This is a genomic window from Citrobacter sp. 50677481 (assembly GCF_001463265.1).
GTDB classification, from domain to species: Bacteria; Pseudomonadota; Gammaproteobacteria; order Enterobacterales; family Enterobacteriaceae; genus Citrobacter_A; species Citrobacter_A sedlakii.
This window is the reverse complement of the sequence record NZ_LNHZ01000039.1, coordinates 57672-114591: the sequence shown is the minus strand read 5'-3', so window position 1 is coordinate 114591 and position 56920 is coordinate 57672. Positions and strand designations below refer to the sequence as shown.

Annotated in this window: 54 protein-coding genes, 2 pseudogenes and 1 other annotated feature (2 of these 57 only partly in view); of the genes and pseudogenes, 20 read left to right on the top strand and 36 right to left on the bottom strand. The window is 52.8% G+C overall.

Annotation, left to right across the window (positions count from 1 at the left end):
* Positions 1-609, bottom strand: the 5' portion of a protein-coding gene (gene yiaK / locus APU02_RS10260) for a 3-dehydro-L-gulonate 2-dehydrogenase (RefSeq protein WP_060570001.1). It extends 390 nt beyond the left edge of the window; the window shows 609 of its 999 coding nt (coding positions 1-609); it begins with the start codon at positions 607-609; its stop codon lies off the left edge, out of view.
* Positions 610-827: 218 nt separating this feature from the next.
* On the opposite strand from yiaK, the gene yiaJ reads away from it, so the two are divergent.
* On the top strand, positions 828-1661 hold the full coding sequence (gene yiaJ / locus APU02_RS10255) for an IclR family transcriptional regulator YiaJ (RefSeq protein WP_060570000.1): 834 nt from the start codon (positions 828-830) through the stop codon (positions 1659-1661).
* 137 nt (positions 1662-1798) lie between these two features.
* Positions 1799-1918, top strand: a pseudogene (locus APU02_RS26905) (transposase); the annotation flags it as partial.
* 298 nt (positions 1919-2216) lie between these two features.
* Here the strand turns inward: APU02_RS26905 and APU02_RS10250 are convergent.
* The 3 genes from APU02_RS10250 to APU02_RS10240 form a co-directional block, all read right to left on the bottom strand.
* Positions 2217-3047: an AraC family transcriptional regulator gene (locus tag APU02_RS10250; protein WP_060569999.1), complete on the bottom strand. Its 831-nt coding sequence runs from the start codon at positions 3045-3047 to the stop codon at positions 2217-2219.
* A 212-nt stretch (positions 3048-3259) separates the two neighbouring features.
* On the bottom strand, positions 3260-3760 hold the full coding sequence (locus APU02_RS10245; RefSeq protein ID WP_060569998.1) for a hypothetical protein: 501 nt from the start codon (positions 3758-3760) through the stop codon (positions 3260-3262).
* Between the two features lie 209 nt (positions 3761-3969).
* Positions 3970-7809, bottom strand: a complete 3840-nt coding sequence (locus APU02_RS10240; protein WP_060569997.1) for a S6 family peptidase — start codon at positions 7807-7809, stop codon at positions 3970-3972.
* A 359-nt stretch (positions 7810-8168) separates the two neighbouring features.
* Between APU02_RS10240 and APU02_RS10235 the strand changes: the two genes are divergently transcribed.
* From APU02_RS10235 to APU02_RS25070, 3 genes are all read left to right on the top strand, one after another.
* Positions 8169-8933: a fimbria/pilus periplasmic chaperone gene (locus APU02_RS10235; protein ID WP_060569996.1), complete on the top strand. Its 765-nt coding sequence runs from the start codon at positions 8169-8171 to the stop codon at positions 8931-8933.
* Complete coding sequence (locus tag APU02_RS25075) at positions 8920-11394, top strand: fimbria/pilus outer membrane usher protein (RefSeq protein WP_131729036.1); 2475 nt, start codon at positions 8920-8922, stop codon at positions 11392-11394. Before APU02_RS10235 ends, APU02_RS25075 begins: the two co-directional genes overlap by 14 nt.
* A gap of 107 nt (positions 11395-11501) precedes the next feature.
* Positions 11502-11987: a CD15/CS22/SEF14 family fimbrial major subunit gene (locus tag APU02_RS25070; protein ID WP_072197099.1), complete on the top strand. Its 486-nt coding sequence runs from the start codon at positions 11502-11504 to the stop codon at positions 11985-11987.
* Positions 11988-12025: 38 nt separating this feature from the next.
* On the opposite strand, the gene APU02_RS10225 is transcribed toward APU02_RS25070, so the two are convergent.
* Entirely contained in the window at positions 12026-12544 is a 519-nt protein-coding gene (locus APU02_RS10225) for an anti-virulence regulator CigR family protein (protein WP_060569994.1), read from the bottom strand.
* A gap of 189 nt (positions 12545-12733) precedes the next feature.
* Between APU02_RS10225 and APU02_RS10220 the strand changes: the two genes are divergently transcribed.
* Positions 12734-13636, top strand: coding sequence for a carboxylate/amino acid/amine transporter (locus APU02_RS10220; RefSeq protein ID WP_042287101.1), 903 nt, complete (start codon positions 12734-12736; stop codon positions 13634-13636).
* Positions 13637-13662: 26 nt separating this feature from the next.
* Here APU02_RS10220 and APU02_RS10215 read toward each other — a convergent pair.
* From APU02_RS10215 to APU02_RS10175, 9 genes and pseudogenes are all read right to left on the bottom strand, one after another.
* A pseudogene (locus tag APU02_RS10215) lies at positions 13663-13971 on the bottom strand (MetQ/NlpA family ABC transporter substrate-binding protein); the annotation flags it as partial.
* An 80-nt stretch (positions 13972-14051) separates the two neighbouring features.
* Positions 14052-14795 carry a 2-dehydro-3-deoxy-phosphogluconate aldolase gene (locus APU02_RS10210; RefSeq protein WP_060569993.1) on the bottom strand — a complete coding sequence of 248 codons (744 nt, stop codon included), beginning with the start codon at positions 14793-14795 and terminating at the stop codon, positions 14052-14054.
* Positions 14782-15891, bottom strand: coding sequence for a D-glucosaminate-6-phosphate ammonia lyase (gene dgaE, locus APU02_RS10205; protein ID WP_060569992.1), 1110 nt, complete (start codon positions 15889-15891; stop codon positions 14782-14784). The genes APU02_RS10210 and dgaE overlap by 14 nt, the downstream gene beginning before the upstream one ends.
* Positions 15892-15894: 3 nt before the next feature.
* Positions 15895-16755 carry a PTS system mannose/fructose/sorbose family transporter subunit IID gene (locus APU02_RS10200; protein ID WP_167333852.1) on the bottom strand — a complete coding sequence of 287 codons (861 nt, stop codon included), beginning with the start codon at positions 16753-16755 and terminating at the stop codon, positions 15895-15897.
* Positions 16752-17501, bottom strand: coding sequence for a PTS sugar transporter subunit IIC (locus APU02_RS10195; protein WP_042287117.1), 750 nt, complete (start codon positions 17499-17501; stop codon positions 16752-16754). The genes APU02_RS10200 and APU02_RS10195 overlap by 4 nt, the downstream gene beginning before the upstream one ends.
* Before the next feature lie 23 nt (positions 17502-17524).
* A complete protein-coding gene (locus APU02_RS10190; RefSeq protein ID WP_042287119.1) occupies positions 17525-18010 on the bottom strand; it encodes a PTS system mannose/fructose/N-acetylgalactosamine-transporter subunit IIB in 486 nt (161 codons plus the stop codon).
* Positions 18011-18014: 4 nt separating this feature from the next.
* A complete protein-coding gene (locus APU02_RS10185; RefSeq protein WP_042287124.1) occupies positions 18015-18446 on the bottom strand; it encodes a PTS sugar transporter subunit IIA in 432 nt (143 codons plus the stop codon).
* A gap of 120 nt (positions 18447-18566) precedes the next feature.
* Entirely contained in the window at positions 18567-21365 is a 2799-nt protein-coding gene (gene dagR, locus APU02_RS10180; RefSeq protein ID WP_060569991.1) for a transcriptional regulator DagR, read from the bottom strand.
* Between the two features lie 96 nt (positions 21366-21461).
* Entirely contained in the window at positions 21462-21878 is a 417-nt protein-coding gene (locus APU02_RS10175; RefSeq protein WP_060570013.1) for a GNAT family N-acetyltransferase, read from the bottom strand.
* Positions 21879-22005: 127 nt separating this feature from the next.
* Between APU02_RS10175 and APU02_RS10170 the strand changes: the two genes are divergently transcribed.
* Positions 22006-22299, top strand: a complete 294-nt coding sequence (locus APU02_RS10170) for a YicS family protein (RefSeq protein WP_060569990.1) — start codon at positions 22006-22008, stop codon at positions 22297-22299.
* 35 nt (positions 22300-22334) lie between these two features.
* Here APU02_RS10170 and APU02_RS10165 read toward each other — a convergent pair whose 3' ends face one another.
* Complete coding sequence (locus tag APU02_RS10165; protein WP_042287133.1) at positions 22335-23291, bottom strand: LacI family DNA-binding transcriptional regulator; 957 nt, start codon at positions 23289-23291, stop codon at positions 22335-22337.
* Positions 23292-23583: 292 nt separating this feature from the next.
* Here APU02_RS10165 and APU02_RS10160 point away from each other — a divergent pair, with 292 nt between their 5' ends.
* The 5 genes from APU02_RS10160 to APU02_RS10140 all read left to right on the top strand — a co-directional run bounded on the left by APU02_RS10160 (position 23584) and on the right by APU02_RS10140 (position 28538).
* Positions 23584-23898: a PTS sugar transporter subunit IIB gene (locus APU02_RS10160; RefSeq protein WP_042287136.1), complete on the top strand. Its 315-nt coding sequence runs from the start codon at positions 23584-23586 to the stop codon at positions 23896-23898.
* A gap of 11 nt (positions 23899-23909) precedes the next feature.
* Positions 23910-25241, top strand: a complete 1332-nt coding sequence (locus tag APU02_RS10155; protein WP_060569989.1) for a PTS sugar transporter subunit IIC — start codon at positions 23910-23912, stop codon at positions 25239-25241.
* A 20-nt stretch (positions 25242-25261) separates the two neighbouring features.
* Positions 25262-26644, top strand: coding sequence for a glycoside hydrolase family 1 protein (locus tag APU02_RS10150; RefSeq protein WP_060569988.1), 1383 nt, complete (start codon positions 25262-25264; stop codon positions 26642-26644).
* Positions 26645-26656: 12 nt separating this feature from the next.
* Positions 26657-26959, top strand: a complete 303-nt coding sequence (locus APU02_RS10145; RefSeq protein WP_008786514.1) for a PTS lactose/cellobiose transporter subunit IIA — start codon at positions 26657-26659, stop codon at positions 26957-26959.
* A 199-nt stretch (positions 26960-27158) separates the two neighbouring features.
* Positions 27159-28538 (top strand): carbohydrate porin, encoded by a 1380-nt coding sequence (locus APU02_RS10140; protein ID WP_060569987.1) that lies wholly within the window; start codon positions 27159-27161, stop codon positions 28536-28538.
* A gap of 69 nt (positions 28539-28607) precedes the next feature.
* On the opposite strand, the gene nepI is transcribed toward APU02_RS10140, so the two are convergent.
* From nepI to APU02_RS10125, 3 genes are all read right to left on the bottom strand, one after another.
* Positions 28608-29807, bottom strand: a complete 1200-nt coding sequence (gene nepI / locus APU02_RS10135; RefSeq protein ID WP_060569986.1) for a purine ribonucleoside efflux pump NepI — start codon at positions 29805-29807, stop codon at positions 28608-28610.
* Positions 29808-29871: 64 nt separating this feature from the next.
* Entirely contained in the window at positions 29872-30399 is a 528-nt protein-coding gene (locus APU02_RS10130) for an SRPBCC domain-containing protein (RefSeq protein ID WP_060569985.1), read from the bottom strand.
* 97 nt (positions 30400-30496) lie between these two features.
* The gene (locus APU02_RS10125; RefSeq protein ID WP_042287154.1) at positions 30497-30949 is read right to left on the bottom strand and encodes a DUF1198 domain-containing protein; all 453 of its coding nucleotides are present in this window, start codon (positions 30947-30949) and stop codon (positions 30497-30499) included.
* A gap of 99 nt (positions 30950-31048) precedes the next feature.
* On the opposite strand from APU02_RS10125, the gene APU02_RS10120 reads away from it, so the two are divergent.
* Positions 31049-31951, top strand: coding sequence for a LysR family transcriptional regulator (locus APU02_RS10120; protein ID WP_060569984.1), 903 nt, complete (start codon positions 31049-31051; stop codon positions 31949-31951).
* Here the strand turns inward: APU02_RS10120 and APU02_RS10115 are convergent.
* From APU02_RS10115 to ivbL, 8 genes are all read right to left on the bottom strand, one after another.
* Positions 31939-32943 (bottom strand): alpha/beta hydrolase, encoded by a 1005-nt coding sequence (locus tag APU02_RS10115; protein ID WP_082636812.1) that lies wholly within the window; start codon positions 32941-32943, stop codon positions 31939-31941. The two genes, APU02_RS10120 and APU02_RS10115, sit on opposite strands and share 13 nt — an antisense overlap.
* 162 nt (positions 32944-33105) lie before the next feature.
* Entirely contained in the window at positions 33106-34497 is a 1392-nt protein-coding gene (uhpT, locus tag APU02_RS10110; protein ID WP_060569983.1) for a hexose-6-phosphate:phosphate antiporter, read from the bottom strand.
* A gap of 141 nt (positions 34498-34638) precedes the next feature.
* Complete coding sequence (locus tag APU02_RS10105; RefSeq protein WP_060569982.1) at positions 34639-35967, bottom strand: MFS transporter; 1329 nt, start codon at positions 35965-35967, stop codon at positions 34639-34641.
* Between the two features lie 9 nt (positions 35968-35976).
* Positions 35977-37479, bottom strand: coding sequence for a signal transduction histidine-protein kinase/phosphatase UhpB (gene uhpB, locus APU02_RS10100; protein WP_060569981.1), 1503 nt, complete (start codon positions 37477-37479; stop codon positions 35977-35979).
* A complete protein-coding gene (gene uhpA / locus APU02_RS10095) occupies positions 37476-38069 on the bottom strand; it encodes a transcriptional regulator UhpA (protein WP_042287167.1) in 594 nt (197 codons plus the stop codon). The genes uhpB and uhpA overlap by 4 nt, the downstream gene beginning before the upstream one ends.
* Before the next feature lie 77 nt (positions 38070-38146).
* Entirely contained in the window at positions 38147-38437 is a 291-nt protein-coding gene (ilvN, locus tag APU02_RS10090; RefSeq protein ID WP_012908032.1) for an acetolactate synthase small subunit, read from the bottom strand.
* Between the two features lie 3 nt (positions 38438-38440).
* Positions 38441-40135 (bottom strand): acetolactate synthase large subunit, encoded by a 1695-nt coding sequence (gene ilvB, locus APU02_RS10085; protein ID WP_060569980.1) that lies wholly within the window; start codon positions 40133-40135, stop codon positions 38441-38443.
* A 105-nt stretch (positions 40136-40240) separates the two neighbouring features.
* The gene (ivbL, locus tag APU02_RS10080; protein ID WP_042287173.1) at positions 40241-40339 is read right to left on the bottom strand and encodes an ilvB operon leader peptide IvbL; all 99 of its coding nucleotides are present in this window, start codon (positions 40337-40339) and stop codon (positions 40241-40243) included.
* Positions 40340-40862: 523 nt separating this feature from the next.
* Here ivbL and tisB point away from each other — a divergent pair.
* The 3 genes from tisB (at position 40863) to emrD (ending at position 43326) form a co-directional block, all read left to right on the top strand.
* Positions 40863-40952, top strand: a complete 90-nt coding sequence (tisB, locus tag APU02_RS10075) for a type I toxin-antitoxin system toxin TisB (protein WP_042287176.1) — start codon at positions 40863-40865, stop codon at positions 40950-40952.
* A gap of 124 nt (positions 40953-41076) precedes the next feature.
* Positions 41077-41910, top strand: a complete 834-nt coding sequence (locus tag APU02_RS10070) for a DMT family transporter (protein ID WP_060569979.1) — start codon at positions 41077-41079, stop codon at positions 41908-41910.
* Between the two features lie 231 nt (positions 41911-42141).
* Positions 42142-43326: a multidrug efflux MFS transporter EmrD gene (gene emrD, locus APU02_RS10065; protein WP_060569978.1), complete on the top strand. Its 1185-nt coding sequence runs from the start codon at positions 42142-42144 to the stop codon at positions 43324-43326.
* Between the two features lie 16 nt (positions 43327-43342).
* On the opposite strand, the gene dsdC is transcribed toward emrD, so the two are convergent.
* Positions 43343-44272: a DNA-binding transcriptional regulator DsdC gene (gene dsdC, locus APU02_RS10060; protein ID WP_042287184.1), complete on the bottom strand. Its 930-nt coding sequence runs from the start codon at positions 44270-44272 to the stop codon at positions 43343-43345.
* A 226-nt stretch (positions 44273-44498) separates the two neighbouring features.
* Between dsdC and dsdX the strand changes: the two genes are divergently transcribed.
* Both dsdX and dsdA read left to right on the top strand, forming a co-directional pair.
* Positions 44499-45836, top strand: a complete 1338-nt coding sequence (gene dsdX / locus APU02_RS10055) for a D-serine transporter DsdX (RefSeq protein WP_060569977.1) — start codon at positions 44499-44501, stop codon at positions 45834-45836.
* Positions 45837-45853: 17 nt separating this feature from the next.
* Positions 45854-47176 carry a D-serine ammonia-lyase gene (gene dsdA / locus APU02_RS10050; protein ID WP_060569976.1) on the top strand — a complete coding sequence of 441 codons (1323 nt, stop codon included), beginning with the start codon at positions 45854-45856 and terminating at the stop codon, positions 47174-47176.
* A gap of 52 nt (positions 47177-47228) precedes the next feature.
* Here dsdA and APU02_RS10045 read toward each other — a convergent pair whose 3' ends face one another.
* The 5 genes from APU02_RS10045 to APU02_RS10025 all read right to left on the bottom strand — a co-directional run bounded on the left by APU02_RS10045 (position 47229) and on the right by APU02_RS10025 (position 52344).
* Positions 47229-48341: an anaerobic sulfatase maturase gene (locus APU02_RS10045; protein WP_157845136.1), complete on the bottom strand. Its 1113-nt coding sequence runs from the start codon at positions 48339-48341 to the stop codon at positions 47229-47231.
* Positions 48338-48700, bottom strand: a complete 363-nt coding sequence (locus APU02_RS10040; RefSeq protein WP_060569974.1) for a DUF202 domain-containing protein — start codon at positions 48698-48700, stop codon at positions 48338-48340. Before APU02_RS10040 ends, APU02_RS10045 begins: the two co-directional genes overlap by 4 nt.
* Complete coding sequence (locus tag APU02_RS10035; protein WP_042287198.1) at positions 48690-49037, bottom strand: YidH family protein; 348 nt, start codon at positions 49035-49037, stop codon at positions 48690-48692. The genes APU02_RS10040 and APU02_RS10035 overlap by 11 nt, the downstream gene beginning before the upstream one ends.
* Positions 49038-49138: 101 nt before the next feature.
* Positions 49139-50632, bottom strand: a complete 1494-nt coding sequence (locus tag APU02_RS10030) for a sulfatase-like hydrolase/transferase (RefSeq protein ID WP_060569973.1) — start codon at positions 50630-50632, stop codon at positions 49139-49141.
* Positions 50629-52344 carry a solute:sodium symporter family transporter gene (locus tag APU02_RS10025; protein WP_060569972.1) on the bottom strand — a complete coding sequence of 572 codons (1716 nt, stop codon included), beginning with the start codon at positions 52342-52344 and terminating at the stop codon, positions 50629-50631. The genes APU02_RS10030 and APU02_RS10025 overlap by 4 nt, the downstream gene beginning before the upstream one ends.
* A 167-nt stretch (positions 52345-52511) precedes the next feature.
* Between APU02_RS10025 and APU02_RS10020 the strand changes: the two genes are divergently transcribed.
* The gene (locus APU02_RS10020; RefSeq protein WP_060569971.1) at positions 52512-53387 is read left to right on the top strand and encodes an AraC family transcriptional regulator; all 876 of its coding nucleotides are present in this window, start codon (positions 52512-52514) and stop codon (positions 53385-53387) included.
* A 32-nt stretch (positions 53388-53419) separates the two neighbouring features.
* On the opposite strand, the gene APU02_RS10015 is transcribed toward APU02_RS10020, so the two are convergent.
* The 3 genes from APU02_RS10015 to ibpA all read right to left on the bottom strand — a co-directional run bounded on the left by APU02_RS10015 (position 53420) and on the right by ibpA (position 56218).
* Complete coding sequence (locus APU02_RS10015) at positions 53420-55081, bottom strand: putative transporter (RefSeq protein ID WP_042287210.1); 1662 nt, start codon at positions 55079-55081, stop codon at positions 53420-53422.
* A 186-nt stretch (positions 55082-55267) separates the two neighbouring features.
* Positions 55268-55696, bottom strand: a complete 429-nt coding sequence (gene ibpB, locus APU02_RS10010; protein WP_042287214.1) for a small heat shock chaperone IbpB — start codon at positions 55694-55696, stop codon at positions 55268-55270.
* A 108-nt stretch (positions 55697-55804) separates the two neighbouring features.
* The gene (ibpA, locus tag APU02_RS10005) at positions 55805-56218 is read right to left on the bottom strand and encodes a small heat shock chaperone IbpA (protein WP_001532742.1); all 414 of its coding nucleotides are present in this window, start codon (positions 56216-56218) and stop codon (positions 55805-55807) included.
* Positions 56212-56284 (bottom strand) — a sequence feature (ROSE (Repression Of Heat Shock gene Expression) occurs in the 5'-region of heat shock genes and acts as an RNA thermometer to modulate expression.). (Overlaps the previous gene by 7 nt.)
* A gap of 242 nt (positions 56285-56526) precedes the next feature.
* Here ibpA and APU02_RS10000 point away from each other — a divergent pair.
* Entirely contained in the window at positions 56527-56859 is a 333-nt protein-coding gene (locus tag APU02_RS10000) for a YceK/YidQ family lipoprotein (protein ID WP_060569970.1), read from the top strand.
* On the opposite strand, the gene APU02_RS09995 is transcribed toward APU02_RS10000, so the two are convergent.
* Positions 56860-56920, bottom strand: partial view of a DUF3748 domain-containing protein gene (locus APU02_RS09995; protein WP_060569969.1) — the final stretch only. Its footprint extends 1166 nt past the window's final position; only the last 61 of its 1227 coding nucleotides appear in the window; its start codon lies off the right edge, out of view — the gene reads right to left on this strand; it ends in the stop codon at positions 56860-56862.

The following is a 56920-nucleotide window of genomic DNA, read 5'->3' as shown; positions in this document are numbered from 1 at the left end:
ACCCTCATCGTCGAATCCGCCGTCCACCGGCAGCTCGCGACCGGCAAGGCGGTTAACTTCCAGCATGCCGTACGAGAACATCGACATCGACATATCCACCATGGTGATTGGCGTCGACGGTATGGCGACGATCAGCGGATTGGTGCCGATACGGCACTCCTTAGCGCCCCACGGCGGCATAACTGCGATGGAGTTGGTCCAGCAGATACCGATGTAGCCTTTTTCCGCCGCCTGCCAGCCATAGCTGCCGCCGCGCATCCAGTGGTTGGCATTACGTAACGCCACCAGGCCGATACCGTGATCGGAAGCCAGTTCGATGGCCCGGTCCATCATCTTTTTCGCCGTCAGGTTGCCGATGGAGCGCTGGGCATCCCATTGTTCGATGGCGCCGAGGCTGGTCACCCTCTGCGGTTTAGCCTCAGGGATGATGTCGCCGTTGTCCAGTTGCTGGATGAAGCGAGGAAAGCGGTTCACGCCGTGAGAATAGACGCCAGATTCGGTGGTGCGGGCAAACATTTCTGCGCAGTCATCGGCGGTTTCTGCGGCGATGCCCCGCGTCAGCAACACTCGATTGAATGCCTCTTTTAACTGCTTAAACGTTACTTTCATTCCTGTTTCCCTGGTCAGAGTTGATCACTTTTTTATCTCTAAATTTCACTATGCGAAATCTTATTTCAAATATAGCGATCAAGTTTTAGCAGATCAACGGGCAGGGTTATTTTTAAAAATTATAAAAATCATGAAGTTGTGTTTTTTCGGTTCAGATCGTGAACTGAAACACACTTTGCGCTACCATCTGAACGCGACAAAAATGGGGAGCGGAAACGATGGGCACAAAAGAGAGCGATATAACGCAAGACAAAGAGAGGCCAGCCGGAAGCCAGAGCCTTTTTCGTGGGTTGATGCTGATTGAGATCCTGAGTAATTATCCAAACGGATGCCCGCTGGCGCATCTGTCGGAACTGGCGGGCCTGAACAAAAGCACCGTTCATCGCTTATTGCAGGGGTTGCAATCCTGCGGTTACGTCACGCCAGCCCCGGCTGCGGGGAGCTATCGTCTGACGACAAAGTTTATCGCCGTTGGCCAAAAGGCGCTGTCGTCGCTCAATATCATCCACGTCGCGGCGCCGCATCTTGAGGCGCTCAACCTGGCCACTGGCGAGACGGTGAACTTCTCCAGCCGTGAAGATGACCACGCAATCCTGATTTATAAGCTGGAGCCGACCACCGGCATGCTGCGTACGCGCGCCTATATTGGCCAGCATATGCCGCTGTACTGCTCGGCAATGGGCAAGATTTATATGGCGTTTGGCCATCCTGACTACGTTGAGAGCTACTGGAATTCACATCAGGATATTATTCAGCCGTTGACCCGGAATACCATTACTGGCCTACCTGCGATGCATGATGAGCTGGCGCAGATCCGCGAGCGAAATATGGCAATGGACAGGGAAGAGAACGAGTTGGGCGTCTCCTGCCTGGCGGTCCCGGTTTTCGATATCCATCGACGAGTGCCTTATGCCATTTCTATCTCATTATCGACATCGCGCCTCAAGCAGGTAGGAGAGAAGAATTTACTCAAGCCGCTGCGCGATACGGCAGAGGCCATTTCTCGCGAACTGGGCTTTTCTGTACGCGAGAACAATAAGCCAGAAGTGTAACTCACATTAGTGGAACGATTATGATCTCTTCAGAATAGCTAACAGGCCCTAGTTTCAGAGACACATACTTGAGTCGGAAGGACTGACCCCATCCCGGTAGACGATCCTGCCCTATAGTTTGAGCATAGGGAGAGCATGTGGGCACATCACGATTTACACCTGAATTTAAGGAAGAAGCCGTCCGTCAGATAACGGAACGCGGTTATTCCGTTGCCGAAGTATCCAACCGTCTGGGCGTTTCCTCACACAGTCTCTATAAAGTAGCAACGGGCTATTAAACTCGATAACAGCGAAAGCATGCCCGGGATGGGATTTACTGGAAGCCAAAAGCGAGATCCTGAAACTACGGGCGCAGCTAAAACGCACCGAGGAAGTACGGAGAATAGCCATAAGAAGCGCTAAAATCTTCGCCCTCGAATACATAGTTATTGAGAAATGAAAAGTTTTCCAAACAGTTCGGAAAAGCCAGGTAATCCCGGCTTTCCACTGGTTTCTATGATTTTTCTTCTCAGTACACGGGAATTCAACCTGAAGAATCGCTATTGTCTGGCTCGTTCAGTGCTGCTTTTTCACTTTTAAAGAAAATTGTTTTGGTGTGATACCAAAAAAATCTTTAAAGTTTCGAATGAAATAAGATGTACTAGTATAACCCACCTCATTAGCAATACTATTGATATGTTTATCAGTCGTTGTGATTAATTTTGCGGCATGATGCATACGTATATCAAGGACTAACGCGTTAAAATTATTACTCTCCTTCTCCAGTTTTTTCCGAATCGACACCTCAGACATATGTAATATATTTGCCAAGTCGACTAGCCGCCACGATTTAGAAAGGTCGGACTCAATGATTGCCTTTAATTTTTCAGTAAACGTCGTATCCGTGGAAACAGATAATGAATAGACCAGTGATTCTATATCACTCACTTTAGATAAAAGATAAGTTATCTTATAGACCTGTCTGTGCTGAGGGATATTGCTTCCGATTAATCTTTTAAAGATGCGGATATCCGTTTCATCTAAGGCACAGGTAAATATTTTTCGCCGCGAGTGGTTAACTCTTTGTGGATCTAATAAGAGCGGCTCCATGACTTTACAAATACAGTTTAGCACGTCGCTATCTATATGGTAAATTTCATAGGGTATTCCTTTCCCTAATACTTCTAATGCCACATCGATCACTGTATTTTTTTCGACATAACATAACGACTCTGGCGGTATATTAAGCGTTTGTCCATCTTTGGTTTTGATTAGAAGTTGAGCATCCCGCAGATGAATGATAGCGCAATTATAAAACCGGATTTTTTTTAGCACTAACATATTGTTACATGCAAGTTTTTCTTTAACCGGTATATTAAGGTTAGTTAAAGCACTTTGACTATTCATACAGTCACCCCCATGCTTTGTATGAATATAATTTCATGGGTTATCAGCTATGTAAACTCGGAAAAAACTTATAGCCATCAAAAGAAAATTTTTTAATTATTCAACTTCCAATTATACATATTAAATAAATACAACGAGTTAACCTTTCAATCTATCTTTAATACTTCTATTTCTTAATGTTTTCAGATGAAAACAATACGATAAATCAGAAGTTAAGATTTTACTGGAGCAAACAAAAATCTGAGCAGCACCGGAAGTTTTCTCGTTGAGTCTGCGCCTAGTTTATCCTTTACTACTTTTATCCTGTAGTAAACCTGGCTCACTTTTAACTGTAAAATAGCCGCTATCGCCTTAATTCTGAATCCTTTAAAGAAATATAAGTAAATTATCTCTGTTTCAATGTCAGTTAGTTTTTTAAGAACAGTTACTTGTGCAGGCACATAATTAGTAATGACACTAATCCGCCCCTGTTGTAAAGTTAGCTGCTCCAGACAAATACAGGTTATCGGTTTGTTTTCGAAAAGGAAAGTATACGTAGCATAACTCTCTTTATCGCAAATTAAATACATGCTCTTGTGCCTTTTATAAACTTGATAAAGAGAAGCCGGGCCATTAAAATTATAACACTTAATACTTATGCTCTTTTCTGTAAGCAAGCGCACTCCATAATTAAAATATACATTTTTACTCGCTATTAAAAAAGCAATGGACATAGAATTCCTTAGCTATGTAATCTATTAACTACCTTAACTAAAATCGACTATAAGGGATGGAAAGCACAAACACCACCCCAAAGAATAACACTAAAAGATAAAATTTTACCGCCAATGCCAACGATCAAATAAATATAATTCTCACTCTCAGTTAATCAATAAGAAAGCCTGAACAATCCGTTCAGGCTGTTAAACTCTACGTCAAAAAACTAGAATGAATAACGGATATTAGCGTTAATTGCCTTATCAATATCGTAATGACCGAAAGCTGACCGTTCGATATTAAGACTAATCCTGGTGTTTTCTTTAATTTTTGCGTTGACTCCAATATTAAAGTTCATCCGGCTATCTTTACCGTTATTAATATGAGTTTCCCCAGCAAAATCACGGACAACCGTCTCATCCGGTTTAAACAAATCATACTGATAATGTATGCCCGCCAGAGCAGTCACTTCCCAGTCCTTGCCCTTAAAGCTCTTACCGGCTTCAACACCAGTACGGCCAGTCAGTGGCTTCATTTGCTTACGCTGCACGACGATATCAGTACCTTCAGACTGCCAGGCAAATCGGTTACCAGACACCTTACCGTAAACCAGCTCTGTCTGCGGCTGAATAAAGGCTTCATCAGGTAAAAAGAAGCGCCAGCCCGTTTCCGCTCCCAGATACCAAGAGTGCGAGCGGTAATCCTGCTCCGGCATTCCCATATCACGCGCCGAGTAGTGATTATCGTGACGCACGTATTTACCGATGAGATCAACATACAGCCCGGAGTCAAACATCGCTGACGCATAAATACCGGCACCGGCTGACTTCGTCTGACCGGACCAACCATCGCCATGACGATTAGTGTCTGTGAACGTTGCCGTTACCCCGGTAAACAGATCGCCGCCCTCAAATGTATGCTTCCTGTCGGCACCAGTCTGCAGGTGAGTCCAGCTGTCAGAGTAGCCCGCGCCAGCAGAACCGGTACCGCTAAAGATGCGCACCCAGGCCCCAGTTTCACCGCGGGTGTTGCGCAGGTCGCCCATGCGGTAGTTCAGGTTATTCATCTCTGTCAGGAAGTTCTTATATCCCGTATCCATAACGGATTTGCTGGCCTGCAGCGCCGGTTTATTCTGCTGCACATCAAATCCTTCCAGCCGCCACTGTTTGCTGTTCCCCGTTTCCACCAGAGCTATATTCGGTGTGAAAGTGTGTAAACCGCTGCGTTGTGCAACCGGAGTGAGTGTAAAGACATCGCTAGCTGTCGCCTTCGGTGCCGTCACCAGTGGTACAGAGGTTGTCTTCTGGCTGACTGAAGTCGCAGTCGGAACAACAACCAGCGCATTGTTTTTTCCTGCAAGCGACTGTTTAACCTGGACTGTATCCGCCGTTTTGCCGTCGGTATTCAGGATAAACTGACTGTTGCTGGTAGTAAGGGTGTCCACAGTCAGAGAACCCGGAGCGCCGGTTTTGCCGAAGCTAACCTGCGAACCGTTCAGATCCAGTGATTTCACCGTTGACTGGCCGTCCGCCTGCCAGAGGGTTTTCGTCAGCGACGCATCTGCCAGTGGCGCACTCACATTGCCACGATAAGCCGTAAACAGATTTTCGCTGCCTTTTTTATCCGTTTCGCCAAAATGAATGCCAGCGGCGTTATCAGCCTGAATATGCCCTGCCACCGTGGAGCCCGCCCTGACATTCAGCGTGGCGCCCTGTCCGTCAAGGTGCCAGCGCTCAGCTGCGTACTGCCCGAATAACAGCGAAAGCGTTGACCCCGCGCCGGCAGTCACTTCGCCATCCGAGAGCAGATCTGAAGTTACTGTCAGCTTCGCGCCATCCGCCAGCGACAGCGGTGAGTGGCTGAAGCGGCTGTACTGGCTGAGAACGGCATCGGTGGACGACACCGTCACCGAGCTGTCTGCGCTGTCAATCCCGCCGGTAAAATGTTCATTAATCTTCAGAGTGGAACCGTTATTCAGCTGTACGCGTCCGATGAAACGGCTCTGATCGGCGTCGTTTGTCGCTTTTGACTGCCCGAATGAGGGCGTGGTTTTCACCCCATTTCCATCGTTAAGATCGATATAGAGATCTTCACTGCCGAGCGTTACGGTGGAATTGTCTGCATAAAGAGCCGTATCGAGGCTGGCATTTCTCGCCAGGTGAAAATCAGCATTGTGCAGGTTAAGCTGTTTCAGGCTGAAGTGGCGGGTCTCCCAGTCACTCTGGGTAAAGGAAACCGGCTGAGTCAGGACAGAAGTATCTCCAAGCGCCGTCAGCTTATTCGCCACAGCCTGGCTGCTGGCGGCATGAACCACCGGATGCCCCTGCATAAATAGACGGCCGTTTTGCTGGGTGAAGATCCCCTGGGTGTTCATCCCGCCATCTATTACAAAGTCGTTCTGCGTTCCGGGCGTAACGGTATTTTTGATATCAACATTACCGGTGAAGTGACCGTGCCAGATGCTGGCAACCGTCGTTGTGGCATCAGGTTTATTGAAATCCAGACTGACGGTGGCCTGTTTCCCGCTGTTGGTCAGGATCGCACCGTCGTCCGCGCCGTTAAGCTGATGGAAAGTGAGGTTATTACCGTTGATATCGAGCTTACCGCCGTGATAGCCCCATTTGATATTGTCGGGATTGACCTGTTTTTCATCGCCTAACACAACGGTTGGGCGGCCGCTCACAATGCTGACATTATTAAAGGCCTGTACATTGCCATCGCTGTCCGGGCGCTGCGCCAGAATTACCATTCCTTCGCCAACATTCAGCCCGCCGGGGTTGATACCCGCGCCATTCACCTTCAGCGTCCCGGTACCGAGCTTGTGCAGATTGTCCCCCTGAACACCGTTAATCCGCCAGTCAGCGGTACGATCGCCGTTCACAATAATCCCGCCACCTTTCCAGGTTTGAGAGTTTAGGGGCTTAATAATGTAATCATCATCAAAGGTCAGCGTTCCCGCTCCCTGATCAACATTGTTTTCTAACAATACGGTACCGCCCCCCTGGAAGGTGAGATCTTTACCGCTGTTCAATGATGCAGGCCCGGTTGGCCCCTGATTACCATGCATTGACCAGGAATGGCTTCCTTGCGTTAACGTTCCCGCACCTGTTGCTGTATCGTAAGCCCAGTGAATATCTCCCTCAATTGGCTCAGAAATTACAGGGGCATCATCATCCTGCTTCATTGTATTGTCGACATCACTAACAGGTATTATCGTATACCAGTTAGTTTTCCCTGCTTCACCAGCATAAGAATTGAGTACTGCCGCTAGCACCCATTTATTTTGCTGTGCATCCCAGGCAAAAAGCGGAGAGCCACTGTCACCGGGTGTACCATAAGTGGAAAGTGGCGTATTGGTCGTATTGGTAACAAAACTCCAGTCCGATATAAAAGGTGGATTTACTATCCCTCCAGTTTTATACGAGTATGCTCCAGCCAGATGAGTCAGTTTATCACTTGCATCTTTTATATATTGCGTTCCCGTACCGACTCGATAGAACACCGGGAACCATTTCTGATCCTGGTATGTGCCTTGTGCAATGCCCGCACTGGTCATATCGAGAGGAGTTACCTCTGTAACAATTTTATTGAGTCGTGGAGTATGAAAATCACGCCAGTGGTTATTTCTTTCGACAAGGGCATAACTGGTGTCATCTCCATAGCCGAATTTAACATTCTGATATCCACCGTTGTGTTTTACGCTGACCACGTATTGTGGTGAAACTAAGGTTGCGACTCCAGCTCGGTCGTTCGAACTGAAATCAATCATCGGTGCTTTATTTAATATGGTAACAACGTTACCATTTTTATCATAGAGAGGAATATTCTTTTCACCTGACTTGAAAGATCCTTTATTTTCAGCAAAGTCACGGTAAGTCTGGTAAGGAATATTATATCCTACTACAGAAGCAGCTGATGCGGAAGAATATCCCACGCCCATTATGCTCACTAATAGTACACTCAAAGAAACCCGCGAAGTGATGTGCTTCCTTATACCCTCACTTACTTCTGAAACAACAACAGCCTCGCCCTTTCTATTCCTTTTTATCGCATATATTTTATTCACTTTATCCCCCGACGACTATCAGCTTAAGTAACGGAGAATCAAGCAATCAACATTCCTAGTCAATAAATAAACCCACCAGCATCATTTTTATATCCCAAGGAGACACTTAAATGATGTTAACTATAGCCAGTTCAGCCCGCATAATAAAATATAAAAATCAAAAAAGACAAACAAAACAAACACTTCCTGACAAAATAAAAATCATGGTCCTTTTATTTCAAATGGCTCTCTTAAATTATTACACGAACTACACGATATCACTTTGCTGCATATTCTTATCTCATCAAACCTATTAATTACAACAAAAAATAAAATATAGTTTGGAATAGTTTAGCTAAGTTAAGTAAAGGTAAATACAAATGACAAAAAAAAACAATAAGCTGATGGCATTAATATTATTAAGCACAATTGGAATCACCCCTATAGCATCTTATTCAACTAATATCCCTTTATACTCAAAAAAATTTTCATTAAAGCTATCAAGAGATCGTCTTATTTTAAAGCAAAACAGTATTGGTAGTGAACTTGACGTCATTAATGAGCATGATTATCCTGTTTTAGTCCAGAGCAGAGTGTATGCCAGCGATGGTGTGACAAAAGATAAAAGTTATTTTGCAGCACCACCCCTATTTAAGCTTAATGGCGATGAACAAAATAAAATAAGAGTTGCCCCAACGATAAATAATCTCACCAATAAAGAGCAGGAGGAGTTATATTGGTTATGCGTTAAAGGCATTCCACCGAAAGAAAGTGATGTTTGGGTTAATAATAATAAAATTATAAAAGATAATATAGCTATGGGTATCAATATAGCCATTGATAACTGTGTGAAACTTATAATAAGGCCTAAAAATTTATCTGAATTATCATACAACAGTAAGCCGAATATAAGATGGAATATAGTTGATGGTGGGATCATAGCAAAAAATGAGACTCCATATATATTAAGCCTTAAAAACATAAAAATCCATGATCAAACATTGGAAAACCCGGGGTATTTAACTCCTTATTCGTCAAAAAAAATTAGCCTAAAAACCGACATTAAATCTATAAGAAAAATATCTTGGCAATTTATCACTGATCTAGGTGGTAATAGTAATGTGATTGAAAGTGACATTAATTAAGGGAAAAATACAAGTGTGCAATAAATATCTTGCATGTTGTCTATCTATTATGCTTAGCATAAAGTGCTCATACTCATCCGAAAAAAAATTTAGTTTTGATCAGTCCGTACTGGATGATGGAGGAAATAATGTCAGCTTAAACTTCATCAATAATGATAAAGCTCCAGCAGGGAGCTATGTTGTGGATGTATTTCTTAATAATGAGCATAAGGAAACAGTACCGATTGTTTTCGTTGATTTGAATCATAGTAGTGAACTTATACCAGAATTATCGTGTGAACAATTCTTAAAGTACGGGATAAAAAAAGAGTACGTTAGTGAATGCACTGAAGGTGCTGTTTTTTTTAAAAAACATGATAACTGGAAGATTGATTTTGATTTTTACAAACAACGCCTATATTTATATATTCCTTCTAATTTTCTGGATACACCTGTCGACGGTGTGTATCCATCATCCCAATGGGATGATGGAATCAATGCATTTTACATAAATTATGATATGAATGCATTTCACAGTGATTACCGTTACGACCAAAAAAGAGAGAGTCAGAATAATGCCTACTCATTCTTTGAATCAGGCATTAACATTGGTGCATGGCGTATCCGCAACCAAAGCACATTAATGTATGATAAAATAAATGGTACATCTTGGAATAATATTAATAGTTATCTAGAGCGAGGAATATATAACTCTCGTAGCCGAATTGTAATTGGTGGAGGATTCACGTCGTCAGATGTAATTGATAGCATCCCTTTTCTTGGGATTATGCTCGGGTCAGATAAAGAAATGTACCCAGACCGTTTTTATCATTCATCTCCTGTTATTAAAGGTGTTGCAAAAACATCAGCACAAGTGACTGTTGATAGCAATGGTTTTACTATTTATTCAACATCCGTAAAACCTGGTGATTTTGAAATTAACGATTTGCCCTATGTCGGTTTAAGCTCAATGTTAAAAGTAACTATTTATGAATCGGATGGAACAAGAAACACTTTTTATGTTCCTTATAATCCGCCACCAATTTCCATTAAAAATAGTTTTTTAGATTATAACCTAATGGTAGGTAGATACCGAACCAATGGTAATAAAACAGTTGGGCCAAATTTAGTACAAGCAACTATGTATTATGGTTTGCCTTATAACTTAACAACATATGGTGCCCTACAAGCATCTAGTATATTTAAATTAACTAAAATTGGTCTTAGTACGTATCTGGGGGATTTTGGTTCAATGTCCTTTGATATTAATCATTCACAAAAAAAATCAAAAAAGGAGAATAATGACGGAGACGCCATTAATTTTAAATATTATAAGAACATTTCTAACACAAATACAGGAATTAACATTTCTTATTTCAGAAGGTTATCTAAAGGTTATTCAACTCTTAATGATGTATTTAGTCAAATTGATAGACGCTGGCTCAATAAACACAACACAAAAAATATCATTAGCTTAGCATTTAACCAATCACTTTCAAGACTTGGTGCATTTCAATTATCGTTAAATCATGAAAATGATTGGAGCGGAAAACATAGCTCTAATTATTTAAATTTCTCATATGGATTTAATTTTTTTGGAAATAATGTTTCCTTAAGTTTATCAAAGCAAAATCTGTCAAATGGTTTAAGTGAAGATTATGCTTACTTAAACATTATGGTTCCTTTGGATAAATTCACGTCGAAAAATATATATACTAATTATTCGATGACAAATTCTTCAGATGGCAGTTTATCTCAATCAGTTGGAATTAGCGGGCGAAATTTCGATCAAAATCTATCATGGAATATTACAAACACTTCGTTAACTAATAACTCAACTAATCGCACAAGTGCTGATTTTTATTGGATGGGTCGGGAAGGAAATCTTTCCGGCGGGTATATGTATGATAAATTCACAAGACAATACAATATCGGTGTGAATGGAGCAATGTTGGTTAGTCAGTACGGGGTTACATTTGGACAAAAATTAGGTTCCGCAAACGCATTAATTATAGCTCCAGATGCTGGTGATATATCCATAACTAATATGAGGGGGGTAAAAACAGATAAGAATGGCTATGCTATATTGAGTGGAGGGTTACCACCTTATCGTAAGTCAATAATATCGTTGGATACCCTTACACTACCCTATGACATTGAAATTTCGAGAAGTGATAATAAAATCATTCCAACCAAAGGGGCTATAGTTGCAAGCAAATTTGAGACAATCGTTGGATATAAAAGAATTATCACGTTAACAAAACGAAATGGCGACTATATTCCTATGGGTTCGATAGTAACTTCAAATAATGGAACTAATGTCGGTATTGTCGGAGAGCACGGTGAAACTTACATTTCAGGGCTAAAGGATAAAGGAGAACTTACTGTTATTTGGGGTCGAGGTAATGATAAAAAATGCAAAATTCCTTACTCATTAATAAAGGAAAATGATAAAACACCCACCACAATGAGCTGTGTATGATTTTTTTATCTCATATCTAAGGTTTAACTATGTAGAATTTTATTTAAGCACAAGAGTGTTTTGTGCTTATTGTTAACATGAAACTTTAATTCTTAGAGGATTTAACAATGAAATATATTTCTACAGCTTTTTTAGCATCACTATTTGTAGCATCAACTGCATCTTATGCGGCACAGAATAATGACGCTATTAATGTACCCGCAGAGTTTACTGCTGGTGCTTCGTCTACTTTATCTGCAACCTGGGCCCCGGCAAGTTCTGTTCCAACAGGCCGCATAAATAACAATACTACAAAAGTCGGCACATTAAGTGTTAATGGTGTTGGCTCTCACTCTGGTTTCGTTGTCACAAGCACTGGCGGCTCTACGATTAATGGCCTTGCATATGTAAAATTCACTGCTGAAGATGGATCAACAGTGCTTACGCACTTTACTCATACTGATGCTAATGTAACGTTTGGTGGTGAGGGTGATACTTGGGTATGGACGTCACAAGGAGCATCCAGTACGCAGGAATTATATTTAAATAGCGGAGCGGATGTTCGTGCTACTAGATACACCACCACTTTAACCGTTCGTACCTTCGATAGTTAATACAAAAGCCGGGGATATATCCCCGGCGATATAATACGCTAATCAAACACCCCATTAATAATCGCCGTGACCACGGCAGTACTGAGCGCAATCAGCACCAGGTCGTCGCCAACGATTCGCCATTCATATCCCGGATAGTAAGGCAATTCGCCGAGCATTGAGGCCGGTACGGCTTTTTTGGCGATGCCTGGAGGAAGCGGTTTACCGCGCGCCAGGTTCTTCGCGATCCCCGGCGGTAAGGCGTCGTAACCCGTCAGACCGTAGTTCACGGCCAGATGACGCGCTGTCGCAAAACTGATGTCGGAGTCAACATGATCGGGTTTACCGTAATTTTTACGTTTGTCGGATGAGACGTTCTTTTTATCGCCGGAATTTCCTTTGTGGTCTTTATTCCCCTGATTTCCCTGGTTGCCTTTATTTCCATGATTACCACTGCTATTACCATGGCCGCCGCCATTACCGTTCCCATTTCCCGGGTTTGCCATAACAGGGGCAGCAAACAGGGAGAGAGAAACCAGAGTGGCCAGCACAGCCGTTAAACCACGACGCTTACCCATGATGTGTTCCTTCCAGGTGTTGATACATCATCACAATAGAACGCGGCGAAAAAAGGTGCAATCTCCCTCATTCCTGGTTTTTTATTGTTACGTCGAAAGGAAATCCCGCTGTTCTGTGGATGATAAACCGCCTGCCTAATCTGCTATCATGACGGTAAAACCACGCCAAAAATCAATACTGAGGAAAATATGGGTTCCACCAGAAAAGGGATGTTCAACGTCCTGGTTGCCGCCGTATTGTGGGGAAGTTCCGGCGTCTGCGCGCAGTACATTATGGAGCAGAGCCAGATGTCTTCGCCGTTTCTGACCATGACGCGTTTGATCTTCGCCGGGATGATTTTGCTGATGCTGTCATTCGTTCATGGCGACAAAATCTTTTCGGCCTTCAAAAATCGTCAGGATGCCCTGAGTCTGCTGCTGTTTTCCATTTTAGGCGCGCTTACCGTACAGCTTACCTTCCTGCTGACCATTGAAAAATCAAACGCCGCGACCGCCACGGTATTGCAGTTTCTGTCCCCCACCATCATCGTCGCGTGGTTTGCGCTGGTGCGTAAGGCGCGTCCCGGCGTACTGGTATTGACCGCGATCCTGACGTCTCTGGTGGGCACCTTTTTGTTGGTGACCCACGGTAATCCTACGTCGCTGTCGATTTCTCCCGCCGCGCTGTTCTGGGGAATTGCCTCAGCGTTTGCTGCGGCATTTTACACTACCTACCCTTCCACGCTGATTGCCCGTTACGGCACATTACCGATCGTTGGCTGGAGTATGTTAATTGGTGGTCTGTGTCTGCTGCCGTTTTATGCCGGGGAAGGGACCAATTTTGTGGTGAATGGCAGCCTGATTCTGGCGTTTTTCTATCTGGTGGTCGTGGGTACGTCATTAACCTTTAGCCTGTACCTGAAAGGCGCTCAGATGATAGGCGGGCCGAAAGCGAGCATTTTAAGCTGCGCGGAGCCACTGAGCAGCGCGCTACTGTCGCTACTGCTGTTAGGCATTACGTTTACCTTGCCGGACTGGCTTGGCACGCTACTGATCCTCTCGTCAGTCGTTTTGATTTCAATGGACTCCCGCCGCCGCGCCAGGGCGGCGTAATACCTCCGGCGCGGCGTTGGTCTTTGTCACCAGCCCGGCACCGCGCCACCGTTAAAGATTTTTTCTGCCACCTTTGCCACTTCCGGCGACTGATAAGACTGCAAAAATGCCTTCACGTTTTCCGCGTCTTTGTTATCTTCCCGCGCCACCAGGATATTCATGTAAGGCGAATTTTTATCTTCGATAAAAACGCTGTCATACACTGGTGAAAGCCCGGTTTGCTGGATATATGTGGTGCTGATGATCGCCACATCGACTTTCGGGTCGTCGAGCACGCGCGGTAACTGCGCGCCTTCCAGTTCCATAATCTGCAAATGACGCGGATTATCGGTAACAATAAGAAGAAAAAGGCATAAAGCGGAATTCAATGTTAAAGCAAATGGTGCTGCGCGACTCGCACGCAACACCCTCCGGTTCAGACCAATGCTTTGACAATTTCCATTAACCTGACGATATCTTCAGGACGTGTATTGCCGGTTTGCGGGTCGATAATTGAACTGTACACATGCGGCATCACGCGAGGCATGCCCGCTTCCATGCAGGTTTGCAGAATCACGCCGAAATTAGCCAGATCGATACCGCCAGTCGGTTCGATCAGCGTCATGCCGTTACGTGCCGCGGTGGTCGCCAGCACATATAGCTCCGGCAGCGACGTCTCGCCGCCCATTGGGAAAAACTTCGCCGCGTGCGCGCCCATATCCTGCATCATTCGCACGGCGGCATCGCAGGAAACACGCGCCGGTGTTCCCTGGCTGCTGCTGACGCCAGTGGAGATCAGCACTTCGCCAGGCGTCCCCGTCGGGCTGACCAGCGCATTGATATGCGTCAGCTCACCCCCCGTCGCCGCCAGCGCCCCCGCCGCAAAACCGCTGCCGGTAAAGGTCTGATTGACGTGCGCCGGACGCACCTTGGCGGCAATCATCGCCGCCTTGTAATACTGCGCCGGATCGCCCGCCCCCAACCCAACCGAGATGGACGGTACTTCGTCCATCCAGCGTTTCACCTCCTGTACGCCTTCGTCTACCGACGAAAACTGCGCGGAGAGAATGCCAATCACCGCGTGTCCCTCTGCGGCGTCGTAGATTTCCCGGGCATTGGCGATGTCTTTCGCCAGCACGTTAATCGCCACACGCTGACGATAAAAATTAATCTGCTGCATGTTCTGCAATCTCCTTAAGCCGCGCGACAATCAGCGCCATCTCCCCCTCGGCGACCGTACGTGGGTCGAGGCTAAAAACGCCCTGATGGAGGTTGTAGCGGCGGGCATAAATAGCTATCTCGCCGCCGCGCAGTTGCGCCTCAACTTCACGGGCGCTCAACCCCAGTTCCCCGGCATTGACCCTGACGCGAATGCGCCAGATCGCACGTCCAGCCTCGTCCTGTTCGATATCGGCATGAAATCCGCGGATCGCTGAAATCGCCTCTGCCACCGGTTGCAGCTGTTCTGCGCTAACCACGGCTTGCCCCTGGTGATAATGCGCCAGAGCGGTTACCAGGCCGACCATGTTCTCCTTGCCAATCTTCATCGCCCGCGCGATCCCGTGATGCTGCGCCTTACAGGCGCTAATCCACCGCTGTTTGCCGGTAATAAACCCTGACGTTGGCGCATTGAACGCTTTCGCGCCGCTGTAGATCACCATATCTGCGCCACTCGCCACCCAGGAGTGGAGATCTTCTTCGGCCGCGGCATCCACAATCAGCGGCAGGTTATGAATGCTTGCCACCTGCACGAAATCTTCTATCTCCAGCATGCCCTTCTGTACGCAATGGTGAGACTTCACGTACAGCAGCGCCGCTGTGGCGTCGGTAATCGCGCTCTCCAACTGCCAGCGGGCGGCGAGGTTACTCGCTCCCACTTCCACCACGCGTCCGCCGCCCAGACGGATCGCAGTACCGATTGGCGCGCCATAATCAACGTTGTGCCCGCGCAACATCACCACTTCATTCGCCATTCCCGTACTGTCTGGCATCAACGCCACGCGATGCGGGTCACCGCGCGTAATGGCGGCAGCGACGGCAATCGCAATCCCTGCCGACGCGCAGGAAGTGATGTAACTGTCTTCCGCGCCGGTATAGCGCGAAACCCGCTCGCCGGTTCTCTCCACCAGCCGGTCAATCTCTACAAAAGATGAGGCCGCCCGCGCCGTGGCCTGCATCACCTCCGGCGCGACGCTGGAGACGCCAAGAATGGTCATCTTGCCGCAGGCGTTAATCACCTGCTTAAGCCCGAGCTGTTGATAGATATTTTGCGTCATGGCTTACAACACTCCCAGAAGCGAACACACCACGCTAAGCGCGACAATGGACAGCAAAATGGTGGTGTAACGCGGCCCTTTTTTCACCAGGAAGATATAGATGGCAAATACCGCCGCCAGCGGCAGCAGGCCCGGCGCAATGGAGTCAAGGATCTGCTGAACCACCACTTCAGACCCCTTCAGCGCACTGATCTTCAACGGCGTGGTAATTTTGACGTAGCTCGCCGACAGCGCCCCCATCATGATCAGCCCCAGCACGTTGGCGCCGTAGATCAGTTCCTTGATTCGCCCCCCTTGTAACAGCCCTACGATGGAGTCGCGACCGAGCGTGTAACCCTTGTGGATCAGTCCATAGCTTATCGCCAGGGTGATCGCCGGATAGAGGATCAGCGGCGCAATACCGCCGAATGCGCTGCCATTTGCCGCGAATGGGATAAAAATCGCAATCAACAGCGGCATCACCGCCGCCCAGACGATAGAGTCCCCCATCCCGGCCAGCGGCCCCATCAGACCGGTTTTGATGCCAGTAATTGATGCGTCGCTGATCGGTTCGCCGCGCGTTTTCTGTTCCTCCATGGCGATAGAGATCCCCTGGATAACCGCGCCAAACGTCTGCTCCGAGTTAAAAAAGTTCAGGTGACGCTTGAGCGCTTCCACCTGCTCCTCTTTTTGCGGGTAGAGTTTTTTGATGATTGGCGTCATTGAGGCGCAGAAAATCAGGCTTTGTAAACGTTCATACGAGTTAGACACTTCCGCGCCCAGCCAGTAGATAAACCACGCTTTGGTGATGTCCGCTTTGGTCAGCGCCCCGCTTTCCCGCGCACGTTCAACCAGTTCATGTTGCATTACGTCGCTGCTCATCATGCTGCTCCTTCATTTTTCGCCAGGCCTTTAATCAGGAAGGCCACACAGGTGCCGAAGATGGCCATCGCCATGATGTCGACCTTGAGATACAGCACCGCGAAGAATCCTCCGATAAACCACGGCAGCAGGCTCTTTTTACCGATCACCATAATGGTGATGGCGAAGCCCAGCGCCGGCAGGATCCCGCCCATGATTTCAAAGGAGTGGGTCAACCAGTGCGGCATCAGCTTGAGGAAACTTTCCACCACGTTCTGGCCAAAGTAGTTGGCGGCGAATACCACCGGGAAACGCAGTACCAGCCCGAGTAACGCCGGGTAGAGGAAGGCGCAGCGCATTATGCCGGCCATGTTCGCCGTTTCCGCGTGTTTGTCAGCCATATGTACCCAGGCGGCATTCAGCGTACGGCGCAACTGGTCGAGGAACACGCCGATAACGCCAAACGGTATCGCCAGCGCGATGGCCAGGTTCGGGTCCATCCCGGCCTTAACCGCAATCGGAATGGAAATACAGGCCGCCAGCGCCGGATCGGACGGCACATTGCCGCCAGGGGTAGAGGTCACGCCGAGATAAACCAACTGCATACCGGCGCCAATGATCATCGCCGTCTGCATATTGCCGAGCAGCAGACCGACAAAGACCGCGATGACCACAGGCTGTAACAGCATGGCCGAGAAGGTGTAGCCAAGGCGTAAACGGGCAAACCAGTAATACAACCCCATCAGGCTTGCAAAAAGTAAGGTATCCATAGTGTTATCCCATTATCAGAGGGTTAGAATTTTTTCAGGATATCGTCCAGAGACTGTGGCTTATCTTCCGGGATAGTCTGGAAGTACACCTGAATACCGCGATTTTTCAGGTCGTTAAGAATGCCAACGTCTTTTTCATCCAGTGTGATGTTCTGAAAAACCGCCTTACGGTTGGGCCCACCGCCTAAACCGCCCACCTGAAGGGTGCTGACGTCAAAGCCCAGTTGAACGGCGTCCTGCACGGCGGCAAGGGACGGAAACAGCACCAGTACGCTGCCGTCGCCAAGCTGATTCTCCTTCCACGCGGCGGCAAAGCTCTGGTTGCCGTAGCAGTCCACTTTGATGTTCGGCGGCGCGGCCATCAGGTAGATATTTTTCATAAACGGATCGGCGTCCAGTTCGTCGCTGACGACGACGATACGGTTAGCCTGCGATTGTCCGACCCACTTGGTGACGACCTGCCCGTGAATCAGACGACTGTCGATACGACATAACACGACCTTTGCCATCGTTTTATCCCTCTTTTGCGTGTTGTAATTGACGAACGTGAGCGACAACGTCCAGGCAACTGCTGCGCCCGGCTTCAACCAGATCGGTCACGCAGGCGGTGAGCGCGCCATGTTCACGACGGTCCAGCGCCTCCAGCAGCAGCGATGCGTTTAAGCCGGAAATCACCGCCACCGGATAGTCAGCGCTCAACCGCGCCGCCACGTTGGACGTCGTGCCGCCAATAAAGTCGGTCAGGATGAGCGAGCCTTCCGGCAGGGTTTGGACAACGGCTTCGACGCGCTGATAAAACTCGCCCAGCGTATCGACAGGCATCAGCGCAATTTCCGTTACGCCGTTAATTTCGCCCATCACCATGCGCAGGCTGTTGCAAAGCTGTTGTCCCCAGCCGCCATGGGTCAGCAGCAAGATGTGGGGCAACGGTTGAGTGGTAGTCAAAATGGCCTCCTGGCTTCATTACGTTTACGTCAGTAATAAGAGCAAGAGCTGTGCCAGAGTTTGTGTCACGCAGGGCAGACAGGTGAACTGGCGAAGCGGTGAGCCGCGCCAGTTAAGGGATCAGCTATAGAGAAGTTCGTAAATATAAAAATATTCCGCGTCCGACAACCGAATCGCATAGGCTTCTTCGATGGGCAAAAAAGCGGATTTGATGACACTAAACGCGCGGACATCGAATTCCGGCTTGTTTTCCAGCGCCATCTGTAACGGTTTGCGGTTAATCACGATACGCTCAACCATGCAGCAGCAGTGGATCAGAAAGCGTAGTGTCACCTGGCGGCTTGGCTTCAGCGAAAGCGCGCTGGTTAGATGGTTGAGCACGCCTTCCATCTCTTTCAAAATACGCTGCGGGTTAAGCACTGAAATATGATTAATAATGCTTTCCATCGTCAGGGCGCTGATAAAACGCATCGCACTGCGCTCCATTTCCAGGCGGCGTTCCGCACTGGATAGATCTGGCGTCAGCAGGCTCAGTACCAGTTCCGGACCCTGTTCAGAAAACAGTTCTTCCAGCGAGATAAACGGAATATCCGGCAACCCCGGCTGGAAGGTACCGACAATCCCCGCCAGGCGTTCGCTGGCATTTAGCGCCTGCTGGACGCGCTCAAGGCTGCGCACTTCGTTGTAATCCAGGATGACCATTCGCGTATCCTGCGACATCAGTTCGCCAAAACTCTCCTCCAGCACCTTTTTAATTTTTTCTGCCGTGCCCATGCCGGTAATGCAGGAGATAACCAAGACTTTCCCGCTGTTTTCCTGCTGAGGCGTACAGAGCTGGCAGGGTATGCTTTTGCTCTGTATTAACGCCGCCAGCTGCGGCAAGTCGCTGGTTTCATAACTTAAATCCAGCCCCACTTCCAACAGACTGGTAAGGGTAATATTGGGTACCAACAATACGTCGATCTGAAATAACTTACTGATGGTGCTGCCAAAATGGACCAGTGAACCAATATCCACCATCAGGATCAGCCGTTGCCAGCGATGCGCCTGAATTATCTGGATAAGGGTTTCCAGCGTGTCATGTACCGACTGTTCAAACGGCATATCGATAGCGCAGAACAATTCCCGCTCCAGCACGCGATTCACATACTGCGCCTGGCTGGTTGCCGTCGTCGCGCCGTGGGCGACCAGAATCACCCCGCACTCCGGACTGGCGTCTATGCGCTGGCGGTAGTGACGACACTCTTTCAGAAACAGGCACAGCCAGACCACTTCCGTCGCCGGGCACTGAATATGCAACAATTCGTTGATTTTTCGGCATAACAGCGTGGCGTTGTCATATTCATCTTTACAGCGATCGAGGATCAGGCTGGAGGAGTAAAGCTGCGGAATCAGGCCCCGTTGCACATAGCCAATCAGTGCCAGAAAGTGTTTTCGCAGAGGATTTACCAGATTTTGCGGCAGGGAAAAGCCCAGTACCTGCTCCACGCAAGCAATCAGCAGCGTGACGCGTTCTTCAATCTGGCTACCATAGCGCGGGGGGTGCGCAATACTGTCGCGGCTGTAAAGGCCGTACTCAAAAATAGAACTGAGTTTATTTTTCAGTATCGCCAGCGTTTCCGCTGGCGGCACGTTACTGTTGCGCAAATTGACGTATTCGCGAGTCAAAAAGCTGTAAAACAGATCGCTCTCTTCAATCTCCGCCCCCGTAGCAAGCGAAGTTTTCAGCGCTGGCAGCGTGCGGGCATCAATGCTCAGGCGCTCCTGACCGTTGAACAACGCATCGACCAGCAAACGTTGCTCCACCGAAGCCTGAAACGGCATCTCCACCAGCCGTTTGTCGAGCTGTAGCGTCTCGTTGTGCTCCGTCATGCCTGCCGCCCACGCCTGCGCGCAGAGAAACTGAATATCGCTTTTAAGCTGGCCGATATTTCCTTCCAGCGGCTTGTTCAGCAGCCACAGCAGCAGCGATTTATCGATGCTCACCGTACGCTCGATTTTACGGCTTTCGCGCTGCAAGAACCCGACTATCAGCTCCACCTGTTCCTCAACAGAACGTTGGCGAATACCGGGCAGGTCGATTGTCACCTGGATACGTCGCTGGAAAGTCCGCAGCAGTGAAGAGTTAACCGCTTCCGTGGTGGCGCAAATCAGCCGTACCGAAATCGGCCTTGCCGCGGCGCTGGAACCTAACGGGCGATATTCGCCTTTATCGAGAAGGGAAAATAATTTTTCCTGCCCTTCGTAAGGCAGACGATGGACCTCGTCGAGCAGCAAATAGCCGCCGTCAGCCTGTTCGACCAGGCCGGGCTTGTTTTCGTTCGCACCGGTAAACGCTCCCTGCCGATGACCAAAAAGATGCGACGAAAGCAGCTCCGGGTTATGGGCATACTCCGCACAGTTAAAATAGACCAGGGGTGGCGGGGAACCTGCGGTATGTTCACAGGCAAAGCGATGCATCAGCTCGGCAAAGAACGTCTTACCGACGCCAGAAGGACCGGTCAGCAGTACGTGCAGACCATGGGGATAAAGCACTGCGGCGCGACCCTTTTCCACCGCATCGCGCAGGCTGCGATCGTAGCCAATCAGGCCGGTAAACGGATCGTCGACGGATGCCATTTCCTGCTGCGGCAGCAGTTCGGCAACCGAGCGTACTTCACGCTCGGCATCCGTCAACTTACGACCTAAAAGCGTTTCCAGCGCCTGGCAATGCAGGAAAAATACCGGTCTTCCCCGACTTTTGATGACCAGGCCATCGTTCCACAATTGATTGAGATCTTTACTGACCGAATTGCGCGCCAGCCCGAGGTTAAAGCCGATCGCTTCTGCGGTAAACGCCGTTTCCTGCGCCAAATCCGCCGTTTCCAGCCCACGCGTCAACCTTTCAAGCTCACCCAGAACGATCTCAATCCTTCTCATCTCTCTACCGCTTAAGCATTAACTGATTGTTCAGAACATACACGATTCTGCTGCGTAAGAAAGTGAAAGACGTTCCAGAGGCTCACTCACCGGTCATCAAAATGTCTTCGTTAAATAATGTCTCGACGCGCCTTCTTCCGGGAAATTATCGAGAGTCATTTTTAGCTGATATCCGTTCTTCTGATAAAACGGCAGCGCCTGAAAACTCATGGTATCCACCAGCGCGTGACGGCAGCCTCGCTCCTGCGCTGCCTGTTCCGCTGCCTGCATCAGCTGTCTGCCGTAGCCGCCCCTGCGCAACGATTCATCCATCCACAGGTATTTTATACACAGCCACTCGCCTTTGATTTCGCCAATCAGCCCCCCTTTGATAATCTCGCGATCATTGCGCCAGTACACCGCCAGATTGCCAAAATAGGTCGTTTTCAGGAACTGAAGATTATAAGCGCGTAACCCGGTGAGCAGTGCGTTCTGATCGTCTTCGGTAACCGTCTCTGTAACCTGTATCTGCATATTATCCTCCTGAAACATACCGCTTCTGGCTTACTTTATTTTCAGCATTCACACGGAATGCCGAGTGAGCCGCCTACCGTCTACACTTATTCTTAACGAGATGCGCATCGACAAAAGGATTATTACCATGAAACTCGCCGTTATGACGATGGTTGCCGTACTTTTTACCCTATCGGGATTCGCCCGGGCCGACTCGCCTTATGGCGCGCTCCAGACAGTACACGAGAAAAATACCATTCTGAAGGATCTACGTAAGCTCTGCTCGCCGAAGGGATCGCCTTCTGACGACGCATGGGAAAAAACCATTATGTCTACAGAAGGGAATCAGTTGCATATTCGCGAAGCGATTGTGGCGATGGAGAGAAATAACCAGAACAACTATTGGGAAGCGTTAGGTAAGGTTGAATGCCCGGATATGTAAGCGTGAAGCCGCAGCCCCACGCCCGGTCATCATAATTATCGCTGGCGCACGTCCGGAATAATGAGGTCGCCGCGCAGGGTATACGATCCCAGCATATTCTGCGTTTTTTCATTGAGCCAACCGACAATACGCGCCGCCATGGCGTCCATAGAATATTCAATTGCCGGAATGGTGGGAATACCCGGCAGATGCAGCGATCCCGCCAGGCTGAAAACCATAATGTCTTCCGGAACGGACTTATTGAACGCCTGCAGTTGCGGAATAACCCGCTGCGCCTGCTGTTCGTCCGCCACCAACAGCGCGTTAAAGTTGAGCGTCGAGGCGTTATTCAGCAGCTCCTGCAGGGCCACGGAAGACGACGTCGCGTCCATAAAGACCAGGTTACGGTTAAACGGCAGGAAGTTTTTCTCCAGTGCAAGTTTATAGCCCAGTAAAACCTGATCGGAAAAACCCATCCCGTGAGGATGAATCAGCGCAATCTGTCGGCGATTCTGGCTGATGAGATAGTTACAGGCGGTTTCGGTCGCGAAAGCGTGATCGAACTGGATGCTGTTAACGTCGTCCCCCACTTCCAGACAGTCCACCAGAATGACGTTCTCCTGGTTAATGTTCAGTGGAAAACGCGCGCCAATGATCAGCACATCGTCACACAAACCGCAGCTCAGCTCGTCGAGTGCACTCAGCACTTCCGCTTTGGTATTGGCGAAGCGAAGCAGCAGATGTTTCTGGTGCTGGCTCAGATGCTTTTCCAGCGCATAAAGATAGCCCGTCGTCTGGTTGATGTTGTCCTGGGCGCATATCACGCCGATACAGCCCGTGGTCTGGCTTAGCAGCGACTGGGCAATCACATTCGGCCGGTAATTTAGTTCGTCCACCGCTTTCAGTACGGCAAGACGGCTGGCTTCCTTTACCCCACGCGATCCGCTCAACACGCGCGACACCGTGGCTTTCGACACGCCAGCCAAACGCGATACATCGTTGATAGTAGACATCATTCTCCCCTGACAGAGCCCGCCTGGCTCCTCAAATCCTGAAGTTAACATTGGCTCACTTTATCGCCAAAGGCAGTATAGCTGTTTCCGTTTTTCATGGAAACCGATTTTCCATTTTCACTCAAAAAGACATTTTTGCAGCCAAAATCGTGAGCTGAATCCAAATAATTAGCCTTATAAGAATAAGTTCTTGATGAGTGTCACAGTTCTGTTTGCCTCAAATGGAAACCGGTTTCCGTATGATATCAAATCAGACTCGCAATAAGTTTTTACATTTTGAGGATGGTTAACAATGTTCAGGATTATGTTGTGTTGTTCCGCAGGGATGTCTACCAGTCTGCTGGTTCGTAAAATGGTCGAAGCAGCGGAAGAACGGAAACTACCGGTACAAATTGACGCCTATGGCGTTTCCGAATTTGACATTCAGTTTCCAAATTACCAGGTGGTGCTGCTCGGCCCCCAGGTAAAGTACATGCTTAACACGCTCTCTGAGAAGGCTGCCACCCAGGGTATACCCGTACAAGCAATCGATATGCTGGATTACGGAATGCAACGCGGTGACAAGGTGCTGGACTATGCTCTGTCGCTGATTGAAGCGACACACTAGAAGGTGTCATTATGAGTTCGTTATATCAGTCAATGGTTGCTGTCATAGAACAATCCATCACTCCTCTTGCCGGGAAACTGGGCCAGCAAAAGTATGTGATTGCGATTCGTGACGGTTTTACCGCGGCGCTGCCGTTTATGATCATCGGCTCGTTTATGCTGGTGTTTATCTTCCCGCCGTTTTCTGCCGAAACCACCAACAGCTTTGCCCGTGGCTGGCTTGATTTCTCCGCCACGTATCGTGAACAGTTGATGCTGCCGTTTAACCTCAGCATGGGCGTTATGACGTTCTTTATCTCCGTCGGCATCGGCGCAAGCCTGGGCCGTCAGTTTAACCTCGATCCGATCATGTCCGGCCTGCTGGCGTTTATGGCGTTTTTGCTGGTCGCCGCCCCGTATGCCGACGGTAACATTTCCACTCAATACCTTTCCGGTCAGGGGATCTTCACCGCGTTAATCACCGCCATTTATTCTACCCGCGTCTACGCCTGGCTAAAGCAGCACAACGTGACGATCCGCCTGCCAAAAGAAGTGCCAACCGGTGTCGCCCGTTCGTTTGAAATCCTGATTCCGGTTCTGGTAGTGATCGCCACCCTGCATCCGCTGAATCTGTTTATTGAAGCGCAGACCGGGATGATTATTCCGCAGGCGATTATGCATTTGCTGGAGCCGCTGGTGTCGGCATCGGATTCGCTGCCCGCGATTTTACTTTCTGTCCTGCTGTGTCAGATTTTCTGGTTCGCCGGGATCCACGGCGCGCTGATTGTCACTGGCATCATGAACCCGTTCTGGATGGCTAACCTCTCTGCCAATCAGGCCGCATTGGCGGCTGGCGCCGCGCTGCCGCACGTTTATTTGCAAGGGTTCTGGGACCATTACCTGCTGATTGGCGGCGTAGGGTCTACCTTACCGCTGGCCTTCCTGCTACTGCGCAGCCGCGTCACGCACCTGCGAACTATCGGCAAAATGGGAATTGTGCCTAGTTTCTTCAACATCAATGAGCCTATTCTGTTCGGCGCGCCGATCATCATGAACCCGATGCTGTTTATTCCGTTTGTTTTTGTGCCGATGATCAACGCCGTACTGGCTTACACCGCGACCCGTCTGGGCTGGCTGGAACAGGTGGTTTCTTTGACGCCGTGGACCACGCCCGCGCCGATCGGCGCCTCCTGGGCGGCGAACTGGGCCTTTAGCCCGGTGGTAATGTGTCTCATCTGTATGGTGATGTCGGCGCTGATATACCTGCCGTTCCTGCGCGCCTACGAACGTTCGCTGATGAAAACAGAAGAACAAAAAGCGCAGGATGCCGTCTCCGTGGCGAATGCAGCCCGTAGCAACTCATAATGAATCAAGGAGTCAGAACAATGAGATACCGTTTTCCTGAAAACTTCTGGTGGGGCAGCGCCTGCTCAGCGCTGCAAACCGAAGGGGATAGCCTGAACGGCGGCAAAAGCCAGACCACATGGGATGCGTGGTTCGATCGCCAGCCTGGCCGTTTCCATCAGGGGGTTGGCCCGACGAACACCTCGACCTTTTATCAGCGCTGGAAAGAGGATATCGCACTGCTTAAGCAGTTAAACCATAACAGCTTTCGCACTTCGATCAGCTGGACACGTCTTATCCCGGACGGCACTGGCGAGGTGAATCCCGAGGCGGTGGCCTTCTATAACAATGTTATCGACGCGCTGCTGGCGCAGGGCATCACGCCGTTTATCACCCTGTTCCACTTCGATATGCCGATGGTGATGCAGGAAAAAGGCGGCTGGGAAAACCGCGATGTGGTGGACGCGTTTGGCCGCTACGCGCAAACGTGTTTCGACCTGTTCGGCAACCGGGTGAAGCACTGGTTCACCTTCAACGAGCCGATTGTACCGGTTGAAGGCGGCTATCTGTATGACTTCCATTACCCGAACGTGGTGGATTTCAGACGCGCAGCTACCGTGGCGTATCACACCGTGCTGGCACATTCTACGGCGGTGCGAGCGTATCGCGCCGGAAATTATGACGGTGAGATCGGCGTCGTCCTCAACCTGACGCCCTCTTATCCGCGCTCGCAAAACCCGGCGGATGTGAAGGCCGCGCACCATGCGGACCTGCTGTTTAACCGTAGCTTCCTCGACCCGGTGCTGAAAGGGGAATATCCGGCGGACCTGGTGACGCTGCTGAAAGAGTACGACCAGCTTCCGGCCTGCCAGCCCGGCGACGCGCAGCTGATCGCCGACGGCAAAATCGATCTGCTGGGGATCAACTACTATCAGCCGCGCCGGGTGAAGTGCCGGGACAGCGCCGTCAATCCGGACGCACCGTTTATGCCGGAGTGGTTATTTGATTATTACGAAATGCCGGGGCGTAAAATGAATCCGTATCGCGGCTGGGAAATTTATGAGCCGGGTATTTACGATATTATTACCAACCTGCGGGATAATTACGGCAATCCGCGCTGTTTTATTTCCGAAAACGGCATGGGTGTGGAAAACGAACAGCGCTTTATTCAGGACGGGAAAATTAACGACAGCTACCGTATTGAGTTTGTCACAGAACATCTTAAATGGCTGCATAAAGGAATAAGCGAAGGCTGCAATTGCCTTGGCTACCATATGTGGACCTTTATTGACAACTGGTCATGGCTCAATGGTTATAAAAACCGCTACGGCTTTGTGCAGTTAGATTTAGACACGCAACAGCGTACGGTGAAAAAGAGCGGCGAGTGGTTTGCGAAAACTGCCGCCAGTAATGGATTCGATTAATACGAGAACATCATGATTGCATTAGAAGAAGCGGTAATGGAAATCATCGTCAATGCCGGACAGTCACGCAGCCTCTGCTTTGAGGCGCTGCACGCCGCGCGTGCTGGCAACATTGACGAAGCGAAAAGCCTGCTTCGTGAGGCTGACGGCTATGCGCGTCAGGCTCACCACATGCAAACCAAATTGATCGAACAGGATGCCGGGGAAGCCCGGCAACCGATGACATTAATTATGGTGCATGCGCAGGATCATTTAATGACGTCGCTGCTAGCCCGCGAGCTATCAGAGGAAATTATTCATCTCTATCAACGCTAAATTCATTTAAATAATACACGGAGACGACACCACGATTAAATAAACGTTTTCTGTACCCTTTATATAAAAAACAGATCAACTTGTTTTGGTGATAGCAATTAAACCGAGACGGGATGGTTATTATCTTAAAATAAATTAATGGTCACATCTGTTCAGAATGCGAAAGCAGTCTGAAGGATAAAGTGCCGATGAGATAACCATGAACATGATAAAAAAACTTCCAGTAACGCTGGCGGTCATGGCCGCGCTGTGTCCCATATCTGCGCTCGCACAGGAATTTACTCAGGAACAGATCGACGCTATCGTCGCTAAAGCCGTGGATAAAGCGCTGGCGGAGCGGCAGGCGAAAATGGACGCCGCGATAGCGCAGAAAGCCGATGTCATTAACGAACCGCAAAGCGCCGCCCAGTCTCCGGATATGGCCATCCCCTTTGGCGTGAAATTTAGCGGCTACGCGCGCTACGGGGCGCACTTCCAGAGCGGCGATCAGAAATATGTCGGCGTCGACGGTTCCTATAACGGCGCGTCGGCGATTGGTCGTCTGGGTAATGAAAGCAACGGCGGGGAATTCCAACTGTCGAAAGCCTTCAAAAGCGATAACGGCGCCATCTGGGATATTAACGTAATGATCGACCACTGGGGCGATGAGGTAAACCTCAAAAAAGCCTACGCGGGCGTGACGAACGTGCTGGCCTCTAACCCGAACGTTTACATTTGGGCGGGCCGCGACTTCCACCAGCGTCCACAACAGGGTATCAACGACTATTTCTGGATGAACCACGACGGTCAGGGCGCCGGGGTGAAAAACGTCGACATTGGCGGCGTCCAGTTTGACGTGGCGACCGTGGCCGCGGTGGAGTCGTGCAGCCCGGAAGTCATGGAAGACGAAGCGAACCCGTCGCGCATTACCTGTACCGGCGGCTCCGGCACTGGCGATAAGGGCAATTATGCAGTGACCTCGAAAATTCACGGCATGAAGCTCGGCCCGCTGGATCTGGAAATCTACGCCAACTACGGCTTTGACTCGAAAGCCGTCGACAGCGAAGAGCGCCTGAAAGCCTGGCAAGGCGCGTTTGTGGTCAGCCATACTAACGACAGCGGCGTGAACAAAGTGATCGCCCGCTATTCCGACAACTCAGATAACAGCGTTTACAACAAAACCGACGATCTGACCACCGTTTACGCCAGCTTCGAAGGTAGCCACAAATTCACGCAGCAGGCGCAGGTGGAGTATCTGCTGGCGTTCCATGACTACGACAACAGTTCCGATCAGAGTGAAAACCGTAAGAACTATGGCGCGATCGTGCGTCCAATGTACTTCTGGAACGACGTCCACTCTACCTGGCTGGAGGCGGGTTATCAGCGTGTCGATTATGACACCGGCGGCGATAACTCAGGCTGGAAGCTGACTCTGTCACAGAACATGTCGATCGCGATGGGGCCGGAGTTCCGTCCGATGCTGCGCTTCTATGTGACGGGCGGCAAGGTGGAAAACGACCGCACCGCGCGAGTGAACGGTACGGATGACGAAACCCTGGATGATTTCAACATTGGCGCGATGTGGGAAGCGTGGTTCTGACGGCAGTATGTGGATGTAGCTGGCCTACCTGCAGGTAGGCCAGCTCTTTTCAGAAAACGGCTCAGGCGATCATTGCATATCCTTTATGCGCACTTTCGCTGCCACCAGAAGCGCCGTCAGCAGCATCAGGCTGCCGGAAAGCATCAGGGGCGACAGCAGGCCGAGGTTATCGAGTGCATAACCTCCCACCGCAGCCCCGCAGGTATTGGCAAGCTGGATCACGGCGACCTGAACGGATCCAGCCTTTTCTGCCTGATCGGCAAGCGAACGGGTGATCCATGTCGACCAGCCCACCGGCACCAGCGCAAACGCCAGTCCCCAGATAACCGCAATGACTGCCGCCACCGTCTTATCGCCCCCCCACAGGGTCAGCACCAGCGCGCTCACCGCCAGTACCAGCGGCGCACCGGCCAGCGCCAGTTTCACCGAGCGTTTGAGGATAACGGACGAGAGCGAAGTACCGACAAAGCTGGCAATCCCGAAGCTCAGCAAGACCAGCGTCAGGCCATCGACATCAAATCCCGCCAGATTCATATACACCGGGCGAATATAGGTGAAGAACGCGAACTGTCCGGCAAAGGACATAAAAATGGCGATCATCCCGGCCATCACCCCTGGGCGATTGAGCAAGCTGAACATATTCTGCTTCTGATGTGACGGCTCGCCGGGCAGCGATGGCAGCGATTTTACAATCCAGACGATGCACAGGAGGCCCATCACTGCCGCAGCGTTAAAGACGTTGCGCCAACCGATAATCCCACCCAAAAAGCTGCCCAACGGAGCGGCGATCACCAGCGCGATGGAGACCGCGCCAAAAATTACCGACAGCGCCTTCGGCACCGTTCTCGGCGGCACCAACCGCATCGTCAACGACGCCGACATCGCCCAGAATCCACCGAGCGCCAGCCCAAGGCAGGCACGCCCCACCAGCAGCAGCGTAAAGGAATGCGCAAAAGAGACCAGCAGGCAGGAGAGCGTCAACAGCACAGAAAACAGGATCACCACGTAACGGCGATCGGTGGCCTGAATGATCTGGGTGATAAACAGGCTGGCGAACATCGCGACAAACGCCGTCACCGTCACCGACTGCCCGGCTACGCCTTCGGTGATGCCCAGATCCTGCGCCATCGGCGTCAGCAGGCTAACCGGCAGAAACTCAACGGTAATCAGGCAGGCTACACAAAACGCCACGGCAAAGACCGCAGACCAGTTTGGGCGCGAAACCGCTTTGGCCTGCGGTGGAATTGTGGGCTGGATATGTTCTGTCATGGCATCACCTGAGATAAAAACGTGCGGAAAAGTCGCGCAGTTTATCATCAAAAGTGTGACGGATTTAACGTTTAGACAACTTTTCTTGCATCGCCGCCTTTGCCAGCCCGACGATCCATTCCTGGTGCCCGTTAATCATCGGATTCGGCACGGTGCGAGCAAGTTCCTGGGCAGGAACGCCTTTTTGCGACTCCTGAGTCAGAATACGGACGCGGTTTCCCGGCAAGTCTTCAAACAGCCAGGCGTGGATCACATCCAGACGCGCCTTCTCATCCCCTTCCACCCAGCCGTGCCATGCGATCCGGGCGGCTTCACCGTCCACGGGTGGAACATACTCCGTGACCTGCGCCTCAACCGGGAAGCCAAAGGTCGTGAAGCGAAAGCGAGCGTTGGCGCTCAGTTCCGGACCGCTGCCGTCGTGAAAACGGATATCTTCGGCGTTGCTGTAGTAGTTCGGCCACAGGGTTGTGTCGTTAAGCTGCGCCCAAATCTCTTTTGCGCTCAGCCCGGCGACGATGATTTCGTTGGATGCAAAGTTATCGGTGGTGCCTGGCAGGTAGTCGTTCGGCCAGATAATGGCGGATTGTTTCATGGTTCACCTCATCAGCGAGTGGATGAGGTGATGGTGCGCCTGTGGCAGATATAAATCTAATGACGATGCTTTATACTCTTCATCACGTTTCGTGATATCAGTGAAGATAAAACACGCCCTCTTCCGGGAGGAAAAGCTGGTTATAGCGCAGCTGGAAGGCGTTAAGCTCCTGCGGATCGGGTTCTATCTCGCGCATGAAGCCGAGCGCGAGGCGGATTTGCGCATCGGTGATCGGCGCGGCCAGACGGGCTTTACGCAGCATGCGGTGCCAGGAATGCAGATTCTCTTCGCTACCGTCGACGATGCAGACCTGCCAGATCAGCAGCACCTGGGCGGCATTTTGCAGGTGCGCCTCGTCGGGGCGCTCGAGGTAGTGGATAAACTCATTGCCCGGCGTTTTGCCGAACTGGTCAATCATCGACTCGACCGGCATCGGGGTGACTCCCAGACGCTCGCTTAAACGTTTGATGGCGCGGCGGGAATCGGAAGTCAGGACGCGAAACCCAACCACAAACACCACGGCAAGCGTTGCCAGCATTATCCAGACCATGCGTTCTCCTTAGACTAGCCGCCCATCATAGCGGGAAACGCAATGCGTCGACAGCGGGCAGCGCCATAATAGTGAACGGAAAAGAGGTGGAAAATCGCCATGAAAGCGGATCTGCGCACGCTGGATCTTAACCTGCTGAAAACGCTCGACGCTCTGCTGGACGAGCGCAACGTCACCCGCGCGGCGGCGCGTCTTGCTCTGACCCAACCTGCGGTCAGCGGCATGCTCAACCGCCTGCGGGACTACTTCGACGATCCGCTCTTTATCCGCGCCCCGCACGGCATGGTGCCAACCACGCGCGCGGAAGCGCTGGCCGCTCCGGTGAAGCGCATTCTCGCGGATATCGACGTACTGCTTCAGCCCGTTGCCTTTGACCCTAATACCGCTCGCCTCACCTTCACTCTTGCCGCTACGGATTACGCCCTGCGCGCGGTTGTTGTGCCGTTTATCGCCGCCCTTAAGGCACAGGCGCCTGGCATCCGCGTGCGCGTGGTGCCCGTTACCCCCGGCAGCCTTGTCAGCCAGCTTGAGCAGGGCGATATTGACGTAGCGCTTATCACCCCCCACACCACGCCCGAGGAGCTTCACAGCCGTGCGCTTTATGATGAACGGTACGTATGCATGATGCGCGCCGATCATCCAAACGCCGGAGAGCCAATGACGGTAGACCGATTTTGCGCCCTTGAGCATGTGCTGGTCTCTTACGAGGGAGACGGCTTTCGCGGGGTAACCGATAGCGCGCTGGAGAAAATTGGCCGGACGCGGCACGTGGGACTCTCGGTAAGCCACTTTTTAGTCCTGCCGGACGTGCTGGCCTTCAGCGATATGATTGCCGTCGTGCCGTCACGCATCGCGGAAAATCAGACGGGGATGTTCGTCTGCGAGACGCCAGTTCCCGTGCCTGGCTTTACCAAAAGCATGGCCTGGCACGGCAGAACGCACCGCAATCCCGCGCAGGCGTGGCTGCGCGGGCTGTTACTGCAAACCAGTCAGCGAGCCTGAAGCCCCTTAAGCAGCGCCTCGTGGAAGCGCGCGGGGTCCTGCATCTGCGGCGCATGGCCCATGTCGTTAAATTCCACCAGCGTCGCGTGCGGGATGCGCTTCGCCGTCTCCTTTCCCAGCACCGCATAGTTGCCGAGCGTTTTGCGGATCTCCGGCGGGGCGAGGTCTTTCCCGATGGCGGTGTTGTCCCTGGTGCCGATCATCAATAATACCGGCATGTTGAGTTCGCTAAATTCGTAGATCACCGGCTGGGTGTAGATCATGTCGTAGAGCAGCGCCGAGTTCCAGGCCACACGTTCTTTGCCCGGCCCGTTGTTCAGCCCGGCGAGCATGGTCACCCAACGCTCGTACTCCGGCTTCCACTCTCCGGCATAGTAGGTATTTTTCTCGTACTGACGAATGCCGTCGGCGCTGACCTTCAGCTCGCGCTGGTACCACTGGTCGACCGTAATGTGCGGCACGCCGCGCGCTTTCCAGTCCTCCAGGCCTATCGGGTTGACCATCACCAGCTGCTCCACCTGCTGCGGCCACATCAGCGCGTAGCGGGTCGCCAGCATGCCGCCGGTGGAATGCCCGATCACCGTCGCCCGTTCAACGCCCAGCTTCTCCAGTAGCGCATGGGTGTTATCCGCCAGCTGCTGGAAGGTGTACTGATAGCTCTCCGGCTTGGTGGATTTACAGAAGCCGACCTGGTCAGGTGCCACCACGCGATACCCGCTGGCTGAGAGCGCGCGGATCGTGCCATCCCACGTTCCGGCACAGAAGTTTTTGCCGTGCATCAGCACCACGGTACGGCCGTTGGGTTTTTCCGGCTTCACGTCCAGATAAGCCATATCCAGGGACTGATTCTGCGAGGTAAAGGTAAAGTGCTGAACCGGCCAGCCGTAGTCGAAACCTTCCAGCTTCTCGCCGTATGTGGGGGCATCCGCAGCCATTGCGGGAGTTGCCAGCGCCATCAACAGCGCCAGACAGGATAATCGTCGGGACATCATGCAAGCTCTCCAGGAAATAAAAGTCAAAGGCTGCGCGAAAGGCGGCAGCAAAATAACACTGTAGAGCATCAGACGGAGCGGGTGTGTAAAGCGGGGTAAAGAGTGAAGTTCAGAACAAAAAAGCCCGGCATCACACACCGGGCAAAGAAGTTACCTGCACACTCAGGCTACTTTTAATTTCTGGGCACGGTTCTCGCGGCGGATCTTACGTTCTTCCAGCACCGCCACCATCGCCATCAGGACGATACAGCCAATCGCTGCCGCATCCAGCGCCGCGAAGGTGCCCGCCCAGCCGGTGAGGCCGAAAATCGGCGTGCCGTCGGCGATCATCCCCAGGCCCAGCTTGGCGAAGCTGTCGCCGATCAGGTAGGCGAAGGTGCCTTTGATCCCATCGGCGGCGCCGATCGCTTTTTTCGGTACGAAGCCAACCGCCGCCACGCCGATCAGCAGCTGCGGGCCAAAGACGAGGAAGCCGAGCGCAAACAGGGACGCCAGGTAGACATACTGGTTGCTGGCGTGCTGGTATACGCCGAGCGTGGCGATAATCAGCGCCAGCGCGATACACGCCACCAGCGCGCGACGGCCGTTGGCGAGATCGGAGAGCCAGCCCCACAGCAGCGTGCCGACCAGCGCGCCCACTTCGAACAGGGTAAAGCCCTGAATCGCCACCTCTTTCGAGAGCTTCAGCTCCTGGAAAGCATACACGGTTGACCACTGGTCGATGCCGATGCGCACGACGTACAGGAAGATATTCGAGAAGCACAGCAGCCAGATCACTTTGTTTTTCAGCACGTATTCAACAAAGATCTGCCATTTGGACATCTCGTTCTCTTCGGTCTCTTTGTCCTCTTCGCTGATCTCCTCGCCGAACAGCTCTTCGGCTTTGCCGAGACCGTAAGATTCCGGGGAGTCGCTGCCGAAGCGCAGGCCGATAAAGCCGACAATCAGGGCGATAACCGACGGAAAGATAAACATACCGATCACGTGGCCGTCGAACAGGACGTTCGCGCCGAACAGCGCCACGCCAGCCGCGCCCGCGCCGCCGAGGTTATGAGAGATGTTCCAGAAGCCAAGGAAGGTGCCGCGCTTGCGCCGCGGGGTCCATTTGGTAATGGTGGAGTAGCTGCACGACCCGCCGGTACTCTGGAAGAAACCGCTCAGGGCGTAGAAGGCGATCATCAGGAACAGGCTGACAGAGCCTGCGCCCATGCTGGCGCTGAAGCCGAGCATACAGATCGCCGAGAGGATCAGCATAAACGGCAGGAACTGCTTGGTATTCTTACCGTCAGCATAATAAGAAACCAGCGTTTTCCCCACCCCATAGGTGATGGAGAAGCCAAGGCCAATCATCCCCAGTTGCGTCATGCTCAGCCCGTAGGTCGAGATCATGTCGTTCTGGGCGATGTTAAAGTTTTTGCGGATCAGGTACATGGTCAGGTAGCCGATAAAGACCACCAGATAAGACTGCATGAACGGTTTGAACCACATCTTACGCCGCACATCGAGCGGCAGATCCAGGGTCGGCTTGCGCACCTGATTCAGAAAGGCCAGCATAGATCTCTCCCGAGCTAATTTTTTACCTGCGAATGGCAGGCATTGTAAAAATCAGCCGGGAATTGAGCCTGAGACAGCGTCCAGGTAAAACCGGGAAAATGTCTTAGTTTTGTCCCGTTTGCGGTGAAAAGGTGAGGTACATCACGCTTCGCTGACCATGCGCGGCGCCTGTGCGTTTAAAAATGGCAGCAGCAAGAGTGCAGAAATGCCTGATGCCACGCTAATCACCACAAAGAATCCCGTCCAGTGCCAGATCTCCAGCACCTGCGCCAGCGGCCAGCCGGAGAGCGACGCCCCCAGGTAGGCGAACAGGCCGACAAAGCCTGTCGCCGCCCCTGCCGCCTCTTTGTGCGAACACTCCGCCGCCGCCATGCCGATCAGCATCTGCGGGCCGAACACGAAGAAGCCGGTGGTGAAGAAGCACGCCGCCTGCATCACGTAGCTGGCGAACGGCATCAGCCACAGCGAGCCGACGGAAAGCAGGATCCCGGCAGCAAAAATGAGGTTCATCGGGCCGCGGTTGCCGTTGAACAGTTTGTCCGAGCCCCAGCCCGCCACCAGCGCGCCGATAAATCCGCCCAGCTCGAACATGGTCACCGCCGAGTTGGCGGTCACCAGATCCACATCCAGCGTCTCAGACATATACAGGTTGCCCCAGTCGTTGATGGCCGCGCGCACCACGTACACCAGCACATAACAGAGCGACAGCAGCCAGATGTACGGGTTAAGCAGCACGTATTTGGTGAGGATCGCTTTACGGTTAAGGCCTGCGCCCTCCTGTTGCTGGGCAATCTCCAGCGCATCGTGCCGCCAGTCGCCCACGGGCGGTAGACCCACGGCCTGGGGGCGGTCGCGCAGCCGCCAGCACAGCACAATGCCGACGGCAATCGCCAACGTTCCGGCAATCATCATCCCCGCCCGCCAACCGTAGTGCAGCGCGGTAGCGGCCATCACGATGGGGATCAGCGCGCCGCCGACGTTGTGTGCGGTATTCCAGATAGCCCACCAGCCGCCGCGCTCGTTGCGCGAGTACCAGGCGGTGAGCAAACGCGCGCACACCGGCGCGCCCCATCCCTGGAAAAAGGCGTTCAGCGCCCACAGTAGCGCAAACGCCCACAGCGAGGAGGAAAAGCCGAAAAGAATATTCACCACGCCAGTGGCAATAAGTCCTGCCCCCATAAAGTATCTCGCGTTCGAGTGGTCGCTGACGACACCCGACACAAACTTCGACAGACCGTAGGTGATATAAAACAGCGTCGCCAGCAGACCGATATCGCTGCGGGTCAGCACGCCGCTGGCGAGGATCTCCGGCACGGCGGCATTGAAGCTCTTACGGGTAAAATAAAACAGCGCATAGCCAAGCCAGATGGTTAACAGAATATGCCGTCGCCAGTAGCGGTAGCGGGCATCAATTTCCTGTTTATCGGTCATCAACGGCGCGCTGGCCGGGGCCTTTAAAAACTGAAACATCGCCGCTCCTTAGGCATAACGCTGCGGCAACGAAACGCTGACGCGCGTGCCGTGAGTACAGGAAATAGAGAGCGAACCGCCGAGCGCCGTCACGCGTTCCCGCATACCAGTCAGGCCAAATCCCTGCTGACCGGAGCCCGGCGGCAGGCCGCAGCCGTCATCTTCAATCACCAGCATCAGGCGCTCGTCCTGCTGCCAGCCCTGTATCGTGACCGCGCTGGCGCTGGCATGTTTGACGATATTGTTCAGCCCTTCCTGACAGACGCGGAACAGCGTCACCCGCTGGCTTTCGCTGAGCGCAGACTCGTCTATCCGCCAGTCGAGATGGCTGATGATGCCGCGGCTTTCCAGCTCCATTTCACGCATCAAAGAACGTATGGCCTGTTCAAGCGTAAGATCGTCCAACTGACGCGGGCGCAGGCGCCCCAGCAGACAACGTACCGAATCGTACACGCCGAGCGACAGCTGTTCGATCAACTGCCCGCTCTGCTTCGCGCCGCCGTTATCTCCCGCCAGTCGCTGAACGATACCGGCCTGGGTGCGGATGGCGGTAACGGTCTGACCGATGTCATCATGCAGCTCGCGCGCCACCTCCCGGCGGACGCTCTCTTCAGTTTCCAGCAGCCGTTCCGCCAGACGGTGGTTGCGCGCCAGTTCGTTTTGCAGCGACTGGTTCAGCTCGCGCAAGCGTTGGATCCCTGCGCCAAGCAGCAGTCCGGTGAGGCTTTGCGCCAGCAGTGAAAGCAGTAAATCCACCGGATGATCGTGCCAGGTCTGGCTGGCGATCAGCGCGATGGCGTTCATCAGCGTCGCAATCAGCGCTCCCTGCCAGCCGTAGTGCCAGGCGAGCGCGATGATCGGCAGCGCCAGACAAAACGGCGTGAAGCGCGATAATTCAGCGGGCAGACCAAGCTGTAGCCACAGGCTGACCACAAACAGCAGCAGATACCAGATGAGATGCCGGGCGCGCCAGTTTACCGGCTGCGAAACCAGCGCCGGACCAAGCGGCAGCCAGATGGCGCTGGTGAGATAATGCCAGAACACCAGACAGATGGGGGCCAGCGTTAAGCCGCCGGTGAGCGTCAGCAGCAGGGCGTTCCACGCCTGCTCTCCCTGCCCAAGCCAGGGCAAGGACTGCAACAGCGCCGCTGCGGTGAGAGCGGCCCCCTGTAGCAACAATGTGCGCCAGTCGCGCTGGTGACGGTAACGGGAGATCAGCGCCACCGGTATCAGCGTTAGCGCACTGCCGATCATCAATAATATCGGGTGCGCCAGCGCCACTTCCTGCGCCAGCCAGAGAACCAGCAGCCACTCTGCGCCCAGCAGCACCGGCCAGTAGCCGCGCGGGCATTGCAACATCAACCCCAGGCGCAGGCCGAAGGGGAACAGCAGCACCGCCAGCTCAGGGCGCTCTACCAGATGCAGGCTGATGCTCCACAAGCAAAACCAGGCGGCGGAGAAGATAAAAAAGCAGGCAATTACAGTGATAAATCGGGAAAGAAGCGTGTTCATTGCCAGCCGTCAAACATTCTGCGCGCCAGCTCAACGTCATTGTTGACGCCCAGTTTTTCCATCAGATTCGCGCGATGCACGTGCACCGTTTTAGGCGAGAGGCCCAGCTCGGCGGCAATCTCTTTGACCGCCATCCCTTGCGCCAGTTTTTCCGCCACCTGACGCTCGCGTTTTGTCAGCGGATCCTGCCTGCCCGCAGCCAGCTTGATGGCGATATCCGGGGTCAGATAGCAGCCGCCGGTCGCAACCGTATGCACAGCGGCAATCAGCTCGTCCGGGCTGCAACGTTTGGAAAGAAACCCCCGTGCGCCGGCGTTTAGCGCCTGCTCCACCAGCGCCGGGCTGTCATGTACCGAAAGCATGATGGTCGCCATGCCTTTTGGCAGTTGACTCAGCAACGCCAGCCCGGAAACGTCGGGCATTGAGATGTCGCAGATACACACCTGCACGCCGCGCCCCGGCAGGCCAGCAAGCGCCTCACGCCCGGAACCAAACTCAGCCACCACCTGAAAATCAGGCTCAAGGTTCAGAAGCTGGGCGAATCCAGAGCGGACGATAAGATGGTCGTCGATAAGGGCGATGGTGGTCATAGCGCGTTCCTGGCGGGCGGATAAAAAAACGCGCTTACCTTAACGATAAGCGCGCGGGTGTTCAAGCAATGAGCGATTTATTCGAAGAATACCGCAATTTTGTTAAACATGGTGGGATCGGACTGGTTGCGCACCACTTTCGCCACATCTTCTAGCTTGTCGATCTGGGCGATCATCTGCTCAAGACGTTGATCATCGTTCACCAGTAGCCAGATGCGGCTTTGATCGCTGCCCTGAATCGGCAGGCAGAGGATCCCTTCCACGTTAAACGCGCGACGGGCGAACAACCCACAGACGTGCGTCATGACGCCGGGATGGTTACGGACGGTGAGTTCCAGAATAACGTTTTCATGTGATTGTTTCTGCATGGCTTATTCCCCCACCATCTCAGTATTGGCCGCGCCCGGCGGTACCATCGGATACACTTTTTCTTCTGCATCAATACGCACGTGGATCAGCGCCGGACCCGGACGGCTGATAATCGCCTGCAGCGCCGCCTGCGGGTCGGCTTCGTTATTTAAATCGCAGGTTTCCAGACCAAACCCGGCGGCAATCTGCATAAAGTTAATCATTCCCGGATAAGTGGCGGCAAACACACCCTGCTTGTAAAACAGGCTCTGCTGCTGATGCACCAGCCCCAGCGCTTCGTTATTCATCAGGATGATTTTCACATCCAGTTGGTTTTCGCTGGCGGTCGCCATCTCCTGAATGTTCATCATCAGGCTACCGTCGCCGGAGAAGCACAGCACTTTTTTGTCCGGGTTCGCCAGCGCCGCGCCAATCGCCGCGGGCAGGCCAAAGCCCATGGTGCCCAGACCGCCGGAGGTCAGCCACTGGCGCGGACGGTTCAGCGGATAGGCCTGCGCCGCCCACATCTGGTGCTGCCCCACGTCGGTGGTAATAATCGCGTTGTCATCCACGCAGGCGGCTACGGCGTTAATCAACCCGTAGTGGCTGAGCGGATCGCTTTCCTGCGGAATGGTACACGGGAACTCGCGCTGCAGATCGCGCACCAACTGATGCCACTCCGTGCGCGGCTGCGCCTCAATCTGCGGAATTAACTGTGTCAGCACCTCGTCCACGTCCGCCTGAATAGCCACGTGCGGCTGCTTGATTTTGCCCAGCTCGGCGCGGTCGATATCCACGTGAATAATTCTGGCGTTCGGGCAGAACTGTTCGGTTTTGCCAATCGCCCGGTCATCAAAACGCGCGCCCAGCACCACCAGCAGATCGGCCTCCTGCAGGATGTAGTTGGTACTGCGCGCGCCGTGCATCCCCAGCATACCCAGCGACAACGGATGCGCCTTCGGCAACATGCCCAGCGCCATCAGCGTCATGGTGGTCGGCAACTGCGCTTTTTCCGCCAGTTGGCGTACCCGCTCAGGGGCGTTAATCACGCCGCCGCCGAGATACAGCACCGGACGCTTCGCCGCGTTAATCATTGCCGCCGCGTCGCGCACGCTCTGCTCGCTAAAGGCTGGCGCCGCCATTTTCTCCGCCGGAACCGGCATCGCGTCGATCTCAAAAACTGCGGTCTGGACGTCCTTAGGTATGTCTATCCACACCGGGCCAGGACGACCTGACTGAGCAAGGCGAAAGGCGTCGCTCATCACCTGCGGTAATTCATCGATATGTCTGACCAGATAGTTGTGTTTTGTGATGGGGATAGAAATGCCGTAGGTGTCGACTTCCTGGAAGGCGTCGGTGCCAATCATCGACGCCGGAACCTGGCCGGTGATGCAAACCAGCGGGATAGAGTCCAGACGCGCATCGGCGATAGCGGTCACCAGGTTGGTTGCGCCAGGCCCGCTACAGGCCATACAAACGGCGGGTTTGCCGTCGGTGCGCGCCATGCCCTGGGCGATAAAACCGGCTCCCTGCTCATGACGCGCCAGAATATGACGAATTTGCGTGCTCTGGCTTAAGGCGTCGTAGACGGGGAGTATCGACCCGCCTGGAATACCGGTGACAATCTGAATACCCTGTCGCTCCAGAAAATGAACGATAAATTCCGCGCCGGTAAAGCGCTTACGCGTGGATGTTGCTGTTGTGCCCGAACTTGCCATGCTCCAGTCCTTTTTTCTTGGCCGGGGCGCCGGGCAGGTCTCTAAACGAAAAACCCCGCCCGGTTTGCGCCGGCGGGGTTTTGGAATCGTGTGTTGTTCCGGACCCTACGGCGCATTGCCGACGACCACCACCACACGCACGACGACCGCTGCGCGAGATGGCGCAGTGTTTAGTAGGGTCGCAGTCAGCATGAAAGGGGTCATTAGGGGCCTTGTCTGTTTATTCATTAACTGGATTTATACAAGCACAGCTTTTTAAGCGAGACAATGGAAAAAATTTCATCTGCTTGAAAATGCGTCAACGATCACGTTTCAGGAAAAAAACGCTAAAAACAAAAAACCCCGCCGGAGCGAGGTTTTTTCAGCGTAATGCGGTTGGTGACCGCAAAGCACACTGTGTTATGTCAACAGCAAAAGTATACGCGTTCTGTGAGGAACACGCAATTTCGGCGCGAATTTTGACGTTTTTGAGTATGGATCAGAAGATTAAATCTGTCCATAAATTACTGTTCATCCATACAGTATTTATCTATAATAACTCAGTACACAGTGTGTCAGGTGGGGCCGCATCGTTAACCGGCGCAATGAAGTCCTGGCTGAAACGGGTGGTGCCGTCAGCGCCTTAACCCCCCCAGAGAGCACACTGTGTTATGTCAACGAAGGTGCTGGCAACAGGCGGCGGAAAGGCACGTCAGCACCGTGCTCCTTTTACCATAAGGAGACGCGTATGAGCCTCGTGGATATCACCATTCTTATCCTGAAACTCATTGTTGCAGTTATGCAACTGCTTGATGCCGTTCTGAAATATTACAAGTAATTCAGATTCAAGTCGCACCAAAGGGGAGCGGGCAACCGCTCCCCTTTCACATGGCGCTTCCCCAGATGCGTGCGTCCGCTGGTTATGTTACGTTTTTATGACACTCCCTGACGATGCCTGAGCCATGACCCTTTCCGTTTTCTGTATTTTGCTGTTCGCCGCACTGCTGCATGCCAGCTGGAACGCCATCGTGAAAGCCGGAAACGATAAGCTGTATGCCGCTATCAGCGTCAGCGGATCGGCCGCCATTATGGCGTTAATCTTCCTGCCTTTCGCGCCGCAGCCCTCAAGCGCCAGCATCCCGTTTTTAGCCGCTTCAACCGCCCTGCAGGTCATTTACACCGTGCTGGTCGCGCGGACGTATCAGGTTTCGGACATGAGCCAAACCTACCCGCTGATGCGCGGCACTGCGCCGTTACTGGTCGCGGTTATCAGCGTGTTGTTTCTGGGGGACAGTCTGTCGTCACTGGCGTGGACGGGTATTGCGGTGATCTGCCTGGCAATCCTCGGCATGGCTTTTAACGGTCGCGCCAGCTCGCAGCAGGGCATTGTGCTCGCACTGATTAACGCCTGTTTCATTGCCGGATACACGCTGGTAGACGGTACCGGCGTCAGGCTGTCGGAAACCGCGCTGGGCTATACGCTGTGGACCTTTTTCCTCAACGGTTCGTGTCTGCTCGGCTGGGCAATGCTTGCCCGGCGTCGCGAAGCGTCGCGCTATCTGGCACAGCACTGGAAAAAAGGGATTTTTGGCGGTATCGGCACCATGGGCTCCTATGGCCTGGCGCTGTGGGCAATGACCCAGGCGCCGCTGGCGGTGGTCGCCGCGCTGCGGGAAACCTCCATTCTGTTTGGCGCGCTGATCGCCTGGCTTCTGCTGAAAGAGCGAGTCGCCGGACTGCGGCTGGTAGCCGCCGGAGGCATTGCCGCCGGGGCGATTTTACTGCGTCTGTCGTGAAGTGTGACAGTCGCGTGGCGGCGCTTACGCCTTATCCGACAGCGATGTAACCTGATTCATTCCGGCAACATTTATTGCCGCTATTTGTTTACATTTCCTGCCGTTCAGCTGTTTTTCATTCCTGCCTGCTCACTGGCCTTCTGCGTTTTGTGTGGTAGATTTCACTCGCATTTATGGGAATGCACAGCACCTTATTCTTATTTTTTCTCTTTTTGAAAAGTAATCAGCGAAATGAAAAGGCAGAGAAGCGTCAATTTGTTGTTGATGTTGGTACTACTTGTGGCGGTAGGTCAGATGGCGCAAACCATTTATATCCCCGCCATCGCCGATATGGCGCGGGATCTGAACGTCCGGGAAGGGGCCGTTCAGAGCGTAATGGCGGCCTATCTTCTGACTTACGGTGTGTCGCAACTGATCTATGGTCCCCTGTCTGACCGTGTGGGCCGTCGCCCGGTGATCCTCGTCGGGATGTCCATTTTTATGCTCGCCACCCTTGTTGCCATTACCACCCATAGCCTGACGGTACTCATTGCCGCCAGCGCGCTACAGGGGATGGGTACCGGCGTCGGCGGCGTGATGGCGCGTACCCTGCCGCGTGACCTGTACGAAGGCACGCAACTGCGCCACGCCAACAGTCTGCTGAATATGGGGATTCTGGTCAGCCCGCTGCTGGCTCCCCTGCTCGGCGGCCTGCTGGATACAATGTGGAACTGGCGCGCCTGTTACGTTTTCCTGCTGGTGCTTTGCGCGGGCGTCACCTTCAGCATGGCGCGCTGGATGCCGGAAACGCGCCCGGTGGATGCGCCACGCACGCGACTTATCGTCAGCTATAAAACCCTGTTCGGCAACGGCGCATTTAACTGTTATCTGCTGATGCTGATTGGCGGTCTGGCCGGGATTGCGGTATTTGAAGCCTGTTCCGGCGTGCTGATGGGCGCCGTACTCGGCCTGAACAGCATGGTGGTCAGCATTCTGTTTATCCTGCCGATTCCGGCGGCGTTTTTCGGCGCGTGGTTTGCCGGTCGGCCGAATAAGCGCTTTTCCACACTGATGTGGCAGTCAGTGATTAGCTGTCTGATGGCGGGACTGATGATGTGGGTCCCCGGCTGGTTCGGCGTGATGAATGTCTGGACGCTGTTGATCCCCGCTGCGCTGTTTTTCTTTGGCGCAGGAATGCTGTTCCCGCTGGCGACCAGCGGCGCAATGGAGCCGTTTCCGTTTCTCGCCGGGACGGCGGGCGCACTGGTCGGCGGCCTGCAAAATATCGGCTCCGGCGTGCTGGCCTGGCTTTCGGCGATGCTGCCGCAAACCGGCCAAGGCAGTCTCGGTCTGTTAATGTCTTTGATGGGACTGCTGATTTTACTTTGCTGGTTGCCGCTGGCGTCCCGCCTGTCGCATCAGGGACAGGCCATTTAACCCTGGCAGGCCGGGTTTAGCGTCCGGCCTGTTCGTGTAACCAGCCGATAAACGCCTCGATTTTCGGCCACTGCCTGCCGGGCAGCGTTGTCATGTAATAATGTTGATGACAGGTTAAGGCCATTTCACCGAATGGGGCGACCAGCTCACCACTCTCCAGACGTTTCTGCACCAACCGCTTACGCCCCATCGCCACGCCAATATGATTCATTGCGGCAATCACCGCTAAATCCGAACGATCGAAGCCAATCCCTGACGATTGCGGCAAATTCACCTCAAAATGCTGCGCCCAGCTGTACCACTCGTCGGTTCCCGAATCGTTGCTCCACGCCTGACGATCGTGCAGCAGCGTACAGTGACGCAGATTTGCCAGCCGTCCCTCCAACGCGAAACGGCGCGCATAGTCCGGGCTGCAGACCGGCAGAATGGCCTCATCCATTAAAAAATGGTGCGCCAACTGTGCAGACGGTGCGTCGTCGAAGTAGATCGCCAGGTCAACCCCGGCCCGCTGTAAATTGACGTTGTCGTTTCCGGTCAGGATTGTCAGGGAAATGGAGGGATAACGTCGGGTAAAGTCGCCCAGCGCGGGTACCAGCCAGCATTGCGCAATGGATGGTCGCGAATAGACGGTAAGGGTCCCGGACAGTTCCTGATTCTTAATATCGAGTATTTCCTGGTTCAGCGTATCCAGTGATGACTTCAGCGCCCAGAATACCCGCTTGCCTTCATGGGTCAGCTCAACCTTACGGTGCGACCGCACGAACAGCTGAATCCCCAGTTCCTCTTCCAGTTGGTTAATGCGATGGCTGATGGCGCTCGGCGTGAGCGAGAGTTCGTCGGCCGCCAGGGCAAACGACTGATGCCGGGCCGCCACTTCGAAAGTGTAGAGTTTAGAGAGCTGCCAGCCGTTCAGTAGCTGGTTGCGTACGTCGCGAACAGGTTCCATCGATGCCTCAGTAAAAACAATCCCTGACAAAGTGTAAAAAATCGCGCGCAAAAATTCAGCACTAAGATGAACTACAGTGAATCAGATCGCAATTACGCCTCTTTTTTCGACATATATCACCTGTTTGGTTCAATCTGGTTCATGTGAAAGCGTATTTATATCGTTTGTCAGCGCGTGCTGTTTTTTCGTCCAATGGAAGCAGGTAAATCACAGGGCAAGGTGAGATATGCACTCTCAAATCTGGGTTGTGAGCACGCTGCTGGTAAGCATCGTGTTAATTGTATTGACCATCGTGAAATTCAAATTCCACCCGTTTCTGGCGCTGTTGCTCGCCAGCTTCTTCGTGGGAACCATGATGGGCATGGGACCGCTGGACATGGTCAATGCCGTTGAAAGCGGGATCGGCGGTACGCTGGGCTTCCTCGCCGCAGTTATCGGGCTTGGCACCATTCTTGGCAAAATGATGGAAGTTTCCGGCGCGGCGGAACGCATCGGGTTGACGCTCCAGCGTTGCCGCTGGCTCTCCGCCGACGTCATTATGGTGCTGGTGGGGCTGATCTGCGGGATCACCCTGTTTGTGGAAGTGGGCGTGGTACTGCTCATTCCGCTGGCGTTCTCTATTGCGAGGAAAACCAATACCTCGCTGCTTAAGCTCGCCATTCCGCTTTGTACCGCGCTGATGGCCGTCCACTGCGTGGTGCCGCCGCACCCGGCCGCCCTGTTTGTGGCGAATAAACTGGGCGCGGATATCGGTTCAGTGATCGTTTACGGCCTGCTGGTAGGATTGATGGCGTCGCTGGTTGGCGGGCCGCTGTTCCTGAAGTTTCTCGGCAACCGCCTGCCGTTTAAGGCAGTACCGGCCGAGTTTTCCGACCTTAAGGTGCGCGAAGAAAGTACGCTGCCGTCTTTAGGCGCAACGCTGTTTACCGTGTTGCTGCCCATTGGCCTGATGCTGCTGAAAACCGTCGCAGAGTTAAACATGGCAAAAGGCAGCACGTTGTATACGCTGCTGGAGTTTATCGGCAACCCAATTACCGCCATGTTCATCGCCGTCTTTGTGGCTTATTACATTCTTGGCCTGCGCCAGCAGATGAGCATGGGCACGATGTTGACCCACACCGAAAACGGCTTCGGTTCGATTGCCAATATCCTGCTGATTATCGGTGCTGGCGGCGCGTTTAACGCGATCCTTAAAAGTAGCGGACTGGCGGATACGCTGGCGGTGATCCTCTCGAACATGGATATGCATCCGATCCTGCTGGCCTGGCTGGTGGCGTTGATTCTTCATGCCGCGGTCGGTTCCGCCACCGTCGCGATGATGGGGGCAACGGCGATTGTCGCCCCGATGCTGCCGCTCTATCCCAACGTAAGTCCTGAGATCATCGCCATTGCCATCGGTTCCGGCGCCATTGGCTGCACGATCGTGACCGATTCCCTCTTCTGGCTGGTGAAGCAGTATTGTGGCGCAACGCTGAATGAAACGTTCAAATATTATACGACCGCGACATTTATCGCCTCGGTCATTGCGCTGGCCTGCACATTCCTGCTTTCCTTTATCATCTGAATGCAAAGAGACGTACTATGGAAAACATTCAACAACTCATGACCCGTTATCCCCTGGTAGAGGATTTGGTGGCGCTGAAAGAAACCACCTGGTTTAACCCTGCCACGACCTCTCTTGCAGAAGGTTTACCCTACGTGGGGTTAACGGAAGCCGACGTAAAAGGTGCGCACGCCCGGCTGGCCCGCTTTGCGCCGTATCTCGCGAAAGCCTTTCCGGAAACCGCTGTTAGCGGCGGGATTATTGAATCTGACGTGGTGGCGATTCCGGCAATGCAACAACGGCTGGAAAAAGAGTATGGACAGGCCATCAGCGGCGAAATCCTGCTCAAAAAAGACAGTCATCTGCCAATCTCCGGCTCCATTAAAGCCCGTGGCGGCATTTATGAAGTGCTGGCTCACGCAGAGAAACTGGCGCTGGAAGCCGGTCTGTTGACCACCGAAGATGATTACAGCGCGCTTCTCAGTCCAGAGTTCAAAGCCTTTTTCAGCCAGTACAGTATTGCGGTAGGTTCAACAGGCAATCTCGGGCTGTCGATCGGTATTATGAGCGCCCGCATCGGCTTTAAGGTCACCGTGCATATGTCCGCTGACGCCCGCGCGTGGAAAAAGGCTAAACTGCGCAGCCACGGCGTTACCGTGGTTGAGTATGAAGAGGATTACGGCGTGGCGGTGGAGCAGGGGCGCAAGGCGGCGGAGGCCGACCCGAACTGCTTCTTTATCGACGATGAAAACTCGCGCACGCTGTTTTTAGGCTATGCGGTGGCCGGGCAGCGTCTGAAGGCGCAGTTTGAAAAACAGGGGCGCGTGGTAGACGCCGCGCATCCGCTGTTTGTCTATCTGCCGTGCGGCGTGGGCGGCGGTCCTGGCGGGGTGGCATTTGGTCTTAAACTGGCCTTCGGCGACCATGTTCACTGCTTTTTCGCCGAACCAACCCATTCGCCGTGTATGCTGCTCGGCGTGTATACCGGCCTGCATGACGCGCTCTCGGTGCAGGACATTGGGATTGATAACGTGACCGCCGCTGACGGGCTGGCCGTGGGACGCGCCTCAGGATTTGTTGGCCGGGCCATGGAGCGCCTGCTGGACGGGCTATATACCCTCGACGATCAGACCATGTACGACATGCTGGGCTGGCTGGCGCAGGAAGAAAATATCCGTCTGGAACCGTCAGCACTGGCGGGTATGGCCGGGCCGCAACGCGTCTGCGCCTCGGCAGACTACTCGCGAATGCACCGTTTTACGCCGTCTCAGCTCGCCAGCGCGACGCATGTGGTCTGGGCAACCGGCGGCGGCATGGTGCCGGAAGCGGAAATGGCGCAATACCTTGCGAAAGGGCGTTAGTTTCCTGTTGAAACAGGCCGGATGGCGCAGTGCGTAACCGGTCTGCCGCCACTTAGTGCAGCATCGCCATCAGTTCCATCGGTGAGCGATGCATTTTAATGAGGTCGCGCATCACACGCATATATGGCGCAGTATGGGAAAAAAAGGCTCTGTAGCCCGCGCACAGCGGGCTTTTTCCTGAGGCATCTCGATGTTTAGGGCAGTCGCCATGGCAGAATTTTAGCCAGACGCAGCGCTGACAGGTTGCGGTCAGGGTGGTGTTTTTACTGCGACCAAATGCCTCCACCTGCGGCATCTCATTGATGACTTTCAATAACGTGTGATGAATATTACCTAACAGATACTGCGGATAAACGTAATGGTCGCACTGATACAGATCGCCATTCGCCTCCAGCGCAAACGCATGACCGCAGGTTTTACTTAACGCACACATCTGTGACGGGTAGCCGCACCATACGCCCAGCGTCGAATCGAAAAGCTGGACATAGACGCGGCCAATATCTTCCCGCACCCAGAGGTCAAACACGCGGCTCAAAAAATCCCCCCACGCCCGCGGCTCGACGGACTCTGCGCTCAACGCGCCGGTTTCGTCATATTCCACCAACGGAATAAACTGCAAAAACGGCGTGCCGAGCTGACGAAGATAGCGATACATTTCCTCCGGCTGCTGGCTGTTCAGCCGATTGACCACCACCAACAGGTTGAACGCGACGCGATGCGCGACAAGCTTCTCCAGTGCGTTGATGACGTTATGATGGGTTGGGCGCCCGCTTCGGCTCACACGATACGCGTCGTGCAGCGCCGCCGGACCATCCAGCGACAGTCCAACCAGCCAGCCGTTGTCATGCAGAAAACGACACCAGTCGTCATTAAGTACTATGCCATTTGTCTGGAAGGCGTTGCGGATCTGTTTCCCCTCGCCGTACTGTTTTTGTAAGGCAACGACGCGGTGGAAAAAATCCAGGCCACAAAGGGTCGGTTCGCCGCCCTGCCAGGCAAACAGCACCTCCGGCCCCGGCTGCGCAGCAATATGTTGCTGGATAAACGCCGTGAGCGTGGCGTCATCCATAACTGGCTGGGTGGGTTTATCGATATAAAAACAGTAACGACAATCAAGGTTACAACGTGAACTGGCCGGCTTGGCCATGACCTGACATCCTGTCATGCGAAATTCCCGATAAAGGCAATAAGTTGGCGAATGTGCGTAACAGCAAACAGTATTGCGAGGGATAACACCGCGAGGGAGATCATAAATTTGTCACGCACTGCTCTGGATTGCGAAAAATCCGGGTGCGTCACGTCCATCAGGTTACGATTCAGGGTGTAGCGCCAGAGGATAATCGCGACTACCGCCAGCACCGCGATGGAGACCCAGAACAGAAATCCGGCCTGATGCCAGTTGTGTTTGACCGCCAGCGCCATCAACGCGCCATAGCCCAGCAGTGTCCGAAACCAGGCCAGCGATGTGCGTTCAGGCTGTAACCCGGGATCGGCAATCCGCCGCGCTTTCCGGCTATCCGGCATACAGCACCAGCGCGATGACGATTGCCGCCACAACCATCAAAATCAAGCTGATAATCAGCAAGCTATGCGTGTAGGGTAAATCTTCTTTCAGGCGCATCGCCTTTTCGTTACGTAACCAGCGAAGATAGCCGTAAATCGCCAGACCGCCCGAAAACAGGCACAGCAGTAGCGCCAACAGTTCACGAATCACCGGCGTGGCGAAATCCGGCGCGAGCTGGTCGAGACCGACGCCTGCCGCCAGAAAACCCAGCGCGGTGCGGATCCACGCCAGAAATGTACGCTCGTTTGCCAGCGAGAAGCGGTAGTCCGGCGCTTCTCCAAGGCGGGAAATCTTCATCAGGACTCCTTTTCATCAATATTGCCTGGCGCCGGGGCGGCTGACGCCTTATTCGGCCTACGGGTATGCGTAAACGCAGGCCGGGCAAGCAAACATTGTAGTCAGAACTTCTGTTTTTTCTCCTCCACTTTCACGCCCTGAGTGGGCAAACCGGTATCGTAATCACGCACAACCGGCGAATAACCGTCTTCAGGACGCGGGCGGAAAGCGCCCATCCAGCGCGGCTGCGCGTCTTTGCGCCACGGGCGCAGACTCCACTGGTACGTTCGAAACGGATCGCGGATTTTGTCCATATAATCCAGTAGCGCATCGTGCATCGCGTTGCGAACCTCAGTGAAACCGGGGTCATCGATCAGGTTATTTAACTCATCCGCATCGTTTTTCCGGTCATAGAGTTCATCAGTAGTGAACAGGTTAAGCACCAGCTTGTATTCCTCCGTCACCCAGCAGCGCACCGGAATAAACCCGCCAAAGCTGTCGTGTTCAATCTCGTAGCGGTTGAACTCCACCATCACACCGCGCGGCGAATGCGCGGCCAGAATATTTTCACCCGGCAGAATATCCGGCTTATCCATACCCGCCAGCGCCATCAGGGTCGGCAGCAGATCGATATGGCTGACCGGGGTATCCACCTGACGGCGCTCGCCCTGTGGCGAACGGATGATCAGCGGTATGCGCGTGATGTCATCGTACATCGCCGCCCCTTTACTGATCAGCCGATGCGCGCCCATCATTTCGCCATGATCGGACGTGTAGATCACCCAGGTATTTTTCCGTTGCTCCGGCGTTAAAGCATTAATGACCCGTCCGATCTGATCGTCAACAAAATCATTGCAGGCGAAGTAGAGCGGGTGGTAATAGCGCCCGTCTTCGCCCACCGGTGAGGGCATTGCCTGGGACCACAAGCGATGATGTTCAGGCTTGTTTGCCAGCGTATCGCGCGCTTTCGCCCCCAGTTCGTAATAAAAATCCTGATATTTCTGCAAATACGCTACCGGGCAGGTAAACGGATGGTGCGGTTCGTCGTAGGAGACAACCATCAAAAATGGCTCGTCAGCGCGGGCGGGCTGGTGAAGAAAATCCACCGCCCGGTTGCTGATGCGATACGCCCAGGTAAACGTCTCATCAATGTTGTTGGCCTGTAAATCGTCTATGCTGTTCAGGCCGTTACGCCACAAGGCGATCTCTTTCTCACTCAGTTCCGCCAGGTAATTCGCCCCGTCGTACCAGTAGTCAGCGTCCCATTCCGGCGGGCATTCGCCAGTCCCAAAATAGTCGTGCCCGTCAAGGTGCCATTTCCCGATATAACAGGTGTGGTAGCCCGCATCTTTAAAATAACGCCCCATCGTGGAGATATTTTTCCCCGGCGCGACATTGTTCGTCCACGGTCCGGACTGATTGGCGTAGATGCCGGTAAACAGTCCCGCGCGGGCGGGCGTGCACACCGGCGAACAGGTAAAGGCGGAATTGAAGCGGACGCCTTCGGCGGCCAGCTGGTCAATATGATGCGTGTTCAGCGGCTTACCGCTGTAACACCCAACCATATTGGTTGCCTGAGTGTCGGTCATGATGAACAGAAAGTTAGGCCGGGTCATGCGTTTTCCTTAGCGTCAGGGACACAGGTCGCAGCGGCAGAACGGCGGGTCTGCCAACTGCTGTAGATCAAATAAAAAATGACCAGCGCTGTTATGCCGTAACTGAGAATGGTCAGCCAGCGGGTAGAATAACCACCAAACTGCGCGAGTCCGGAATAGACGCCAATCATGGCGGACAGGATGCCAACGGAGGCGATCTTCGCGTTTTTCCACGGCTGCATGTCCACCGCAAACGCGTCCTGAAACCTGAACGGCGTGGCGCGCGGTTTGATCGCGCCGATGATGAGCATGACGAAAACATTGATGCAGAAGGTACAGGCCAGGACATAGAGGAAGTGAAAATCAAACTTCACCAGATAGTTGATGGTGATATAACTGACAATTCCCAGCGCCATCGCCACTTTTGCCGCCAGGGCAGGAATCCGCGGGAAGAAAAAGCCCATGATAATAATCGTCACCAGCGGTACGTTATAGATGCCGTTAAGCTGTTTCATCCAGCTGTAAAGCCCTTCCGGCGCGTTGGCGATGCACGGCGCCACCAGAACGGAAATAATGGCGATGAAGAAGCCGAATTTACGTCCGACGCGCACAAGCTGGTCTGGTTGCGCCTGCGGGTTGATGATGCGGCGATAAATGCCCATGCTGAATAACGTGCTGGCGCTATTAAGAAAACCGTTGAAGGTGCTGATCACCGCACCAAATAATACCGCGCCAAAAAAACCCACCAGCGGAACCGGCAACACATTATTCACCAGCGTCGGGTACGCCATATCCGCTTTAGGTAAATCCTGATACAGGTGAAACGCAATCAATCCCGGCAATACCAGCACCAGCGGGTCGAGCATTTTCAGTACGGCGGTTAATAACGCCCCTTTTTGCCCTTCCGCCAGGCTTTTCGACGCCAGCGTGCGCTGCACAATGCCCTGATTTGTGCACCAGTAAAAAGTGTTTACCAGAATCAGGCCGGTAAACGCCGCGCCAATGGGCAACGGATCGTTCGCCCCGCCAATGGAGTTTAATTTTTCCGCATGCACGGTAGTGAGCTGTTCAATACCCTGTAAAAAACTGCCTTTCCCCATGGCCATTAAGCCAAATATGGGCACTAACAGGCCGCCAATCACCAGACCGATACCGTTGATAGAGTCGGCCACCGCCATTGCCCGCAGACCGCCGATAACCGCGTAAATAATCCCCGCCAGCCCGAGTAAAATAACCAACAGCCAGATCGCCGCGCCGTGGGATATTTGCAGCGATTCGCTGATATGAAACAGGCTGTTTAACGCCAGCGCGCCGGAATACAACACGATCGGCAGAAAACAGACGCCAGTCGCAATCAAAAAGCAGAAGTCAATAATAATGCGCGTCGTTTTATCATAGCGCTCTTCAAGAAAATCAGGAATGGTCGCGATGCCGCGCTGGAGATAACGCGGCAGGAAGATCAGCGCGAGGAAAATTAAGGTAACAGCGGACGTCACTTCCCATCCCATGACCGACATCCCGCTCTTGTACGCCTGGCCAGAAAGGCCCACCAACTGTTCGGTGGACAGGTTGGTCAGCATTAACGACGCGGCGATAACCGGCGCTTTCAGTGAACGCCCCGCCAGAAAATATCCCTGTTGCGAACCGGTATCCGTTTTGCGTACTTTCCACCAGGTGATCGCCGCCACCAACAGCGTAAAGCCGACAAAGCTCAAAATTTGTAGCGTATTCATCTCTTAGCCCTTTTAGTGTTTATGTCCCGGCGCGCTCGGTGTAGGGAAGAGCAATAACAGGCCGGTTCAGGCAGTCAGATTTCTTAAAGTACATACGTCATATCCCTGAACGGATCCTTTTCTGTTATGTTCAGGTTGTGAGCATAATTCTCCGGCGAGAAATTAAAATGAATGGAAATTTGCAAAGTTCGCATGTAAAAAACGAAACGACGTACAATATTCCGCTGTTGATTAATGAAAATGTGATCTCCAGCGGCATTTCATTGATATCGCTGTGGCACACCTTCGCCGATGAACAGTATCGGGTTATTTGGCCACGCGATAAGAAAAAACCGCTAATCGCCAACGCCTGGGTCGCTGTGTATACCGTTCAGGGGTGCGGAAAAATACGCTTAAAAGACGGCGAACAAATTACACTTAATGGCAATTGCATCATTTTTTTAAAACCGACGGATATTCAGTCTTATCATTGTGACGGATTGCTGTGGGAACAATACTGGATGGAGTTTACGCCCACCAGCGTTATGGATATTCCTGTTCGTCAACAAAGCGTTATTTATCAGGGTGAGGATTATAATAATGAACTGGAATATGTCTCACAATTAATCACGTCGCCAGAGCCGATCAAAAATAACCTTGCCGTCGCGTTTCTCACCAAAATAATTTATCAGTGGATTTGTCTTATTGACGCAGAAGGTAAAAAAGATCCGCAACGTCTGCAAATTGAAAAACTTATTGCCACTCTCCATGCCAGTTTGCAACAGCGCTGGAGCGTCGCTGATATGGCGGCAACGCTTCCCTGTAGCGAAGCCTGGCTACGTCGGCTCTTTTTACGCTATACCGGCAAGACGCCGAAGGAATATGTACTGGATGCCCGGCTGGAACTGGCGTTGTCGCTGTTGAAGCAAGAGGGAAATACCGTCGGGCAGGTGGCGGACAGGCTCAACTTTTTTGATTCGTTTCACTTCAGCAAGGCGTTTAAACAGAAATTTGGCTATGCGCCATCGGCAGTGCTGAAACGTAAAAATGAGTATGCCGGATAAGCGCAATTCACAGCGCTATCCGGCAGCCAACGTTATCCTAACCCCCAAAAAATCACCGCCAGCAGTTGCGGCGTGATAATTCGCAGGAACATCACCAGCGGATACACCGTGGCATAAGAGAGCGCCGCCGCGCCGCTGGTGGCATGCAGGTTATTCGCAAACGCCAGCGCGGGCGGATCGGTCATTGAACCGGCCAGCATTCCGCACAGCGTCAGGTAGTTCATTTTGGCGAAAATTCGCGCCAGCAGACCAACGGTAATCAGCGGGATCGCGGTGATAAATATGCCGTAGCCAATCCAGCTTAAGCCTTCGCCCTGGGTCAGGGTATCGATAAAGTCACCGCCTGATTTCAGGCCGACAACCGCCAGGAAAAGCACAATACCCAGTTCCCGCAACGCCAGGTTGGCGCTCGGCGGCATAAACCAGTACAGCTTACCGACGCTGCCGATACGACCGAGGATCAACGCCATAATCAGCGGCCCACCCGCCAGCCCCAGTTTTAAGGCCACCGGGAAGCCAGGAATGAACAGCGGAATGGAGCCCAGCAATACCCCCAAACCGATACCAATAAATACCGGCAACATCTGTACCTGCTGCAGCTTCTGCTGGGCGTTTCCAACGACATTGGCCACGGCATCGATCGAGGCTGGACGGCCCACCAGATTGAGAATGTCGCCAAACTGCAAGCTGGCATCGCTACTGGCGACCAGCTCAACGCCTGCGCGGTTGAGTCGGGAGATCACCACATCGTAACGTTCCTTAAAATGCAGATCGCGGATGCGCTTGCCGAGCACTTTTTCGTTAGTCACCACCACCCGCTCAACGCGTAAATCGGTGCCCCGCGTTGAAAGCGAGGTATCCACTTCCTGACCGATAACCAGCTGGGCGTTATGCAGATCGCCGGGCTGCCCAACCAGGTGCAACAGATCGCCAATCTGAATGACGGTGGTCGGCGACGGCACCATTAGCGTCTCCTCACGCTTCAGACGCGAGCAGATAATTTTGTCACTGTTCAGGATGGGCACATCCTGGATCGCCATATTGTTGAGGTTAGGGTTTTCAACGCGGATATTGATGGTCTGTATCAGTGAATGTCCATGAGTGAGCGTCGATTCATGCTGTCGCGCTTCCGCATCGACATTGACGCGGAAAATCAGCCGCATCAGCCACATGGTCAGCAAAATGCCGCAAATACCAAACGGATAAGCCATCGCGTAGCTCATCCCCATCTGATCCACCACCTCCATGGGCGTACCCAGATCGCGCAGAATTTGCTGCCCTGCCCCCAGCGCCGGGGTATTGGTCACCGCGCCAGAAAATATCCCCAGCACCACCGGCAGCGGGATAGCGAAGATTTTATGCAGGATTGCGGTGACCAGGCCGCCCATGATGACTATCAGAATCGCAAACAGGTTGAGGCGTAAGCCTGAAACGCGCAGCGAGGCGAAGAAGCCCGGCCCCACCTGAATGCCAATGGTGTAGACAAAAAGGATCAGGCCAAACTCCTGGATGAAGTGCAGCATATCGCCGCTCAGCGTCACGCCTGCCTGGTCGACAAAGTGGCCGACGATAATCCCGCCGAACAGCACGCCCCCAATGCCGAAGCCGACACCCCGCACCTTGATATTGCCGATCCATAATCCGACAACTGCCACCAACGCCAGAACGCTGACCGTCAATGCTATATCACTCATTTTTATTCCCTGTGAATAACATTTGAATTTATAAGGATTATGACTGAATCGTTCAGGCATATATGCAGACTGGCGCACATTATGATGTTACAAAAAACCGGAAAGGCGCTTAAGACGGGCGTGTTGTACGCTTCACACAAAAAAGCCCCGTCATTTCTGGCGGGGCAATGGCAAGGAGCTATTTTATTAGCTGTTTAACGCGGGACGTTCGCTAATGGCGATACGTTGCGGAGCAAGGGTTTCCGGCACATTGCGGGTTAAATCGATATGCAGCAACCCGTTAACGAAAGTGGCGCCGGAGACTTCCATATTTTCAGCCAGGGTGAAGCTCAGGCTGAACGCCTGGCTGACCAGCCCCTGATGTAACCATTTGGTCTCTTTTTCAGGCTGTACGGGGGTGCCTTTTACCGTTAACCGTGTGCCTTCCAGTTGAATGTCCAGATCTTCCTGACGAAAACCGGCCAGCGCAAGGGTAATGCGGTAGTGGTTATCGTCGCTTTTTTCGATGTTATAGGGCGGGAAGCTCTGGCTTTCACCGGCATTTTGCAACGCGCTGGCCAGTTTGTCGAAACCGATCCATTGACGCAGCAGAGGGGATAAATCGTAGTTACGCATCGTTGTTTCTCCTTCTAAGAAGCGAGTTAAGCTTGCGAATCCGCAGATTCGCCTGTGCTCCCTGACGGCAAGCACTGTTTAACAGGCCGCGCAGCGCGGCCCGCGGAATTAGTTGATCTCGATACGGCGCGGTTTGTTCGCTTCCGGAATCACGCGCTCAAGCTCGATATACAGCAGTCCGTTTACCAGATTCGCGCCACGAACATGAATGTTCTCGGCTAACTGGAACTTGCGCTCAAAGTTGCGTTCCGCAATGCCCTGGTAAAGGTAAGTACGTTCTTTTTGCTCATCCGCGTGAGCGCCTTTCACCACCAGCAGGTTATCCTGCGCGGTAATTTCCAGTTCGCTTTCTGCGAAACCGGCAACGGCAATCGCAATGCGGTAGTGGTTTTCGTCTACCAGCTCAACGTTATACGGAGGGTAGCCGCCATTGCTCTGGCTCTGGTTGTTCTCTAGCAGGTTAAACAGGCGGTCAAAACCAATTGCAGAACGGTACAGCGGGGATAAATCAAAGTTACGCATAATCAATAGCTCCTGAAATCAGCGAGAATATATGACCTTCCATCATGGACAGGTCTGGTAGTCAGAACACCCATCAGGCGTGTCCTTCATTCGTCTACAACATCAAAATGGGTCTGATTGCGAACTTTTCAAGCGCGTCCGGCGGACTTTTTTTTGCAGTTTGGTGTCTATTGCATAGACTGGGTGGGTAAGGCACGTAATGGTAAAGTGCGATAACCGCCACAGAGCGACATGATGAGGATGTTTTTCTGGCAAGGGACAGCTATAACTCATCATGCAAACACCCATAATCAATAGATGAATAAATCATGATAAGAAATGTGTTGTTAACGCTGATGATGTGCAGTGGGATGGTTTTACTGAGTGGTTGCTCCAGCGTAATGTCACATACTGGCGGTAAAGAGGGAACTTACCCAGGCACGCGCGCCAGCGCCGCGATGATTGGCGACGATGAAACCAACTGGGGCACCAAATCGCTGGCGGTTCTGGATATGCCTTTTACCGCGGTAATGGACACGATTCTTTTGCCGTGGGATTTGTTCCGCAAAGACAGCTCGGTCAGGTCGCGCGTTGAAAAAAGCGAGGAGAGCACTCAGGCCACCAATGCCGTGATCCCGCCAGCCAGAATGCCCGTACAATAATTACAGACTGGTTTCTGTCACCCAAAGCTGCCGGAAACCGTCAACGTCTTCCATCCATGCC

What these genes read in the sequence shown, in the direction of transcription:
- yiaJ (WP_060570000.1), top strand. Translation starts at nt 828, where the DNA reads ATGGGCACAAAAGAGAGCGATATAACGCAAGACAAAGAGAGGCCAGCC.
- APU02_RS10250 (WP_060569999.1), bottom strand. Translation starts at nt 3,047, where the DNA reads ATGAATAGTCAAAGTGCTTTAACTAACCTTAATATACCGGTTAAAGAA.
- APU02_RS10245 (WP_060569998.1), bottom strand. Translation starts at nt 3,760, where the DNA reads ATGTCCATTGCTTTTTTAATAGCGAGTAAAAATGTATATTTTAATTAT.
- APU02_RS10235 (WP_060569996.1), top strand. Translation starts at nt 8,169, where the DNA reads ATGACAAAAAAAAACAATAAGCTGATGGCATTAATATTATTAAGCACA.
- APU02_RS25070 (WP_072197099.1), top strand. Translation starts at nt 11,502, where the DNA reads ATGAAATATATTTCTACAGCTTTTTTAGCATCACTATTTGTAGCATCA.
- APU02_RS10225 (WP_060569994.1), bottom strand. Translation starts at nt 12,544, where the DNA reads ATGGGTAAGCGTCGTGGTTTAACGGCTGTGCTGGCCACTCTGGTTTCT.
- APU02_RS10220 (WP_042287101.1), top strand. Translation starts at nt 12,734, where the DNA reads ATGGGTTCCACCAGAAAAGGGATGTTCAACGTCCTGGTTGCCGCCGTA.
- APU02_RS10210 (WP_060569993.1), bottom strand. Translation starts at nt 14,795, where the DNA reads ATGCAGCAGATTAATTTTTATCGTCAGCGTGTGGCGATTAACGTGCTG.
- dgaE (WP_060569992.1), bottom strand. Translation starts at nt 15,891, where the DNA reads ATGACGCAAAATATCTATCAACAGCTCGGGCTTAAGCAGGTGATTAAC.
- APU02_RS10200 (WP_167333852.1), bottom strand. Translation starts at nt 16,755, where the DNA reads ATGATGAGCAGCGACGTAATGCAACATGAACTGGTTGAACGTGCGCGG.
- APU02_RS10195 (WP_042287117.1), bottom strand. Translation starts at nt 17,501, where the DNA reads ATGGATACCTTACTTTTTGCAAGCCTGATGGGGTTGTATTACTGGTTT.
- APU02_RS10190 (WP_042287119.1), bottom strand. Translation starts at nt 18,010, where the DNA reads ATGGCAAAGGTCGTGTTATGTCGTATCGACAGTCGTCTGATTCACGGG.
- dagR (WP_060569991.1), bottom strand. Translation starts at nt 21,365, where the DNA reads ATGAGAAGGATTGAGATCGTTCTGGGTGAGCTTGAAAGGTTGACGCGT.
- APU02_RS10175 (WP_060570013.1), bottom strand. Translation starts at nt 21,878, where the DNA reads ATGCAGATACAGGTTACAGAGACGGTTACCGAAGACGATCAGAACGCA.
- APU02_RS10170 (WP_060569990.1), top strand. Translation starts at nt 22,006, where the DNA reads ATGAAACTCGCCGTTATGACGATGGTTGCCGTACTTTTTACCCTATCG.
- APU02_RS10165 (WP_042287133.1), bottom strand. Translation starts at nt 23,291, where the DNA reads ATGTCTACTATCAACGATGTATCGCGTTTGGCTGGCGTGTCGAAAGCC.
- APU02_RS10160 (WP_042287136.1), top strand. Translation starts at nt 23,584, where the DNA reads ATGTTCAGGATTATGTTGTGTTGTTCCGCAGGGATGTCTACCAGTCTG.
- APU02_RS10155 (WP_060569989.1), top strand. Translation starts at nt 23,910, where the DNA reads ATGAGTTCGTTATATCAGTCAATGGTTGCTGTCATAGAACAATCCATC.
- APU02_RS10150 (WP_060569988.1), top strand. Translation starts at nt 25,262, where the DNA reads ATGAGATACCGTTTTCCTGAAAACTTCTGGTGGGGCAGCGCCTGCTCA.
- APU02_RS10145 (WP_008786514.1), top strand. Translation starts at nt 26,657, where the DNA reads ATGATTGCATTAGAAGAAGCGGTAATGGAAATCATCGTCAATGCCGGA.
- APU02_RS10140 (WP_060569987.1), top strand. Translation starts at nt 27,159, where the DNA reads ATGAACATGATAAAAAAACTTCCAGTAACGCTGGCGGTCATGGCCGCG.
- nepI (WP_060569986.1), bottom strand. Translation starts at nt 29,807, where the DNA reads ATGACAGAACATATCCAGCCCACAATTCCACCGCAGGCCAAAGCGGTT.
- APU02_RS10130 (WP_060569985.1), bottom strand. Translation starts at nt 30,399, where the DNA reads ATGAAACAATCCGCCATTATCTGGCCGAACGACTACCTGCCAGGCACC.
- APU02_RS10125 (WP_042287154.1), bottom strand. Translation starts at nt 30,949, where the DNA reads ATGGTCTGGATAATGCTGGCAACGCTTGCCGTGGTGTTTGTGGTTGGG.
- APU02_RS10120 (WP_060569984.1), top strand. Translation starts at nt 31,049, where the DNA reads ATGAAAGCGGATCTGCGCACGCTGGATCTTAACCTGCTGAAAACGCTC.
- APU02_RS10115 (WP_082636812.1), bottom strand. Translation starts at nt 32,943, where the DNA reads ATGATGTCCCGACGATTATCCTGTCTGGCGCTGTTGATGGCGCTGGCA.
- uhpT (WP_060569983.1), bottom strand. Translation starts at nt 34,497, where the DNA reads ATGCTGGCCTTTCTGAATCAGGTGCGCAAGCCGACCCTGGATCTGCCG.
- APU02_RS10105 (WP_060569982.1), bottom strand. Translation starts at nt 35,967, where the DNA reads ATGTTTCAGTTTTTAAAGGCCCCGGCCAGCGCGCCGTTGATGACCGAT.
- uhpB (WP_060569981.1), bottom strand. Translation starts at nt 37,479, where the DNA reads ATGAACACGCTTCTTTCCCGATTTATCACTGTAATTGCCTGCTTTTTT.
- uhpA (WP_042287167.1), bottom strand. Translation starts at nt 38,069, where the DNA reads ATGACCACCATCGCCCTTATCGACGACCATCTTATCGTCCGCTCTGGA.
- ilvN (WP_012908032.1), bottom strand. Translation starts at nt 38,437, where the DNA reads ATGCAGAAACAATCACATGAAAACGTTATTCTGGAACTCACCGTCCGT.
- ilvB (WP_060569980.1), bottom strand. Translation starts at nt 40,135, where the DNA reads ATGGCAAGTTCGGGCACAACAGCAACATCCACGCGTAAGCGCTTTACC.
- ivbL (WP_042287173.1), bottom strand. Translation starts at nt 40,339, where the DNA reads ATGACCCCTTTCATGCTGACTGCGACCCTACTAAACACTGCGCCATCT.
- tisB (WP_042287176.1), top strand. Translation starts at nt 40,863, where the DNA reads ATGAGCCTCGTGGATATCACCATTCTTATCCTGAAACTCATTGTTGCA.
- APU02_RS10070 (WP_060569979.1), top strand. Translation starts at nt 41,077, where the DNA reads ATGACCCTTTCCGTTTTCTGTATTTTGCTGTTCGCCGCACTGCTGCAT.
- emrD (WP_060569978.1), top strand. Translation starts at nt 42,142, where the DNA reads ATGAAAAGGCAGAGAAGCGTCAATTTGTTGTTGATGTTGGTACTACTT.
- dsdC (WP_042287184.1), bottom strand. Translation starts at nt 44,272, where the DNA reads ATGGAACCTGTTCGCGACGTACGCAACCAGCTACTGAACGGCTGGCAG.
- dsdX (WP_060569977.1), top strand. Translation starts at nt 44,499, where the DNA reads ATGCACTCTCAAATCTGGGTTGTGAGCACGCTGCTGGTAAGCATCGTG.
- dsdA (WP_060569976.1), top strand. Translation starts at nt 45,854, where the DNA reads ATGGAAAACATTCAACAACTCATGACCCGTTATCCCCTGGTAGAGGAT.
- APU02_RS10045 (WP_157845136.1), bottom strand. Translation starts at nt 48,341, where the DNA reads ATGACAGGATGTCAGGTCATGGCCAAGCCGGCCAGTTCACGTTGTAAC.
- APU02_RS10040 (WP_060569974.1), bottom strand. Translation starts at nt 48,700, where the DNA reads ATGCCGGATAGCCGGAAAGCGCGGCGGATTGCCGATCCCGGGTTACAG.
- APU02_RS10035 (WP_042287198.1), bottom strand. Translation starts at nt 49,037, where the DNA reads ATGAAGATTTCCCGCCTTGGAGAAGCGCCGGACTACCGCTTCTCGCTG.
- APU02_RS10030 (WP_060569973.1), bottom strand. Translation starts at nt 50,632, where the DNA reads ATGACCCGGCCTAACTTTCTGTTCATCATGACCGACACTCAGGCAACC.
- APU02_RS10025 (WP_060569972.1), bottom strand. Translation starts at nt 52,344, where the DNA reads ATGAATACGCTACAAATTTTGAGCTTTGTCGGCTTTACGCTGTTGGTG.
- APU02_RS10020 (WP_060569971.1), top strand. Translation starts at nt 52,512, where the DNA reads ATGAATGGAAATTTGCAAAGTTCGCATGTAAAAAACGAAACGACGTAC.
- APU02_RS10015 (WP_042287210.1), bottom strand. Translation starts at nt 55,081, where the DNA reads ATGAGTGATATAGCATTGACGGTCAGCGTTCTGGCGTTGGTGGCAGTT.
- ibpB (WP_042287214.1), bottom strand. Translation starts at nt 55,696, where the DNA reads ATGCGTAACTACGATTTATCCCCTCTGCTGCGTCAATGGATCGGTTTC.
- ibpA (WP_001532742.1), bottom strand. Translation starts at nt 56,218, where the DNA reads ATGCGTAACTTTGATTTATCCCCGCTGTACCGTTCTGCAATTGGTTTT.
- APU02_RS10000 (WP_060569970.1), top strand. Translation starts at nt 56,527, where the DNA reads ATGATAAGAAATGTGTTGTTAACGCTGATGATGTGCAGTGGGATGGTT.